Annotated in this window: 51 protein-coding genes, 1 other RNA gene and 1 pseudogene (2 of these 53 cut by a window edge); 33 read left to right on the forward strand and 20 right to left on the reverse strand. The window is 60.7% G+C overall.

The features are described 5' to 3' along the window. The 5 genes from ACQRBV_RS10215 to ACQRBV_RS10235 all read left to right on the forward strand — a co-directional run. On the forward strand, positions 1-268 hold the final stretch of the coding sequence (locus tag ACQRBV_RS10215) for a uroporphyrinogen-III synthase (protein ID WP_411984926.1). Its footprint begins 491 nt before the window's first position; the window shows 268 of its 759 coding nt (coding positions 492-759); the start codon falls outside the window, past its left edge; the stop codon is at positions 266-268. 18 nt (positions 269-286) lie between these two features. After that, positions 287-1,399 carry a uroporphyrinogen-III C-methyltransferase gene (locus ACQRBV_RS10220; protein ID WP_090368016.1) on the forward strand — a complete coding sequence of 371 codons (1,113 nt, stop codon included), beginning with the start codon at positions 287-289 and terminating at the stop codon, positions 1,397-1,399. Positions 1,400-1,404: 5 nt separating this feature from the next. Next, the gene (locus tag ACQRBV_RS10225; RefSeq protein WP_090368018.1) at positions 1,405-2,646 is read left to right on the forward strand and encodes a heme biosynthesis protein HemY; all 1,242 of its coding nucleotides are present in this window, start codon (positions 1,405-1,407) and stop codon (positions 2,644-2,646) included. Positions 2,647-2,881: 235 nt separating this feature from the next. Continuing rightward, entirely contained in the window at positions 2,882-3,403 is a 522-nt protein-coding gene (locus tag ACQRBV_RS10230) for a disulfide bond formation protein B (protein ID WP_090368020.1), read from the forward strand. Between the two features lie 208 nt (positions 3,404-3,611). After that, the gene (locus ACQRBV_RS10235; protein ID WP_060753603.1) at positions 3,612-4,070 is read left to right on the forward strand and encodes an Rsd/AlgQ family anti-sigma factor; all 459 of its coding nucleotides are present in this window, start codon (positions 3,612-3,614) and stop codon (positions 4,068-4,070) included. 53 nt (positions 4,071-4,123) lie between these two features. Here ACQRBV_RS10235 and ACQRBV_RS10240 read toward each other — a convergent pair whose 3' ends face one another. Further along, on the reverse strand, positions 4,124-4,801 hold the full coding sequence (locus ACQRBV_RS10240; RefSeq protein WP_060753602.1) for an FKBP-type peptidyl-prolyl cis-trans isomerase: 678 nt from the start codon (positions 4,799-4,801) through the stop codon (positions 4,124-4,126). A gap of 192 nt (positions 4,802-4,993) precedes the next feature. On the opposite strand from ACQRBV_RS10240, the pseudogene ACQRBV_RS10245 reads away from it, so the two are divergent. Then, a pseudogene (locus ACQRBV_RS10245) lies at positions 4,994-5,998 on the forward strand (AlgP family protein); the annotation flags it as partial. A gap of 176 nt (positions 5,999-6,174) precedes the next feature. On the opposite strand, the gene ACQRBV_RS10250 reads toward ACQRBV_RS10245, so the two are convergent. After that, complete coding sequence (locus ACQRBV_RS10250; protein WP_411984928.1) at positions 6,175-6,639, reverse strand: TIGR02444 family protein; 465 nt, start codon at positions 6,637-6,639, stop codon at positions 6,175-6,177. A 50-nt stretch (positions 6,640-6,689) separates the two neighbouring features. On the opposite strand from ACQRBV_RS10250, the gene ACQRBV_RS10255 reads away from it, so the two are divergent. From ACQRBV_RS10255 to ACQRBV_RS10270, 4 genes are all read left to right on the forward strand, one after another. After that, on the forward strand, positions 6,690-8,600 hold the full coding sequence (locus tag ACQRBV_RS10255; RefSeq protein ID WP_411984929.1) for an ATP-binding cassette domain-containing protein: 1,911 nt from the start codon (positions 6,690-6,692) through the stop codon (positions 8,598-8,600). Beyond that, positions 8,600-9,154 carry a mechanosensitive ion channel family protein gene (locus tag ACQRBV_RS10260; protein WP_060753598.1) on the forward strand — a complete coding sequence of 185 codons (555 nt, stop codon included), beginning with the start codon at positions 8,600-8,602 and terminating at the stop codon, positions 9,152-9,154. The genes ACQRBV_RS10255 and ACQRBV_RS10260 overlap by 1 nt, the downstream gene beginning before the upstream one ends. A 70-nt stretch (positions 9,155-9,224) precedes the next feature. Next, positions 9,225-9,857 (forward strand): LysE family transporter, encoded by a 633-nt coding sequence (locus tag ACQRBV_RS10265; RefSeq protein WP_104994996.1) that lies wholly within the window; start codon positions 9,225-9,227, stop codon positions 9,855-9,857. Between the two features lie 154 nt (positions 9,858-10,011). Then, positions 10,012-11,910, forward strand: a complete 1,899-nt coding sequence (locus ACQRBV_RS10270) for an FTR1 family protein (protein ID WP_411984930.1) — start codon at positions 10,012-10,014, stop codon at positions 11,908-11,910. A gap of 124 nt (positions 11,911-12,034) precedes the next feature. On the opposite strand, the gene elbB is transcribed toward ACQRBV_RS10270, so the two are convergent. After that, positions 12,035-12,709 carry an isoprenoid biosynthesis glyoxalase ElbB gene (gene elbB, locus ACQRBV_RS10275; protein ID WP_198762578.1) on the reverse strand — a complete coding sequence of 225 codons (675 nt, stop codon included), beginning with the start codon at positions 12,707-12,709 and terminating at the stop codon, positions 12,035-12,037. Between the two features lie 116 nt (positions 12,710-12,825). Here elbB and ACQRBV_RS10280 point away from each other — a divergent pair, with 116 nt between their 5' ends. Continuing rightward, positions 12,826-14,061, forward strand: coding sequence for a sterol desaturase family protein (locus tag ACQRBV_RS10280; protein ID WP_244384875.1), 1,236 nt, complete (start codon positions 12,826-12,828; stop codon positions 14,059-14,061). On the opposite strand, the gene ACQRBV_RS10285 is transcribed toward ACQRBV_RS10280, so the two are convergent. Then, positions 14,042-14,677 (reverse strand): DedA family protein, encoded by a 636-nt coding sequence (locus ACQRBV_RS10285; protein ID WP_104994993.1) that lies wholly within the window; start codon positions 14,675-14,677, stop codon positions 14,042-14,044. The two genes, ACQRBV_RS10280 and ACQRBV_RS10285, sit on opposite strands and share 20 nt — an antisense overlap. Before the next feature lie 209 nt (positions 14,678-14,886). Here ACQRBV_RS10285 and hemB point away from each other — a divergent pair, with 209 nt between their 5' ends. Together hemB and ppk1 are read left to right on the forward strand one after the other, a co-directional pair. Next, a complete protein-coding gene (hemB, locus tag ACQRBV_RS10290) occupies positions 14,887-15,900 on the forward strand; it encodes a porphobilinogen synthase (RefSeq protein WP_060753592.1) in 1,014 nt (337 codons plus the stop codon). 18 nt (positions 15,901-15,918) lie between these two features. Next, complete coding sequence (gene ppk1 / locus ACQRBV_RS10295) at positions 15,919-18,141, forward strand: polyphosphate kinase 1 (protein ID WP_060753591.1); 2,223 nt, start codon at positions 15,919-15,921, stop codon at positions 18,139-18,141. A gap of 51 nt (positions 18,142-18,192) precedes the next feature. Here the strand turns inward: ppk1 and ppx are convergent, their stop codons facing one another. Further along, positions 18,193-19,695, reverse strand: coding sequence for an exopolyphosphatase (ppx, locus tag ACQRBV_RS10300; RefSeq protein WP_090368040.1), 1,503 nt, complete (start codon positions 19,693-19,695; stop codon positions 18,193-18,195). Positions 19,696-20,139: 444 nt separating this feature from the next. Between ppx and ACQRBV_RS10305 the strand changes: the two genes are divergently transcribed. The 4 genes from ACQRBV_RS10305 (at position 20,140) to ACQRBV_RS10320 (ending at position 24,638) form a co-directional block, all read left to right on the forward strand. After that, positions 20,140-20,796: a DUF1120 domain-containing protein gene (locus ACQRBV_RS10305; RefSeq protein WP_104994992.1), complete on the forward strand. Its 657-nt coding sequence runs from the start codon at positions 20,140-20,142 to the stop codon at positions 20,794-20,796. 105 nt (positions 20,797-20,901) lie between these two features. After that, positions 20,902-21,621, forward strand: a complete 720-nt coding sequence (locus tag ACQRBV_RS10310; protein ID WP_104994991.1) for a fimbria/pilus chaperone family protein — start codon at positions 20,902-20,904, stop codon at positions 21,619-21,621. 3 nt (positions 21,622-21,624) lie between these two features. Next, positions 21,625-24,120 (forward strand): fimbria/pilus outer membrane usher protein, encoded by a 2,496-nt coding sequence (locus ACQRBV_RS10315; protein WP_411984931.1) that lies wholly within the window; start codon positions 21,625-21,627, stop codon positions 24,118-24,120. Positions 24,121-24,137: 17 nt separating this feature from the next. Further along, positions 24,138-24,638 (forward strand): hypothetical protein, encoded by a 501-nt coding sequence (locus ACQRBV_RS10320; protein ID WP_411984932.1) that lies wholly within the window; start codon positions 24,138-24,140, stop codon positions 24,636-24,638. Here the strand turns inward: ACQRBV_RS10320 and ACQRBV_RS10325 are convergent. Genes ACQRBV_RS10325 through ACQRBV_RS10340 form a run of 4 tightly spaced genes read right to left on the reverse strand, consistent with a single transcriptional unit; the run spans position 24,610 to position 27,449 of the window. Continuing rightward, entirely contained in the window at positions 24,610-25,347 is a 738-nt protein-coding gene (locus ACQRBV_RS10325; protein ID WP_060753585.1) for an amino acid ABC transporter ATP-binding protein, read from the reverse strand. The two genes, ACQRBV_RS10320 and ACQRBV_RS10325, sit on opposite strands and share 29 nt — an antisense overlap. Then, positions 25,334-25,984, reverse strand: a complete 651-nt coding sequence (locus ACQRBV_RS10330) for an amino acid ABC transporter permease (RefSeq protein ID WP_060753584.1) — start codon at positions 25,982-25,984, stop codon at positions 25,334-25,336. Before ACQRBV_RS10330 ends, ACQRBV_RS10325 begins: the two co-directional genes overlap by 14 nt. Continuing rightward, positions 25,981-26,649, reverse strand: coding sequence for an amino acid ABC transporter permease (locus ACQRBV_RS10335; RefSeq protein WP_058426445.1), 669 nt, complete (start codon positions 26,647-26,649; stop codon positions 25,981-25,983). The genes ACQRBV_RS10330 and ACQRBV_RS10335 overlap by 4 nt, the downstream gene beginning before the upstream one ends. A 14-nt stretch (positions 26,650-26,663) precedes the next feature. After that, positions 26,664-27,449 carry a transporter substrate-binding domain-containing protein gene (locus ACQRBV_RS10340; protein WP_411984933.1) on the reverse strand — a complete coding sequence of 262 codons (786 nt, stop codon included), beginning with the start codon at positions 27,447-27,449 and terminating at the stop codon, positions 26,664-26,666. Positions 27,450-27,703: 254 nt separating this feature from the next. Here ACQRBV_RS10340 and ACQRBV_RS10345 point away from each other — a divergent pair, with 254 nt between their 5' ends. The 6 genes from ACQRBV_RS10345 (at position 27,704) to ACQRBV_RS10370 (ending at position 34,980) form a co-directional block, all read left to right on the forward strand. Next, the gene (locus ACQRBV_RS10345) at positions 27,704-28,399 is read left to right on the forward strand and encodes a FadR/GntR family transcriptional regulator (protein WP_090368050.1); all 696 of its coding nucleotides are present in this window, start codon (positions 27,704-27,706) and stop codon (positions 28,397-28,399) included. Positions 28,400-28,520: 121 nt separating this feature from the next. Continuing rightward, a complete protein-coding gene (trxA, locus tag ACQRBV_RS10350) occupies positions 28,521-28,850 on the forward strand; it encodes a thioredoxin TrxA (protein ID WP_060753581.1) in 330 nt (109 codons plus the stop codon). A gap of 234 nt (positions 28,851-29,084) precedes the next feature. After that, a complete protein-coding gene (gene rho, locus ACQRBV_RS10355; RefSeq protein ID WP_003206716.1) occupies positions 29,085-30,344 on the forward strand; it encodes a transcription termination factor Rho in 1,260 nt (419 codons plus the stop codon). 153 nt (positions 30,345-30,497) lie between these two features. Beyond that, a complete protein-coding gene (locus ACQRBV_RS10360; protein ID WP_411984934.1) occupies positions 30,498-32,486 on the forward strand; it encodes an acyltransferase family protein in 1,989 nt (662 codons plus the stop codon). Positions 32,487-32,545: 59 nt separating this feature from the next. Then, a complete protein-coding gene (gene ubiD / locus ACQRBV_RS10365; protein WP_104994984.1) occupies positions 32,546-34,012 on the forward strand; it encodes a 4-hydroxy-3-polyprenylbenzoate decarboxylase in 1,467 nt (488 codons plus the stop codon). Further along, positions 34,012-34,980: a CDP-6-deoxy-delta-3,4-glucoseen reductase gene (locus tag ACQRBV_RS10370; RefSeq protein WP_060753578.1), complete on the forward strand. Its 969-nt coding sequence runs from the start codon at positions 34,012-34,014 to the stop codon at positions 34,978-34,980. Before ubiD ends, ACQRBV_RS10370 begins: the two co-directional genes overlap by 1 nt. Here ACQRBV_RS10370 and ACQRBV_RS10375 read toward each other — a convergent pair. After that, a complete protein-coding gene (locus ACQRBV_RS10375; protein WP_411984935.1) occupies positions 34,977-35,441 on the reverse strand; it encodes a sn-glycerol-3-phosphate transporter in 465 nt (154 codons plus the stop codon). The two genes, ACQRBV_RS10370 and ACQRBV_RS10375, sit on opposite strands and share 4 nt — an antisense overlap. 283 nt (positions 35,442-35,724) lie before the next feature. Here ACQRBV_RS10375 and ACQRBV_RS10380 point away from each other — a divergent pair, with 283 nt between their 5' ends. Further along, on the forward strand, positions 35,725-38,109 hold the full coding sequence (locus ACQRBV_RS10380) for a TonB-dependent receptor plug domain-containing protein (protein ID WP_411984936.1): 2,385 nt from the start codon (positions 35,725-35,727) through the stop codon (positions 38,107-38,109). Between the two features lie 27 nt (positions 38,110-38,136). Next, positions 38,137-38,793, forward strand: coding sequence for a gamma-glutamylcyclotransferase (locus ACQRBV_RS10385; protein ID WP_060753575.1), 657 nt, complete (start codon positions 38,137-38,139; stop codon positions 38,791-38,793). On the opposite strand, the gene glpT is transcribed toward ACQRBV_RS10385, so the two are convergent. Together glpT and ACQRBV_RS10395 are read right to left on the reverse strand one after the other, a co-directional pair. Beyond that, positions 38,779-40,128, reverse strand: coding sequence for a glycerol-3-phosphate transporter (gene glpT / locus ACQRBV_RS10390; RefSeq protein ID WP_060753574.1), 1,350 nt, complete (start codon positions 40,126-40,128; stop codon positions 38,779-38,781). The genes ACQRBV_RS10385 and glpT overlap by 15 nt on opposite strands. A 295-nt stretch (positions 40,129-40,423) precedes the next feature. Then, positions 40,424-41,401 carry an NADPH:quinone oxidoreductase family protein gene (locus ACQRBV_RS10395; RefSeq protein ID WP_161550265.1) on the reverse strand — a complete coding sequence of 326 codons (978 nt, stop codon included), beginning with the start codon at positions 41,399-41,401 and terminating at the stop codon, positions 40,424-40,426. Between the two features lie 150 nt (positions 41,402-41,551). Here ACQRBV_RS10395 and ACQRBV_RS10400 point away from each other — a divergent pair, with 150 nt between their 5' ends. Beyond that, positions 41,552-41,959, forward strand: a complete 408-nt coding sequence (locus ACQRBV_RS10400; RefSeq protein WP_060753572.1) for a flagellar basal body-associated protein FliL — start codon at positions 41,552-41,554, stop codon at positions 41,957-41,959. Between the two features lie 90 nt (positions 41,960-42,049). Here ACQRBV_RS10400 and ACQRBV_RS10405 read toward each other — a convergent pair whose 3' ends face one another. From ACQRBV_RS10405 to ACQRBV_RS10420, 4 genes are all read right to left on the reverse strand, one after another. Then, positions 42,050-43,168: an ABC transporter permease gene (locus ACQRBV_RS10405; RefSeq protein WP_090368062.1), complete on the reverse strand. Its 1,119-nt coding sequence runs from the start codon at positions 43,166-43,168 to the stop codon at positions 42,050-42,052. Further along, positions 43,168-45,885, reverse strand: coding sequence for a ribosome-associated ATPase/putative transporter RbbA (rbbA, locus tag ACQRBV_RS10410; RefSeq protein ID WP_411984937.1), 2,718 nt, complete (start codon positions 45,883-45,885; stop codon positions 43,168-43,170). Before rbbA ends, ACQRBV_RS10405 begins: the two co-directional genes overlap by 1 nt. Beyond that, entirely contained in the window at positions 45,882-46,847 is a 966-nt protein-coding gene (locus tag ACQRBV_RS10415; RefSeq protein ID WP_411984938.1) for an HlyD family secretion protein, read from the reverse strand. Before ACQRBV_RS10415 ends, rbbA begins: the two co-directional genes overlap by 4 nt. A 69-nt stretch (positions 46,848-46,916) precedes the next feature. Continuing rightward, positions 46,917-47,366: an EVE domain-containing protein gene (locus ACQRBV_RS10420; protein WP_090368068.1), complete on the reverse strand. Its 450-nt coding sequence runs from the start codon at positions 47,364-47,366 to the stop codon at positions 46,917-46,919. A 195-nt stretch (positions 47,367-47,561) separates the two neighbouring features. On the opposite strand from ACQRBV_RS10420, the gene ACQRBV_RS10425 reads away from it, so the two are divergent. Then, on the forward strand, positions 47,562-47,705 hold the full coding sequence (locus ACQRBV_RS10425) for a hypothetical protein (protein WP_090368070.1): 144 nt from the start codon (positions 47,562-47,564) through the stop codon (positions 47,703-47,705). 9 nt (positions 47,706-47,714) lie between these two features. On the opposite strand, the gene ACQRBV_RS10430 is transcribed toward ACQRBV_RS10425, so the two are convergent. The 4 genes from ACQRBV_RS10430 to ACQRBV_RS10445 form a co-directional block, all read right to left on the reverse strand. Then, positions 47,715-48,344, reverse strand: a complete 630-nt coding sequence (locus tag ACQRBV_RS10430; protein ID WP_411984944.1) for a 5-formyltetrahydrofolate cyclo-ligase — start codon at positions 48,342-48,344, stop codon at positions 47,715-47,717. Between the two features lie 58 nt (positions 48,345-48,402). Continuing rightward, positions 48,403-48,581, reverse strand: a non-coding RNA gene (gene ssrS / locus ACQRBV_RS10435) — 6S RNA. Positions 48,582-48,611: 30 nt separating this feature from the next. Beyond that, on the reverse strand, positions 48,612-48,929 hold the full coding sequence (locus ACQRBV_RS10440) for a cell division protein ZapA (RefSeq protein ID WP_003176812.1): 318 nt from the start codon (positions 48,927-48,929) through the stop codon (positions 48,612-48,614). Further along, a complete protein-coding gene (locus ACQRBV_RS10445) occupies positions 48,926-49,135 on the reverse strand; it encodes a TIGR02449 family protein (RefSeq protein ID WP_003177365.1) in 210 nt (69 codons plus the stop codon). The genes ACQRBV_RS10440 and ACQRBV_RS10445 overlap by 4 nt, the downstream gene beginning before the upstream one ends. Before the next feature lie 138 nt (positions 49,136-49,273). On the opposite strand from ACQRBV_RS10445, the gene ACQRBV_RS10450 reads away from it, so the two are divergent. The 6 genes from ACQRBV_RS10450 to ACQRBV_RS10475 all read left to right on the forward strand — a co-directional run. Beyond that, positions 49,274-49,831, forward strand: coding sequence for a YecA family protein (locus ACQRBV_RS10450; RefSeq protein WP_060753566.1), 558 nt, complete (start codon positions 49,274-49,276; stop codon positions 49,829-49,831). Between the two features lie 20 nt (positions 49,832-49,851). After that, positions 49,852-51,174, forward strand: a complete 1,323-nt coding sequence (gene pepP / locus ACQRBV_RS10455) for a Xaa-Pro aminopeptidase (protein WP_104994976.1) — start codon at positions 49,852-49,854, stop codon at positions 51,172-51,174. Further along, positions 51,171-52,358: a 2-octaprenyl-6-methoxyphenyl hydroxylase gene (ubiH, locus tag ACQRBV_RS10460; protein ID WP_060753564.1), complete on the forward strand. Its 1,188-nt coding sequence runs from the start codon at positions 51,171-51,173 to the stop codon at positions 52,356-52,358. Before pepP ends, ubiH begins: the two co-directional genes overlap by 4 nt. 61 nt (positions 52,359-52,419) lie before the next feature. Continuing rightward, positions 52,420-53,637: a 2-octaprenyl-3-methyl-6-methoxy-1,4-benzoquinol hydroxylase gene (locus ACQRBV_RS10465; RefSeq protein ID WP_411984945.1), complete on the forward strand. Its 1,218-nt coding sequence runs from the start codon at positions 52,420-52,422 to the stop codon at positions 53,635-53,637. A 95-nt stretch (positions 53,638-53,732) separates the two neighbouring features. Then, entirely contained in the window at positions 53,733-54,737 is a 1,005-nt protein-coding gene (locus ACQRBV_RS10470) for an extracellular solute-binding protein (RefSeq protein ID WP_411984939.1), read from the forward strand. Positions 54,738-54,827: 90 nt separating this feature from the next. After that, a protein-coding gene (locus ACQRBV_RS10475) for an ABC transporter permease (RefSeq protein WP_060753561.1) crosses the window boundary here: on the forward strand, positions 54,828-56,384 show its 5' portion. Its footprint extends 60 nt past the window's final position; the window shows 1,557 of its 1,617 coding nt (coding positions 1-1,557); the start codon lies at positions 54,828-54,830; its stop codon lies off the right edge, out of view.

The raw sequence follows: 56,384 nt of genomic DNA on the forward strand, positions 1-56,384 counted from the left end.
GGCTTATGACACTGGGGTGCTGATGCAACGCATCCAGTTGGAACGCTTGAACGGCGTGGTGGTCAGCAGTGGGCAGGGTTTGCTGCACCTGCAAGCCCTGGCCGGGCCGGACTGGCCACAGGTGGCACGGCTGCCATTGTTCGTGCCCAGCCCGCGAGTCTTTGAGATGGCGCGGGCTGCGGGCGCAGAAAAAGTTGTGGATTGTCGCGGTGCGAGTGCCGCGGCTTTGTTAGTGGCGTTACGGAGCTATCCCGTTCCCACTCTCTGATACGCAAAGGACGGATACGTGAGCGAAACAGCCTTGCCTAAAGATGAAGCTCAGCCCGCGCTCGATGCGCCGGTTGCACCGGTCACCGAACCACGCCGTGGCAATGGCCTGGCGATCCTCGCCCTGCTGCTGGGCGCCGCAGGTGTTGCCGCCGGCGGCTGGGGAATCTGGCAGGTGCGCAGCCTGCAGGCCAGTAACCAGCAGCAGTTGAGCCAAGTGCAAAGCCTCGACGACCAATCCCAATCCTTCAAGCAGAGCCAGCAACAGCTGACGGCGCGGCTGGCGCAGTTGCCCAGTGCTGACGAGCTGGAGGAGCGCCGCCGCCTGGTGGCCCAGTTGCAGGGCGACCAGCAACGTTTGAGCCAGCGCCTGGAAACGGTGCTGGGCGCCAGCCGCAAGGATTGGCGTCTGGCCGAGGCCGAGCACCTGATTCGTCTGGCCAGTTTGCGTTTGTCCGCCCTGCAGGACATCAACAGCGCTCAGTCGCTGGTCCAGGGCGCCGACGAAATTATTCGCGAACAGAGCGATCCCGGCTCCTTCGCCGCCCGCGAGCAGTTGGCCAAGAGCCTTGCCGCGCTGCGTAGCACCGAGCAGCCGGATCGCACCGGGCTGTACTTGCAATTGGCCGCGCTGCGTGACCAGATTGTGCAACTGGCGGCTGTCGCACCTGAATACCAGCTCACCGAGCCTGCCTCCCAAGGGCGTCCGACCACCGATACAGACAACCGCTTGAGCGAATGGTGGGAGCAGATTTCCCGCTACTTCCGCATCGACTTCAACCCCGACGATAACATTCGCCCACTGCTGGCCGGCCAGGGCTTGAACCAGGTACGCCTGGCCCTGAGCCTGGCTCTGGAGCAAGCCCAATGGGCGGCGCTCAACGGTGAGGCGGCGGTGTACAGCCGCTCCCTGGCTGAGGCGCGCAGCGTGCTGCAGGACAACTTCAACCAGGACAACCCGCAGAGCAAAGCGATGCTGGCGCGTATCGCCGAACTGGAGCCCAAGGCCGTTTCGGTGGTGACGCCGGACCTGGCGGCAAGTCTTGCGGCGGTGCAGGCGTATCTTGAGCGTCGTCACCTGTCTGCCGATGAAGCCAAAGCATCGGCGGGCACGCCGGCGACCCAGGAGTAGAGCCGATGAAACGTTTCTATGTGGTCCTGGTGCTGGCGATTGCAATCGCTCTGGCATTGGCAGTGGGCATTTCGAAACACACCGGCTACGTGCTGATTACCTATCCCCATGTGCTGCATTACGAGTCGAGCTTGTGGGCTACGTTGGTGGCGGTGTGTGCCATTGGCCTGGCGATCTACCTGGCCCGCGTTTTATTGAGCCTGATCACCACCTCCGGGGGGGTGGTCAACCCATGGTCGCGGCGCAATCGCAGTCGTCGGGTACAGATTGCGATCGAGCAGGGCCAGATGGACCTTGCCGAGGGCCGCTGGGCCAGCGCCGAGCGCCATCTGCATCGCGCCGCCGAGGCGGAGCGTCAACCCTTGCTGTATTACCTTGGCGCAGCACGTGCGGCCAATGAGCAGGGGCGTTACGAAGAGTCCGACGGTTTGTTGGAACGCGCTTTGGAGCGCCAGCCCCAGGCGGAACTGGCCATTGCCTTGAGCCATGCGCAATTGCAGATGGACCGTGGCGATACCGACGGCGCCCTGGTCACTCTGCAGGCCATGCACGAGCGCCACCCGCATAACGCTCAGGTATTGCGCCAGTTGCAGCGCCTGCATCAGCAGCGAGGTGATTGGGCGTCGGTCATTCGCTTGTTACCGGAGCTGCGCAAGGACAAGGTGCTTCCTGCCAGCGAGCTGGCTGAATTGGAGCGTCGCGCCTGGGGTGAAAACCTGGGCGTGGCGGCCCAGCGTGAAGAGCATGGCGAAGCCGGCTTGCAGTCGCTTGAACGGGCCTGGGAGCAACTGACTTCCGCCCAGCGCCAGGAGCCGCAACTGGTGTTGGCTTACGCCGACCAACTGCGTCGACTGGGCGCTGATGCCAAGGCCGAAGAAGTGCTGCGCGGTGCGATCAAGCGCGGCTACGACAGTCATCTCATGCGGCTTTATGGGTTGTTGCGCGGCAGCGACCCGGCCCGTCAGCTCAAGTTTGCCGAAAGCTGGCTCAAGGATCATTCGGGTGATGCCAGCCTGCTTCTGACGTTGGGTCGTCTATGCCTGCAAAATAGTTTGTGGGGCAAAGCGCGGGATTACCTGGAAAGCAGCCTGCAGGTGCAGCGCAACCCAGAGGCTTGCGCCGAGCTGGCCCGCCTGCTGGCCCAATTGGGTGATACCGAGCGCAGCAACCAGCTGTTCCAGGAGGGCCTGGGGTTGCTCGACAACCGTCTGTTGGCCGCTCCATTACCCGTGCCCGCGCGGGTTTGAGGTCGAAAAGGGGGAAGGGTTGGTGCGGAGCTATCTGACAGCCAGCCCTGAACTTTGCACAAACCCTTGTTGTAAATGTCCTGCTCTTCAATTCCTACGTGCAATTGCGGAGTTTCCTCCCGATTCTGGCGGGATGTCTCTACGGTTTCGCGGAATTGTCTGCTCTAGCGCGTATTGAAAGGGGTCGGGCCTTTCCTCTACCGTAGCGACCTATCTTTCGTGGTACGGATAAACAATGTCTTTGGCCCCCTTACGCTCTATGTTTTTCCTGGCGTTCATGGTTGGTGGGCTGACGTTGGGCGCGTCTTTCTACCTGGAATACGGCGCGCTGTTACAGCCTTGCTTCCTGTGCCAGGTACAGCGGCTGTTTCTCGCTGCCTATTCGCTGATCAACCTGATCGCGGCCCTTCATAACCCAGCGCGGCCGGGCCTCTACCTGTACGGGCTGGCGAGCATGGCGTGCGCATGCTTCGGCGCCATCACCGCAGTGCGTCAGGTATTACTGCAGAACGCGGCATCGGACCAGATTCAAGATTGTTGGCCGAGCCTCCAGTACATGATTGAAAACCTTTCCTTTTGGCAGGCGGTACGGTCGGTCTTCAACGGCACCGTCGACTGCGTCGAGATCAACTGGACGCTGTTCGACCTGAGCCTGCCCGAATGGAGTCTGTTGTTCTTTTTAGCGATGCTTATTTTGGGAATCATGCAGTTTTCGCGGCTGTTGTTCAGCCAACGTTTGCGCATTGCACTGCCATGAATATGAGGTTCAAGTTGTAGGATGGGATTAAACACTTGTATGAACTTTCTCTCCTGCGTACCTTGAAGCCATAGTCATGCGGGCATAATCTGGCCCGCACGCGTTATCAAATCTGTTTATCGGACGCGGCCTTGTCCGGCTGCTGCTTTATCCTTGAGTGTTGCGCGGGCACAAGGCAGCAGCGCCCCTATAGGGAAGAGAGATCATCATGCTGGAAAGTTGTCAGAATGCTCAGGAACGCTGGGGTGGGGTGCACAAGCTGATCGATAGCTGGCTGAAGGCACGTCACGAACTGGTTCGGGCCTTTGATGCTCTCGGTGCCAAGCCCGAAGCTCTGGCTGAGAACCGCGAACCGTTGCAGGACTTCTGTGGTGTGTTGGTGGACTATGTGTCTGCTGGCCATTTTGGTGTCTACGAGCAACTGACCGAGGAGGCGCAAGCCTTTGACGATCAGCGTGGGCTGGAACTGGCCGAGACGATCTACCCGCGGATCGATGCCATCACTGAGAAACTGCTGGCGTTCACTGACCTGTGCGATGCAGGGCAATGTGTTGCGGAAAAATTCAAAGAACTGGGCGCGCTGTTGCATGAGCGTTTCGAGCTGGAAGACTGCTTGATCGAAGTGCTGCACAACGCTCACAAGGAAGAACCTGTTACTCAGGCTTGACCCTTGATCGCCGTACAAAAAACGGTGCGCATGACGCACCGTTTTTTATTGGGTCAGTGGCGCGTACCGAGCAGTTCGATCTCGAATACCAACGGTGTATACGGCGGTATCAACTCGCCCGCGCCGTCTGCGCCATAGGCCTGTGCAGATGGAATGACCAGACGCCATTTCGCGCCTACCGGCATCTGTTGTAACGCTGAACGCCAGCCGCTGATCACGCTGTCCAGGCGGAACCACTGCGGTTGCGTGCTCTGATCGAAAACCGTCCCGTCGGGCAACCGCCCTACATATTTCACCTGCACCTCATCAGACGCTGACGGCTTGTTGCCCGTGCCTGGCATCAACTCGGTGAGCAGGATGCCATCCGCCAATTCGCGCACGCCCTTGGCTGATTTTTCCTGGGCCAGGAATTGCTGTTCGGCGGCGAGGGCTTTTTCGCTCTGCGGAGCTTGGGCGTCGGCTTCGCTCTGTGCCTCATGCTGGGCGAGGATCTGTTCGATACGCGTGTTATCCAGCGCCAGCGGCTTGCCTTGATAAGCTTGCTTGAGGCCGTCGACGAGCGCCTGGATCTGCAGGTCCGGGACTTCCTGGCGCAGTCGTTCGCCGAGGCTCGCACCCAGGCTGTATGCGAGGTCGTGCGGGTCGGGCGCGGTGGTTTTGGAGGCGGATTGCTCGTTCGCGTTGGCCACGCAAATCCCCAAGCCAAGCACTAGAAAAAGGTAACGCGACATGGGCATTCTCCCGGCGAAAGTGCGACGGATTATGCCAGTGTGAGTCGGTAAAAAGTGCCGTGGTTTTTCGTTATATCGATAAGAATTTTCTCACGTTGCAACGCGAGGCAAATGATACTGTCAACATGCCCTAGCGGCGGTAAGAGCAGAGGGCTAGTATGAGCCGCACCCACGTCAGCCAGGAGGTAAACCATGTCGGCCAAACAGAAGCCTGTAAATACCCCGTTGCACTTGCTCCAACAACTTTCGGGCAGCTTGCTCGAACATCTTGAAAGCGCGTGTTCCCAAGCCTTGGCCGATGCAGAAAAGCTGCTCGCCAAACTGGAAAAACAACGCGGTAAAGCGCAAGAGAAACTGCACAAATCCCGCACCAAACTGCAAGACGCCGCTACTGCCGGCAAGGCCAAGGCTCAAGCCAAAGCTAAAGACGCTGTCAAAGAACTTGAGGACTTGCTCGACGCCCTCAAGGATCGCCAAGCTGAAACCCGCACCTACATTTCCCAACTCAAAAAAGATGCTCAGGAAAGCCTGAAGTTGGCACAGGGCGTGGGGCGTGTGAAGGAAGCCGTCGCTAAAGTACTGGGCTCTCGTACCCCTGCAAAAGCGGTAGCCAAGCCAGTTGCTAAAACCGCTGCTGCGAAACCAGCCGCCAAGCCAGCTGCCAAAACTGCTGCTGCAAAACCAGCCGCCAAGCCAACTGCCAAAACTGCTGCTGCAAAACCAGCCGCCAAGCCAGCTGCCAAAACCGCTGCTGCGAAACCAGCCGCCAAGCCTGCTGCTAAAACCGCTGCTGCGAAACCAGCCGCCAAGCCAGCTGCTAAAACCACTGCTGCGAAACCAGCCGCCAAGCCAGCTGCTAAAACCGCTGCTGCAAAACCAGCCGCCAAGCCAGCTGCTAAAACCGCTGCTGCGAAACCAGCCGCCAAGCCAGCTGCCAAAACCGCTGCTGCAAAACCAGCCGCCAAGCCAGTTGCTAAAACCGCTGCTGCAAAACCAGCCGCCAAGCCAGCTGCTAAAACCGCTGCTGCAAAACCAGCCGCCAAGCCAGCTGCCAAAACCGCTGCTGCAAAACCAGCCGCCAAGCCAGCTGCTAAGACCGTTGCAGCGAAACCAGCCGCCAAGCCAGCTGCTAAAACCGCCGCTGCGAAACCGGCTGCCAAACCTGCTACTGCGAAACCAGTCGCCAAGCCAGCTGCCAAACCTGCTGTTGCAAAACCAGCGGCCAAGCCAGTAGCCAAACCTGCTGCCGCTAAACCAGCCCCGGCCAAGCCAGCAGTACCTGCCGCTGCTCCGGTAGCGTCTACCGCACCATCTGCTCCGACCAGCAGCACCCCTGCACCGGCAGCACCCAGCACCACTCCAACCAGCGCTTCCTAAGTGTTGGTGATCACGGCGCGCAGCCGCTGCGCGTCGTGGTCAAGGTTGGCGGCAGCTTCAGCCGCCAGTCTTTCCAGCCACGGCTGGTGATTTGCCTGCGCCTCTGTCGGCCACTCTTGTGACACAGCTTCCAGTCGCACCAGCAACTCGCGTTCCGCCTCCAGCTCCAGGGCTTTGACCCGCTCGCGTAACGACGCCAACGACTCATCCTGCTGCGATAACGCACGCCATTGCACACGCACCTGCCGCAACGGCTCAACCACCTGCGTCTGCCAAGGTTCGGCGATGTGTTTCAGGGCCTGAATTCGTTCGGTGCGCACCGCCACGCCGCGCTGTTCCAGCCATGCTCCGCAGAGCAACAGGCACACATTCGCTCCCCGCTCCTGCAGGCGCAGGCAAGCGGCCTCGACGCCCGGGCGGGCGTAAGTCGAGAGGGCAAAGCTCCACAGGTCAGCACACATATTCACACCCAAGCCAGCGGCCAACGAAGCTGGTAGACTCCGCCGCCATTATGATCCGACTTCAAAGCCTAACATTACAGCGTGGCCCGCAACGTCTTCTCGAAGACGCCGAGCTGACCCTGCACGCCGGTCACAAAGCCGGCCTGATCGGCGCCAACGGCGCCGGAAAATCCACGTTGTTCGCCTTGTTGCTGGGTGAGCTGACCCCGGATTCCGGGGACTGCCTGCTGCCGGCAGACTGGCGTATCGCCCATATGCGCCAGGAGATCGACACGCTGGACCGCATCGCGATCGAGTACGTGCTCGATGGCGACCTGCGTCTGCGCCAGGTGCAAAACGACCTGGCCGAGGCCGAGAAAGCCCAGGACGGCGCTGCCCAGGCCCGCCTGCACTCGGAACTCGACAGCGCCGACGGCTACACCGCCGACGCCCGCGCTCGCAAGATGCTCGCCGGCCTCGGTTTTACCAACGAACAGATGGACCGTCCGGTCGCCGACTTCTCCGGTGGCTGGCGCATGCGCCTGAACCTGGCCCAGGCGCTGATGTGCCCCTCGGATCTGTTGCTGCTCGATGAGCCGACCAACCACTTGGACCTCGATGCGATTCTGTGGCTGGAAGACTTCCTCAAGAGCTATCAGGGCACCTTGTTGCTGATTTCCCACGACCGGGATTTCCTCGACGCCGTGGTCGATAACATCGCCCATGTCGAGCAGAAGAAAATCACCCTCTATCGTGGCGGCTACACCGCGTTCGAGCGTGCGCGTGCCGAGCGTCTGGCCCAGCAGCAACAGGCCTACGAGAAGCAGCAGGCGCAGCGTGCGCACATGGAAAGCTATATCGCAAGGTTCAAGGCCCAGGCCACCAAGGCTCGCCAGGCCCAGAGCCGAATCAAAGCCCTGGAGCGCATGGAAGAGCTGTCGGCGGCCCACGTCGATTCGCCGTTCGATTTCGTGTTCCGCGAGTCGGCCAAGATCTCGAGCCCGCTGCTGGACCTCTCGGATGCTCGCCTGGGTTATGGCGACAAAACCATCCTGGAGAAGGTCAAGCTGCAGCTCACGCCCGGTGCGCGCATTGGTTTGCTCGGTCCCAACGGTGCGGGCAAGTCGACGCTGATCAAGAACCTGTCCGGGGAGCTGTCGCCCTTGGCGGGTCGTTTGACCCGTGGCGAGAACACCGTGGTGGGTTACTTCGCCCAGCATCAACTGGATTCGCTCGACGCCAAGGCCAGCCCTTTGCTGCACCTGCAACGCCTGGCGCCAACCGAGCGCGAGCAGACCTTGCGCGACTTCCTGGGTGGTTTCGACTTCCGCGGTGCGCGCATCGACGAGCCGGTGCTGAACTTCTCCGGCGGCGAAAAAGCCCGCCTGGCCCTGGCGTTGATTGCCTGGGATCGGCCCAACCTGTTGCTGCTCGACGAACCCACCAACCACCTGGACCTCGAAATGCGCCTGGCGCTGACCATGGCCCTGCAGGAGTTCAGTGGCGCGGTATTGGTGGTGTCTCACGACCGCCACTTGCTCAAGAGCACGACCGACAACTTCCTGCTGGTGGCTGACGGCGAAGTTGAAGAGTTCGACGGCGACCTGGATGACTACGCACGCTGGCTGACGGACTACCGCCTGCGCAACGCACCGGTCAGCAACACGCCGATCAACCCGGACAAGACTGACAAGAAGGCCCAGCGCCAGGCTGCCGCCGCGCTGCGCCAACAGTTGGCGCCGCACAAGCGTGAAGCCGACAAGCTGGAAGCTGAACTGGGCAAGGTGCACGAGCGTCTGGCCAAGATCGAGGCCAGCCTGGGCGACAGCGCCGTGTACGAAGCCGCACGCAAGGACGAACTGCGTGACCTGCTGGCCGAACAGGCCAAGCTCAAGGTGCGTGAAGGGCAGTTGGAGGAAGCCTGGATGGAGGCTCTCGAACTGCTGGAAACCTTGCAAGCGGAGTTGGAGGCGCTGTCCTGATGGAGGCGCTGCAATTGCCGTTACCGGCGCAGTGGGTCGAGCCGGTGTGGATTGGCGTGCAAATCCTGCTGATCCTGTTGGCCGGCTACCTCGCGCAACGCTTTGTAGCCAAAGGGCTCACCCGCCTGGGTGAGCGCTACCCATTCCCTCCGCAACTGCTGATGCCCCTGCGCGGTGGTTTGCGCTGGCTGATCATGGGCAGTGCGCTGATCTTCGTGTTGGAGCGCCTGGGTGTCTCCGCCACGGTGCTGTGGACGGCGCTGTCGGGTTTTGTCGCGGTCGCTGCCGTGGCGTTTTTTGCCATGTGGTCGGTGCTGTCCAATCTGTTGTGCGCGATTTTGATTTTTACCGTCGGGCCCTTCCGTCTGGGTGACATCGTCGAACTGATAGACACCCTCGACAAGCCAGGCGTGAAGGGGCGTGTCGTGGCGATCAACCTGCTCTACACCACGCTGGTCGAGTTGGAAGAAGCCGGTACTCACTGCGCAACGGTGCAGGTGCCCAACAGCTTGTTCTTCCAGCGCTCGGTGCGACGCTGGAACACGCCTGTATAAAAATTGATAGCCAGGCTTCGGTGGTCGGAGTTAGCTTAGCGCTTACGACGAATTTGCAACGAGGTGGGTAATGGCTCTCGATACATGGCTGGCCTTTTTCCTGGCCAGTTGGATCATCTCCCTTTCGCCTGGCGCAGGTGCCATCGCCTCGATGTCCAGTGGCCTGCAATATGGCTTTTTGCGCGGCTACTGGAACGCCCTGGGCCTGCAGATTGGCCTGGCGATGCAGATCGCCGTGGTCGCGGGTGGCCTTGGCGCGATTCTGGCGGCGTCTTCCACAGCGTTCTACGCCATCAAATGGTTTGGTGTGGCGTACCTGGTGTACCTGGCGATCAAGCAATGGCGCGCCTTGCCCATGGACATGACCGATGATGCGGCGGGGCGCCCGATCGGCAGGCCGGTGGCGATGATGTTCCGTGGGTTCCTGGTTAACGCCAGCAACCCCAAGGCGCTGGTGTTCATGCTGGCGGTGCTGCCACAGTTCGTGAACCCGCAGGCGCCGTTGCTGATCCAGTACCTGATCCTGGGCGCGACGATGATCAGTGTCGACATGATCGTGATGGCGGGCTACACGGGGCTGGCCTCGAAAGTCCTGCGCCTGTTGCGTACGCCGAAGCAGCAAAAACGCATGAATCGTACGTTTGCCGGGTTGTTCGTGGGGGCCGCGGGTTTCCTGGCCAGCCTGCATCGCGCAACCGCGTAACTGACGAAATTCATTAGAAAGGTGAGAGGGAGCAATTCCCTCCCATCTGGCTTCAAAAAGCCCTAGCCTGCACACATCAATTCACTTACGCCTTGAGTCAAACCCTCTAAAGCACAACAATGTGTTACTTCGTGTTTAGCTTTGAGATTCATTCATGATTGCCCCCTTTCGTTTTCTCGCCTGCCTGCTGTTGCCGGCGCTGATGTCGTGCAGCTTCAATCTGCTGGCTGCGACAGCCGAGGGCGCCCCACAAGCCCTGCATTTGCTGGACTATATTGGCGCTGACTACCCCCCGACGGTGGAAGCCGGCAAGGTGGTTGACGAGTCGGAATACCAGGAACAGGTTGAGTTCCTGGGGGTACTGCAAGGTTTGGTCGCGCAGTTGCCGGAACGGCCTGAGCGTGCAGAGCTGATCAAAGGCGTCGATGAATTGCTGGCGGCGGTTACCGCGCATGAAGACGGTGTGGCTGTTGCCCATCAAGCCCGTCAATTGGGGGCAAAACTAGCAGTGGCTTATGAAGTCAGCCAGGCACCGGCCATCACTCCCGACCCGACCCGCGGCGCACCGCTTTATGCCCAGCATTGCTCGGTGTGCCACGGCACTGCCGGCGCCGGTGACGGCCCGGCCAGCACCGGCATGACCCCGCCACCCGCCAACCTGCGCGATGCCACGCGCCTGGACCGCCTGAGCCTCTACGCGATCTACAACACCCTCGGCCTGGGCGTTGAGGGCACTGACATGCCGTCCTTTGCCGACCAATTGGACGACCGTCAACGCTGGGACCTGGCCACCTACATCGCGGGTTTCACCGCCGACCCGGCTGCCGCCAAAAACGAGCAAGCGTTCAACCTTGCCGACCTCGCTCGTCAGACCCCCAATGAAGTGCTGGCTGCAGACGGCCCGACGGTCGCCGCCACCTTCCGTGCCCAGCGCGCGCAACCGCCGCAGGTCAAGCGTGGCCCGGCGCAGTTGCTCGACTACACCGCTGCCACCCTGGACAAGAGCCTCATCGCGTTCCGCAACGGTGACCACGAGCAGGCGTATGACCTGTCGGTAGCGGCTTACCTGGAGGGCTTCGAGCTGGTGGAAAGCTCCCTGGATAACGTCGACGCCAACGTACGCAAGGACACCGAGAAGGCGTTGATGGCCTATCGACAGTCTCTGCAGGATGGTTTGCCGATCGAGCAGGTGCAGCAGCGCCTGGATGTGGCCAAGGGCAAACTCACCGAGTCTGCCGGCCTGTTGGGCGGTGATGGCCTGAGCTGGTCTCTGAGTTACATCTCGGGCCTGCTGATCCTGTTGCGTGAAGGCCTGGAGGCGATCCTGGTACTGGCGGCGATCCTCGCCTTCCTGCGTAACACCGGCCAGCAATCGGCAGTGCGCAGTGTCAACGTAGGTTGGGGCCTGGCGCTGTTGGCCGGGCTGGGCACTTGGGCATTGGCGGCGTATGTGATTGACGTGAGCGGCGCCCAGCGCGAATTGCTTGAGGGCTGCACCGCGTTGTTCGCCAGTGTGATGGTGTTGTGGCTGGGCGTGTGGATGCATGACCGCCGCCACGCGGCAGCCTGGCAGGATTACATCAAGAGTAGCCTGGTGGGTGGCGGTGGGCGGTTTGGGTTTGCCGTGCTGGCGTTCTTCTCGGTCTATCGCGAGCTGTTCGAAGTGATCCTGTTCTACGAAACCCTGTGGCTGCAAGCCGGCCCGGCCGGGCACAACGCTGTATTGGCCGGTGGCGCCACGGCGCTGGTGCTGCTGGTGGGCCTGGCCTGGGTGATCTTGCGCGGCTCGGCGAAACTGCCATTGGCGCTGTTTTTCGGCATCAACGCCGCGCTGTTGTGCGCACTGTCGGTGGTATTCGCCGGGCACGGTGTGAAGGCTTTGCAGGAAGCCGGTATCTTCGGCACCCGGCCGGTGGCGTTTTTTGACTTCGACTGGCTGGGCATTCATGCCGATGCGTATTCGCTGAGTGCACAGGCGGTGGCGATTCTGGCGATTATGGTGCTGTATGGCCGTAGTCGCCTGGCCGAAAAACGCCGAGCCGTCACCTTGTAGTGAGCGGGCTTGCCCCGCGCTGGGGGGCGAAGCCGCCCTAAATGCAGGCACCTCGGTCTTTCTGGAAATCTGCGGCGTCCTTATTGGGGCGGCTACGCCCCCCAGCGCGGGGCAAGCCCGCTCACTACAAGGGGTGTTCGTTCTCGTGGGTCAGTTCCAAGACGCGATCCACGAGCTTGTTGATGCCTGAAGCGACCTCGCCGATGCGTTTGCCAAGCATATAGGCCGGCGTGCTCACCAGCTTGCGGGCCTTGTCCTCAACGATATCTTCCACCGCGCATTCCTGGTGGGTGGCGCCCATCTTGTCCAGGGCCGCTGCGGTGTCGGGACAGTTGCCGATGGTGCAGGTTACGCCAGGGCCGTAGATTTTTGCGGCCAGGGCAGGGGCGATGCAGATCAGCCCCACGGGTTTGCCGGCCTCTGCAAAAGCTTCCGCCAATGCCAGCAGTTGCGGGTTGACGCTGCAACCGGCTCCTTCCACCGCAAAGTTCGACAGGTTTTTTGCCGCGCCAAATCCGCCGGGCACGATCAGCGCGTCAAAGTCGTCGACGCTCGCTTCGCGAATGTCCTTCACTTCACCACGGGCGATGCGCGCCGACTCCACCAGCACATTGCGCGACTCGGGCATTTCCGCGCCGGTGAGGTGGTTGATCACATGCAATTGCGCGACATCCGGGGCAAAGCATTGAACCTGGGCGCCACGCTGATCGAGGCGCAGCAGGGTGATCACGCTTTCGTGGATCTCTGCGCCGTCGTATACGCCACAGCCCGAAAGGATCACTGCAATCTTTTTGCTCATGAGTACTTCTCCCTATTTCGTGGCGTTAAATGTCTACTAATTTGTCACCTGTTGCCAATGGGATCTCCTGCCGCTACACCTAACCTTGATGTAACAAAAATACATCGGACTAGCCCATGGACTTCGTGCCTTACGCGGTACCGTTTTTCATCGCCTTGATCGTGATCGAGCTGCTCGCCGACCGCTGGCGTGGCGCACGCAACTATCGGGTGGCGGACGCCATCAACAGTCTCAGCACCGGCGTGTTATCGACCACTACGGGGCTCCTGACCAAAGGCGTGGGGCTGTTGACGTACGCCTTCGCTCTCAAGCACCTGGCGTTGATCGAACTGTCGGCCCACAGCGTGTGGACCTGGGTGTTCGCCTTCGTGTTCTACGACTTCTGTTACTACTGGCTCCATCGCATGGGGCATGAGCGCAATATCCTGTGGGCCGCGCACTCGGTGCATCATCAAAGCGAGGACTACAACCTCACCACCGCACTGCGTCAGACCAGCACCGGCTTTCTGTTGAGCTGGATCTTCTATCTGCCCCTGGCCGTGCTCGGGGTGCCGCTGGTGGTGTTTATCAGTGTGGCGTCGCTCAACCTGCTGTACCAATTCTGGGTGCACACCCGTCATGTGCCCAAGCTTGGCTGGTTCGAGTGGTTCTTCGTGACGCCCTCCAATCACCGCGCCCACCATGCACAGAACGCGCTTTACATGGATCGCAATTACGGCGGCGTGTTCATTATTTGGGACCGGCTGTTCGGCTCGTTCCAGGAAGAGGACGATAACGAGCCGGTGATCTTTGGCGTCACCACGCCCCTGGCCAGTTGGAACCCGCTCTGGGCCAACCTGCAGTTTTATGCACAGCTGTGGAACGATGCGCGGCGCACCGAGCGCTGGTGGGACAAGCTGCGCATCTGGTTCATGCGCACCGGCTGGCGCCCGGCGGATGTAAAGGCCAAGTATCCAATGGCCAGGCATGACCTGAGCCAGTTCCGCAAATTCGAGGTGCCGTTGGATACGCGACAGCAGGTTTATATCGCCCTGCAATTTGCCGCGTATGTCGGGTTTGGCAGTTATCTGATGAATTTCGGCGAGGGGTTGCCCACGGCCGCGTTGATACTGGGCTGGAGTGCCATGGCGCTGGGGCTGTTTACCTTGGGCGTGGCCCTTGAGAATCGCCCGTGGGCACTGAAGGCCGAACTCTTGCGGCTGGTGTTGAATGTGCCGCTGGTATGGCTGGCGCCGCTGGTCGGGCTATGGCCGGCCAGCCATCTGGGCTGGCTGGGCCTGTTGAGCTACAGCCTGCTCAGCGTGATTGGCCTCTACTGCTGCAGAAGCCAGGTTACTCGACTGGTGTCTTAGGGGGGGCGACAGGGACCGGCTCGGCTGCCAGTCGGGCCTTGGCCTCGGCGCAGGCCTCGCGGGCGATGCGGGCGTTTTTGATCCGACGACGCAGCCACAGGCCGAAGCCCAGTGCCAGCAACGCGCCCAATACCCACAGCTCGTACTTCTTGATGCTGCCCAGCATGCCTTCCAACACTGCGCCGAAGTGGTACGCCGCAGCGCCCAGGGCCACCGCCCACACAGCGGCGCCAATACCGTTGAGGATCAGATAACGCAATGGCGGGTAGCCGGAAAGGCCAATCGCTACGGGCATTACCGTGCGTAACCCGTAGACGAAGCGGAAACTCAGCACCCAGATATCCGGATGTTTGCGGATATGTTCCAGGGCCTTGTCGCCCATCAATTGCCAGCGCGGTTTGCGCGCCAGCAGCTTGCGACCGTGTTTGCGGCCCATGTAGTACCAAAGCTGGTCACCGGCGTAGCTGCCGAAAAAGGCAACGACGACCACCAGGTTGATATCCATGTAGCCACGGAACGCCAGGAAGCCTGCGAGGACCAGAATGGTCTCGCCTTCGAAAAAGGTGCCCAGGAAGAGCGCAAAGTAGCCGAAGTCATGCAGAAATTGTTGAAGCATGGTCTGGGGATGCTGGCGAAATGAACGCGCAGCCTACGCCTTCGCGAACATTCATGAAAGTATCGAGATGTGTCACGAAGTGAACAAATCCTACATAAACGACGAATGCGACTACAGGTCGCATCGATAAGCACAACTGTCATTCCTTCGTCATAATGGCCGCTTATAACTGCAACGCTCGCCCGTAAACGCGGGCTCAGGAGTCTGTCGTGAGCTTTACCCCTGCCCATCGCCTGTTTCCCGCCACCCGTCTGCGTCGCAATCGTCGTGATGATTTTTCCCGCCGTCTGGTGCGTGAAAATGTACTGACTACGAATGATCTGATCTTGCCGGTCTTTGTGCTGGACGGGGAAAATCGCCGGGAAACGGTGGCCTCGATGCCGGGTGTGGAGCGCTTGACCATTGATTTGCTGCTTGAAGAAGCGGCCGGTTGGGTTGAATTGGGGATCCCGGCGTTGGCGCTGTTCCCCGTGACCCCACCTGAACTCAAGTCGCTGGATGCTGCGCAAGCCTGGAACCCCGACGGGATCGCCCAGCGCGCTACCCGCGCCCTGCGTGAACGGTTCCCGGAGTTGGGGGTGATCACCGACGTGGCCCTGGACCCGTTCACCACCCACGGGCAGGATGGCATTCTTGACGAAGACGGCTATGTTCAGAACGACATCACTGTCGATGCGCTGGTCAAACAGGCACTGTCCCACGCTGCGGCAGGTGCCCAGGTCGTTGCGCCCTCGGACATGATGGATGGCCGCATCCAGGCGATTCGCGAAGCCCTGGAACTGGCCGGCCACGTCAATGTGCGGATCATGGCCTATTCGGCCAAGTACGCCAGTGCCTATTACGGCCCATTCCGCGATGCGGTGGGTTCGGCGCTGAACCTGGGCAAGGCCAACAAGGCTTCGTACCAGATGGACCCGGCCAACAGCCATGAAGCCCTGCACGAAGTGGCGGCCGACCTGGCCGAAGGCGCCGACATGGTCATGGTCAAGCCAGGGATGCCTTACCTGGACATCCTTTACCGGGTCAAAGAGGAATTCAAGGTGCCGACCTTTGTCTATCAGGTCAGCGGTGAATACGCCATGCACATGGCCGCGATCCAGAATGGTTGGTTGAGTGAAGGGGTGATCCTCGAATCCCTGACAGCCTTTAAACGTGCCGGCGCCGATGGCATTCTGACCTACTTCGCCGCCCGCGCTGCCCAATTGCTTAGAGAGCAACAATAGCCCTCACAGGAACACTCGATGAATACCGAAGGACTTACAGAAGTTGCCGTAAAAGACGCTCACCCGGTGGTTGAACAAGTCACCGAGACCCCGCCGGAGCTGGAGCCGGCACCGCCTGCCGTGGCGACTGAGCCACCTGTGCCGGCCCCGGTTCCCGTCGTGACCAACCTGGATGACAGCAGCCTGTACATCCACCGCGAGCTGTCGCAACTGCAATTCAACATCCGCGTGCTGGAGCAGGCGCTGGATGAGTCCTACCCGCTGCTGGAGCGGCTCAAGTTCCTGCTGATCTTCTCCAGCAACCTGGACGAGTTCTTCGAGATCCGTGTCGCCGGCCTCAAGAAACAGATCACTTTCGCCCGCGAGCAAGCCGGTGCCGATGGCCTGCAGCCGCATCAGGCCCTGGCCCGCATCAGCGAGCTGGTTCACGGCCAAGTGGATCGCCAGTACGCGATCCTCAATGACATCCTGTTGCCTGAACTGGAGAAGCATCAGGTCCGTTTTATCCGTCGTCGTCACTGGACCACCAAGATCAAGACCTGGGTGCGCCGCTACTTCCGCGACGAGATTTCACCGATCATCACCCCGATTGGCCTCGACCCGACGCACCCGTTCCCGTTGCTGGTGAACAAAAGCCTGAACTTCATCGTGGAACTCGAAGGCATCGACGCCTTCGGTCGCGACTCGGGCCTGGCGATTATCCCGGCGCCGCGCTTGCTGCCACGGATCATCAAGGTACCGGAAGAGGTCGGTGGGGCTGGCGACAACTATGTATTCCTGTCGTCGATGATCCATGCACACGCCGATGACCTGTTCCAGGGCATGAAGGTCAAGGGCTGCTACCAGTTCCGCCTGACCCGTAACGCCGACCTGGCGCTGGATTCCGAAGACGTCGAAGACTTGGCCCGTGCCCTGCGCGGTGAGCTTTTCTCGCGGCGCTACGGCGATGCGGTGCGCCTGGAAGTGGCCGATACCTGCCCGAAACACCTGTCGGACTATTTGCTCAAGCAGTTCAACCTGGGCGAGACCGAGCTGTATCAGGTCAATGGCCCTGTGAACCTGACGCGCCTGTTCAGCATCACCGGCCTGGACAGCCACCCGGAGCTGCAATACACGCCATTCACCCCGCAGATCCCGAAGCTGCTGCAAAACAGCGAGAACATCTTCAACGTCGTGAGCAAGCAGGACATCCTGCTGCTGCACCCGTTCGAGTCCTTCACCCCGGTGGTCGACCTGCTGCGCCAGGCTGCCAAGGACCCGCATGTGCTCGCTGTGCGCCAGACGCTGTACCGTTCCGGCGCCAACTCGGAAATCGTGGATGCATTGGTCGACGCTGCGCGTAACGGCAAGGAAGTCACCGCGGTGATCGAACTGCGTGCACGCTTTGACGAAGAGTCCAACCTGCAACTGGCCAGCCGCCTGCAAGCGGCCGGTGCGGTGGTGATCTACGGTGTGGTCGGTTTCAAGACCCACGCCAAGATGATGCTGATCCTGCGCCGCGAAGCCGGTGAGATCGTCCGTTATGCCCACTTGGGTACCGGTAACTACCACGCCGGCAACGCGAAGCTCTATACCGACTACAGCCTGCTGACCTCCGACGATGCGTTGTGTGAAGACGTTGGCAAGTTGTTCAGCCAGTTGATCGGCATGGGCAAGACCCTGCGCATGAAGAAGCTGCTGCATGCGCCGTTTACGCTCAAGAAGGGCATGCTCGACATGATTGCCCGCGAGACCCAGTTCGCCCTCGACGGCAAGCCGGCGCACATCATCGCCAAGTTCAACTCGCTGACCGATCCGAAAATCATCCGCGCGCTCTACAAGGCCAGCCAGTCCGGTGTGCGCATCGACCTGGTGGTGCGTGGCATGTGCTGCCTGCGCCCAGGCATTGTGGGGGTGTCGCATAACATCCATGTGCGCTCGATCATCGGTCGTTTCCTGGAGCACACGCGGGTCTTCTACTTCCTCAACGGAGGCGAAGAGCAGATGTTCCTCTCCAGCGCCGACTGGATGGAGCGCAACCTCGATAAGCGTGTAGAGACATGCTTCCCGGTGGAAGGCAAGAAGCTGATCATGCGGGTCAAGAAGGAGCTGGAAAGCTACCTCACCGACAACACGCATAGTTGGAGCCTGCAATCGGACGGCCGCTACGTGCGCAACACGCCAACCGGCAACCAGAACCCGCGCAGTGCGCAGGCGACGTTGCTGGAGAAGTTGGGTAGCCCGATTCTCACCGTGAACTAAAAAGTGTGGGAGGGGGCAAGCCCCCTCCCACAATTTGTTTTGTTCTTTGGGTCAGCGCACGTTCAGGCTGAACCCCACCCGCGTCAGCCACTCCGCTTCCTGGGCGAAATCCGCCTGGGTCAACTGGTTTTCATCCAGCCAGCCTTTGGGGAATACCACGTCGAGGCTGTCGCCGTTGGCCCTCAGGGTCACTTGAGGCATTTCCTGGGTGCCACGGATGTGGTGGAACAGGATCGCAAAGCGCAGCAGCGCACACAGGCGTATCAGCTTGATGCCGTCGTCGCCGAATTCGGCAAACTTGTCCTTGGGAATATTGCGGCGGTGGCCGCGCACCAGGAGGGCGAGCATCTGCTGGTCTTCCCGCGAGAAGCCTGCGAGGTCGGAGTGCTCGATCAGGTAGGCGCCGTGCTTGTGGTAATGATAGTGGGCGATGTCCAGACCCACTTCATGCACCTTGGCGGCCCAGCCGAGCAACTCGCGCCATACGCCGTCTTCCAGGTCCCAATCCGCGGCCACCTGGTCGAACGCATGCAAAGCCTTGCGCTCTACGCGAATCGCTTGTTCCAGGTCGACGTGGTAGCGCTCCATCAGCGAGCTGAGGGTACGCTCACGCACGTCCTCATGGTGATGGCGCCCCAACAGGTCATAGAGCACGCCTTCGCGCAGGGCGCCATCGCAGTGGTCCATGCGTTGCAGTTCGAGGGCGTCGAAGATCGCTTCGAGAATCGCAAGGCCGGCCGGGAAGATGGTGCGACGGTCGGGCTTGATGCCATCGAAGTCGATTTTCTCGGCATCGCCCAGCTTGAACAATTTGCGCTTGAGCCACGCCAGCCCTTCGGCGTTGACCTCGCCGGTGCCATGGCCGCCGGCTTTCAAGGCCAGGCCGATGGCGCGGATGGTGCCGGACGAGCCGATGGCCTCATCCCAGGTCAGGCGGTGCAGGGCGTGCTCGATGCTCATGATCTCCAACCGTGCCGCCGTGTAGGCCTGGGCGTAGCGCGCCGGGGTGATCTTGCCGTCCTTGAAATAACGCTGGGTGTAACTGACGCAACCCATCTGCAGGCTTTCACGCAGCAGTGGTTCGAAGCGCTGGCCGATGATGAACTCGGTACTGCCGCCGCCGATGTCCGCCACCAGGCGTTTGCCCGGAGTGTCGGCCAGGGTGTGGGAAACGCCGAGGTAGATCAGGCGGGCTTCTTCACGGCCGGAGATGACTTCTACCGGGTGCCCGAGGATTTCTTCGGCGCGATGGATGAAGTCGTTGCGGTTACGCGCTTCGCGCAATGCGTTGGTGCCCACGATCCGTACGGAGCCCGGGGGCATTCCGTTGATCAGTTGGGCAAAGCGCTTGAGGCAGTCGAGCCCGCGCTGCATGGATTCTTCATTGAGTTGACGCTCGTCGTCGATCCCGGCAGCCAGCTGTACTTTTTCGCCGAGCCGCTCAAGGATGCGGATTTCGCCGTTCTGGGCCTTGGCCACGACCATGTGAAAGCTGTTGGAGCCCAGGTCGATGGCGGCGATCAGGGACAGATTCTTGGCTTGGGATTGCGGCATGGTTTGGGGTCTCGGTCGATAACCTTGCCATCGTGCCACGATCGACCGCTGGCGCCAACGCGTTGTGCTTCGGGAATTTCTCTGAGGCTGTACGTGAGACTTTTTTGTAGGAAATGTAGGTTGTCTTTCCAGGCTTTTGTAGAGGTGCTTCTGGGGCGGCGTAGGATATTTAACTAGTGTAGGTTTTAAGTCCGATTATGATTTTGCCTACAATCCAGGCGTGCAGTTTTTATTCCTTATGTTAGTTGAACCTACCGTTGGAGGTTTCCACGCTGACAGTTTCTTTTTACCGCTCCCACAATAATTGAGGTGCCGTCTTATTCTTTAGTCAACTACCAAGCGAACAGACTGTCACTCGGCAATTTTGCCGTGGTGTTATTTATTTATGGCTTGTCTTGTAAAGAAAAATAAATACACCTGATAACTTTTTGTGACAGGTTGAATATGAAAAAAATTGTTGGATTGACTCTTGGTATCGCTTGCCTGGCCGCAACCCTCAATGCACAGGCTTCCACTACTGCCGAGCTGATCGTCAGGGGTACGATCAAACCGGCGGCGTGTAACCTCAGCATGACCGGCGGCGGCATTATCAACTACGGCGAAATTCCTTCGGGTCAACTGCTCCCGACGGCATTCAATCCGCTTGCGGAAAGGACTACCCCGCTGACCGTCAGTTGCGGTACCACGCCCGCCAAGTTCGGGCTGAAATTTGTCGACCTGCAGGCCGGCAGCAAGGTGCCTGGCATCCTGAATACGCTTGGCGCGGGCTATACCGAGACGCATAACTTTGGCCTGGGCCTTGTGTCTGGCCGCAAGACCGGCGGTTTTGCCGTCACCCTGAAGGATCTCAGGGCTTCGGCCGTTGTGCTCAACCCCATCATGCGTATCGGCGCCGGTGCCTGGCAGAACAGTGACGGAAAAGTCGCGCAGTCGCCTACCCAATACTCCTGGCGATCCGGCGTCACTGCCGTTCCCGCTCCGGTCGCACAACTGACCGGGACTATCGCTGTCAGGGCGGTGATCAATAAAGGCCAGGATCTGGACCTGAGTCGCGACATTACCCTGGATGGGCGCGCGACACTTGAACTGAGCTACATCTAAGCGACTGGAATACAGCCGATCAGGAAACTGACTCGTTTCTTGTCGGCTGTTTCTAAGTGGATTTCAGTTTATCAATTGTCACTTCCCTGTCGTGGAGCGTACTGAGTGCCCAGTCTTTCAGTAGTAAGTCATTCGTGGTTGTTATATGCAGGGTTGTTCTTGTGTTTTATCGGCGTTGCAACTGCGGACGGTATGTTGCCGGAAACTACAGTGGTTGTGCTTTATGAAGCGCAGGGCGAAGCCACCATCAATATAAAAAATACCGATGCGACGCCGGCGCTGCTGCATTCGGTCATTGAAAACATACCGGAAGATCCTGAGCCGCTATTGATTGTTACACCGCCCATTACGCGTGTGGAGGCCGGTGAGACTCAGTTGGTGCGTTTCATCAGTACCCTTGAGGCGCCACTCCAGGCCCAGCGGCTGAAGCGAGTGACCTTCGAGGGGATTCCCCAGGCACGTGCGGCGGGTGGTGCGACCATTGGTATCACCCTGCGGCAGAATTTACCGCTGATCCTGCATCCGCGAGACCTGCCGGTACATCAAACTCCTTGGGAACTGCTGAAGTGGGTACAGGCGGGGGAGCGCCTCACCGTTCACAACGACAGCCTTTATGTGGTGCGCCTTGCGCCGGAGGTGCAATTGCTGCCACGAAGGTCTGCGGCTACTTTGCCACGGACCTACATTTTGCCGGGTGAAACCCTGACGGTGAGGGTTGACGGCGGGCTAGAGGGCTTGACTGAGGTCGAGATTCAACCGGCCACGGTCTATGGGTTTTCGGCGGACAGCTATCGGGCCCTTATCAATGTCAGTGGGGTTGATTGACCCATGACATCGAGTAACAGACTTGTCGCATCGTTATGGCCCAGGCGACCCAGCCTGTTTGTGGGGGTTGCGACGCTATGGAGCTTGCCCGGCCTCGTCCCCGCACTGGAGCTGGGGGAAGGTTTCGACTTGGCGGCGCTGACCACGCACGGTATTGATCCGAAGGTTTCCGACTACTTTCGCAGTGCCGCGCGTTTTCGCGAAGGTGTGCATGTGGTGGGATTGCGGATCAATGGAAACCCGCTTGGGTTGGTGGATGCGCAGTTCGACGCACAAGGGCAGCTGTGTTTTACCCCGGGCTTGCTGGATAAAGCAGGCTTGGTGAAGCCCGCCGGTCTTGTCCGTGAAGGCGACGCCTCGAGTGCGGCCTGCCATGATTTCCTTGGCGCCTTCCCGACGACGATGGTGCGGCTTCGGCCCGGCAGCAATGAAGTGGCGCTGGTGGTACCCACTCAATCACTGCGTGAGCCGCAATGGGAAGCCGCAGACTTTTCCCGAGGCGGCGCCGCGGCGTTGTTCAACTATGACGTGCAGGGGTTTGACAGCCGCTCGCGCAGCGGGCCGAGCCGATTCGTTTCGGCCTATACCGAGGCAGGTTTCAACTTGGGCGATTGGATTGTTCGCAGTCGTCAATTCTATGTATCCGACAACGGGAACGCCCGAACCGAGCATCTCTATGCTTACGCCCAGCGGGACATCGCTGCACTGCAGTCGACTTTCCAGGCCGGCCAGATTTCCACGAATAATCCGCTGTTTGGCGGTATCCAGTTATCGGGTGTGCAGTTTTCTCCTGATGGCCAGTCGCGAGCGCCGGCAGGCAGCAACAACGCCGTGGTGGAGGGGCTGGCCCAAAGCCAATCGCGAATTGAGGTGCGTCAGTCGGGCGTCTTGATCCACAGCACGCTGGTGCCTGAAGGGCCTTTCAGGTTTACGGGCTTGCCTCTGCTCAACGGTACCAGCGACCTGGAGGTCAGCGTCATCGATGTGCGTGGCGCCAAGCGCAACTTCGTGGTGCCCGCGGCCTCTTTCGCGGGAGCTGCGCCGGCTGCGCCCGGTTACTATTTTTCCCTCGGCAAGATACGGGATAACACGCTGGATGAGGCGCCATCGCCCGTCGTCGCCATGGGCAGTGGCACTTGGGGTGTGGGGCGCGATTCGTCAGCCGGGTTCGGTGTGTTGGGCACCGCTGAATACGGGGCGGCCGGCGGTACGCTGAGCAGTGTATTTTTCCAGCGGGTTTCCGTCGGGGCACGTCATAACCTGTCCCGGGACAGTCGCAACGCGGTATCCGGCTCGCGCAGCAGCGTCACCGTAAGCAGCCCGGTGGCCGCCAACGTTGATCTCAACCTCAGTTCGACCCAGCAGACCCGGGGTTACCGCGAGGTCGTTGAAGCGGGCCGCCGAACCACGGCCGATGAGCTGGGGTCGCGCTTCAAGCATCAGTACACGGCGGGTGTGAGCTGGGTTGAACCTACGTTGGGAGTGTTCTCCCTGGGCTATACCCGCAGTGCTCAATTTGACGGGCAAACCGCCGAGCATGTGTTTGCTGCCTGGAACAAGTCGTTCCGCTACGCCGATGTGGCATTGGTCGCTGATTCACAGGTGGGTGGCTCTCAGTCCCGCCATGACGCCGGGCGCGATGACCGCCGCCGTGAGCGTGACCTGGACAATGACTTGTCCGTGCGACTGCAGGTCAGCATGCCCCTGGGTGGCGAGCGCCGTGTAAACAGTTACGTCAGCCGGCGTGGGAATCAGGCCCGTGCCGGCACTGCGTTCAGTGAGCGGGTCAATGACTACGTGCGTTACGAGGTGGGCACCGAGCGTGACCTCAGTAATCGGGAGCAGTCGGTTCGTGGCCAGGTGGACCTGACGCCCCGTTATACCCGACTCGGTCTGGGGGTCAGCCGAGATGCCCAGGGCAGTAGCTATACAGGGCAGTTGCAAGGGGGCGTCGTGGCCCACGCCGGCGGGCTGACATTCTCGCCTTACACCGTGCAGGACACGTTTGGGATCGCCTCGGTGGGCGACATCGGCGCTGCAAGAATCGACACCCCGCAGGGGCCGGTGTGGACCGATTTCAAAGGGCAGGCGGTGATCCCTGGCTTGCCCGCGTACACCAGCAGCCGTCTTGAAGTTCAGACCCGGTCCTTGCCCAAGCGTGTTGACTTGAAGAACGGCACCCAGGTGCTCGCGGCCGGGCGAGGGTCGGTCAATACCGTGGCGTTCGAGGTGGTCAAAGTGCGCCGCGTCCTGCTGACTGCCAGTGACTCACAAGGTCGACCTCTGCCCCAGGGTGCTGCGGTCTTCGACAAGCACAATCGTTTTCTGACCAGTGTGGTGGGAGAGGGCATGATTTTCCTGAACGACCTTAACGACGCGCAAGATTTGCGGGTTTCCTTGTCGGACTCTTCCTCGTGTGTGTTGGACCTTGCCGTAAATGCCCAGCCCGACAATGACAAGTTCTACGAGACAGCCTCGGCGGTGTGCCATGGCCGTTAAGCTGAAATGCATGGGGCTTGCACTGTTCTGCACGGTATCGGTGGCCCAGGGCGTTCGGGCACTGTCGGCTCTCGCTGAGCCAGTCGCGCATCGACTATGGCGTTGTTCACCGCGAGGCGTTGCGCGAAAGCCCGACGGTGACGCTCGGTTCGCGCACGCTGCACTTGAGCGTGCTGTGTGCAGAGCCTTCGGCCATCGCGTTGCGATTCATTGGCGCGGCAGATGGGCGAGGTTTCCGGTTCGGGCAACAGGGGCGCCTGCGGCTGAGTCTCAAGCATGCCCTGATGGATGGGCGCGCCGTCGATTGGGGGCTGGCACACCTGCTCGGTGAGGCCACTCGCGGGCAGTTGTTACCGGGCCAGGTCCTGATGGCACGAGCATTGGGCAAAAGGCTGACGGCCCAGGTCGATGTCGACACTGACCTGCCTGCCGATGCCTTTGAGGTGCGCTATCAGACGGTACTGGAAAGCCAGGGCAATTTCGAACTGGTCAGTCCGGCTGTTCCACTGAACCGATGAAATTGGCGAACTCCGGGGTTTGCGGGTTGGCAAACAACACCTTGGGATCGCCCACTTCATGCACCTTGCCCTGGTGCATGAACACCAGCTTGTCGCCGACTTCCCGGGCAAAGCGCATTTCGTGGGTCACCATGATCAAGGTCATGCCGTCCTTGGCCAGTTGGCGCACGACGCTGAGTACTTCATTGACCAGCTCCGGGTCGAGGGCCGAGGTTATCTCGTCACACAGCAACACTTTGGGCGACATGGCCAGGGCACGGGCAATCGCTACTCGCTGTTGTTGGCCGCCAGAGAGGCGATCGGGGAATGCGTCGAATTTTTCCCCAAGGCCGACCCGCTCCAGCATCTGGCGGGCCAGTTGTGCCGCCTTGGCCTTGGGCACTTTCTGCACCACCTGGGGTGCCAGCATCACATTCTCACCGACCGTCAGGTGCGGGAACAGGTTGAATTGCTGGAACACCATGCCGACTTTCTGTCGCAGGCTGCGCAGGTCGGCGCGGGCGGCGTCCAGGTACTCGCCATCGACTTCGATCACGCCATCGTTAATGGACTCCAGACCATTGAGGGTGCGCAGCAGGGTGGATTTACCCGAGCCGCTGCGGCCGATGATGGCTACCACTTGGCCTTCATCCACCGTCAGGTCGATGCCCTTGAGTACATGATGGTCGCCGTAATACTTATGCAGGGCGGAAATTCTAAGCAGAGGCATGCAGTCTCCTTTCCAGGTAGCGCGCACTGAGGGACAAGGGGTAGCAGAGCAAAAAGTAACCAAGGGCCACCAGGCCATAGACCATGAAGGGCTCGAAGGTGGCGTTGGCGAGCATGCCGCCGGTCTTGGTCAATTCGGTGAAGCCGATGATCGAAGTCACGGCGGTGCCTTTGACCACTTGCACCGAGAAACCCACGGTGGGGGCCACTGCAATGCGCAGGGCCTGGGGCAGAATGACGTAGCGCAGTTGTTCAAGCGGGTTCAGCGCCAGGCTGGCCGACGCTTCCCACTGCCCATGGGCGATGGAGTCGACGCAGCCGCGCCAGATTTCAGCGAGGTAGGCGCTGGTGAACAGGGTCAGGGCAATCGCCGCCGCCAGCCACGGTGAGATATCCACCCCGAGCAGGGCGATGCCGAAAAACACCAGGAACAGTTGCATCAGCAGCGGCGTGCCCTGAAACAGTTCGATGTAGGTACGGGCGACATTGCGCGGGAAGGCCTTGCGGCTGATACGCATCGTCATGACCAGCAGGCCGATCACGCCGCCGCCGATGAATGCCACCAGCGACAATATCAAGGTCCACTGCAGGCCGGTGGCCAGGTTGCGCACGATATCCCAGAAGGAAAAATCACTCATCGGCTGTTCCTCATCACAAATCGGCGACCGATCCAGTTGAGCAACTGACGAATCATCAGTGCCATGCACAGGTAGACCAAGGTGGTCAGGGCATAGGTTTCAAAGGCTCGGAAGTTGCGCGACTGGATAAAGTTGGCGGCAAAGCTGAGTTCCTCGGTGGCGATCTGCGAACACACCGCCGAACCGAGCATCACGATAATGATCTGGCTGCTCAGGGCCGGCCAGACTTTGCCCAGCGCCGGCAGCAATACCACGTGGCGAAACGCTTCGAAGCGCGTCATTGCCAGCGCGGCGGCGGCTTCCAGTTGCCCGCGAGGGATGGCCTGGATACCGGCGCGGATGATCTCGGTTGAGTAAGCGCCCAGGTTGATCACCATTGCCAGCACGGCGGCTTGCCACTCGGTGATTTTCAGCCCCAGGGACGGCAGGCCGAAAAAGATGAAAAACAACTGCACCAGGAACGGCGTGTTGCGGATCAACTCGACATACACACCGAACAGCCAGGCAAATGGCTGAATCTTCCACGCCCGCACCACGGCACCGACTGTGCCCAGGGCCACCCCCAGGATTGCGCCGATGGCTGTCAGCTCAAGGGTGAACAAGGCGCCACGCAACAGCAGATCGGTATTGGCCAGCACCGGCACAAAGTCGAATTGATAGGCCATGGATCAGCTCCGCTTCAGAGATCGGCAGGCAACGGCTCTTTGAGCCATTGCATCGCGTTCTTTTCCAGGCTGCCGTCAGCCTTGGCCGCGACCAGAATCTGATTGACCTTCTCCAGCAGGGCCGGCTCGTTTTTGTTCACCCCCACATACACCGGCGAGTCCTTGAGTTTCACCTTCAGCGCCGGCACGCGTTTCGGGTTGCGCTCGCTGATCGCCACCATCACCACGTTGCCGCTGGCGATCAGATCGACCTGGCCGGCAAGGTAGGCAGCGATGGTCGAGTTGTTGTCTTCGAAGCGTTTGATGGTGGCTTCCTTGGGCGCCACGGCTGTCAGCTCGATGTCTTCAATGGCGCCGCGGGTCACGCTGATGGTCTTGCCCTTGAGGTCGTCGGTGGTGCTGATGGGCGCGTCAGGCGGGCCGAACACGGCCAGGTAGAACGGCGCGTAGGCCTTGGAGAAATCGATGACTTTTTCTCGCTCGGGGTTCTTGCCCAGGCTGGAAATCACCAGGTCGACCTTGCCGGTGGTGAGAAACGGGATGCGGTTGGTGCTGTTGACCGAGGTCAGCTCCAGCTTGACCTTGAGCTGGTCGGCCACCAGCTTGGCGGTATCAATGTCCAAGCCGCGAGGCTTCATATCGGGACCAACCGAGCCGAAGGGGGGGAAATCCTGGGGTACGGCGACCTTGAGGGTGCCGCGGGCAACGATATCGTCCAGACCGTTGGCCTGGGCGGGTGCCTGGCCCAGCATCAGGCTGGCAAACAAGGCAGTGAGCAGGGCGCTGTAGCGCTTGGTCATGGCAACTCTCCGGAAGAGACGGGGGAATGTTCTGTCTGGAGCTATTGCACGGCCCATGCCATGACACTGCCAATGCTCTGGAACGCTGGAGTTTGTTGAGTCTCGTGGTCTTACTGGTCTGAACAGTCAGCTGGCGTTTCGCACCCTTTTCGAGCGCTGCCAAAACCGCGCGAGCCCCTTTGGGGCGTGGCTTGCCGAGGGCTGCGAATAGCTTTACAACTAGCCGCTCAGCTCTCTGGAACCTTGAGTCTTCTATGAATTCCATCGCCCAAGCCGTACCGGAAGCGGCCCTGCAGGCCATCCGCAAACTGATCAAGGAGCAGGGCTTCGCCGCCGGTGATGCGCTGCCGTCCCAACGCGACCTGGCGGTGCAGTTGGGCGTGAGTCGAGCCTCGTTGCGTGAGGCGTTGTCATCCTTGAGTGCCTTGGGCGTGGTCAGTGTGCAGCCAGGTAAAGGCGTGTTCGTTCAAGAGGTACAGGAGACCCCGGGGTTTGCCTGGCCCTTCGCCGCCCAGGCCACGCCGTTGGATATCTTCCAATTGCGCTATGCCCTTGAAGGGTTTGCCGCGGGGTTGGCGGCGGTCATGTTGACGATTGATGAACTGGACACGTTGGAAGATAACCTTGAGGCGATGCGCAAGGTGCTCAAGTCGGGAGACTTTGAAGCCGCCGCCCGGCTGGACTTCGAATTCCATCAACGCATCTTGCTGGCCAGTGGTAACCAGGCGATGGTGAGCATCCTGAGCGCCAGCGCCGACGTGTTCCTGGAAAGCCAGAAGCTACCGTTCATCCGGCCGGAGCGTGCCATGGAAACCTGGCAGGAGCACCGCAGGATCCTGCGTGCCCTGGCGCGGCGCGCCAGTGCGGCGGCGCAGAAAAGCATGCAGGAGCACGTGCGCAACGCGGCGTTGCGTACCGGTATCGCCTTCGTCACCCCGGTAGCGCCGTGAGTTGGGCTATACCCAAACTCATGCGCCGTCATAGGAAGACTCAATCAGAGGCGGCTTCCTGAACGGGGGAAGGGCGGCTATGATGGGCAACGTTTTTTTTGCTTACAATCCGGAGACATCCATGAGCAACGATCTTATCAAGCACGTCACCGACGCGACCTTTGAGGCCGAAGTACTCAAGGCTCAAGGCCCGGTGCTGGTTGACTACTGGGCTGAATGGTGCGGCCCTTGCAAAATGATCGCTCCGGTCCTGGACGACATTGCAACCACTTACGAAGGCAAGTTGACCATTGCCAAGCTGAACATCGACGACAACCAGGAAACCCCGGCCAAGCATGGCGTACGTGGTATCCCGACCCTGATGCTGTTCAAGGACGGTGAGGTTGCGGCTACTAAAGTGGGCGCGCTGTCGAAGTCCCAGTTGCAAGCTTTCCTCGACGCAAACATCTAAGCGTCGTGAAAAAAGCCCCGCAAATCGCGGGGCTTTTTCGTTAAACAGGGCTAGACGCTCCGAAACTCAGGTGGTACATTCGGCCCCGCACTGGTTTCTCCACTGCCCCCTGCAAGCCGTCGCCGACGCATTCCTTTTCGATTAGTACGCGATCCTGTCGCCTTCTCTGCGGCGCGGCCTCATTAAGCCAAAAGCTTAATTTCCCCCCTCCATAAATGATTACGTCATTCCTATATGAATCTGACTGAACTCAAGCAAAAGCCGATTACCGAACTGCTCGAATTGGCCGAACAGATGGGCATAGAAAATATGGCCCGTTCGCGCAAGCAGGACGTGATTTTCTCCCTGCTGAAAAAGCACGCGAAAAGCGGCGAGGAAATCTCCGGTGATGGCGTGCTGGAGATTCTCCAGGACGGCTTCGGCTTCCTCCGCTCTGCAGACGCTTCCTATCTCGCCGGCCCTGACGATATTTATGTCTCGCCGAGCCAGATCCGTCGCTTCAACTTGCGTACCGGTGACACCATCGTTGGCAAGATCCGTCCTCCGAAGGAAGGCGAGCGTTATTTCGCCCTGCTCAAGGTCGACACGATCAACTTCGATCGTCCCGAGAACGCGAAAAACAAGATTCTCTTCGAGAACCTGACCCCGCTGTTCCCGACTGTGCGCATGAAGATGGAGGCCGGTAACGGCTCCACCGAAGATTTGACCGGTCGTGTAATCGACCTGTGCGCCCCGATCGGCAAAGGCCAGCGTGGTCTGATCGTCGCACCGCCGAAAGCCGGTAAGACCATCATGCTGCAGAACATTGCAGCGAACATCGCACGTAACAATCCTGAAGTTCACCTGATCGTGCTGTTGATCGATGAGCGTCCGGAAGAAGTGACTGAAATGCAGCGCACCGTGCGCGGCGAAGTGGTCGCCTCGACGTTCGATGAGCCGCCAACCCGCCACGTGCAGGTTGCCGAAATGGTGATCGAGAAGGCCAAGCGCCTGGTTGAACACAAGAAAGACGTGGTGATCCTGCTCGACTCCATCACCCGTCTGGCCCGTGCCTACAACACTGTGATCCCAAGCTCCGGCAAAGTATTGACCGGTGGTGTCGATGCCCACGCCCTGGAGAAACCGAAACGTTTCTTCGGCGCTGCGCGGAACATCGAAGAAGGCGGCTCGCTGACCATTATCGCCACCGCGCTGGTTGAAACCGGCTCGAAGATGGACGAAGTGATCTACGAAGAGTTCAAGGGTACCGGCAACATGGAACTGCCCCTGGACCGTCGTATTGCCGAGAAACGTGTGTTCCCGGCGATCAACATCAACCGTTCCGGCACCCGCCGTGAAGAGTTGCTGACCGCCGACGACGAACTGCAACGCATGTGGATTCTGCGCAAGTTGCTGCACCCGATGGACGAAGTCGCCGCCATCGAGTTCCTGGTCGACAAGCTGAAAACCACCAAGACCAACGACGAGTTCTTCTTGTCGATGAAGCGTAAGTAATACGACGTTTCAGGTCTGAAAGAATGGCGCCCCCAGGGGCGCCTTTTTTTATCGAGAAAGGGAGCTTTTCATCGTGAACGTGTCAGTTAAGAAACACAAAAATCTCTTTCATTGTTAATCTTTGTACTTTTTACCTGACTGGCTCACTGATTTATGACCACCCTTGCTTATCGACGAGACATTGACGGGTTACGTGCCATCGCAGTGCTGGCGGTCGTGCTGTTTCATTTCGGCGTGCCGGGCTTCACTGGCGGCTTTGTCGGTGTTGATGTTTTCTTTGTGATTTCCGGTTATCTGATCACTACGATCATTTGGCGCGAGCGTGAAGCTGGGCGTTTCAGCTTTGTGGATTTTTGGGCCCGGCGCGCCCGACGTATCCTGCCGGCGCTGTGCGTGATGATGCTGACGGCAGTGGTTGTGGGCTGGTTCCTGCTGGCGCCCAAGGACTACGAGGAACTGGGGCGTTCGATTCACAACCAGGTAATTTTCATCTCAAACCTGTTTTTCATGCGCCAGGATGGCTACTTCGATGTAGCGTCCGATATGAAGCCCATGCTGCATACGTGGTCGCTGTCGGTTGAAGAACAGTTCTACATTGTTTTTCCGCTGTTACTGACGTTGCTCTCGAGTCAGGTAAAGCGCTGGCGCATGGCTTTGTTGGTCCTGGCGCTGGCGTCCTTTGCCGCCTGTGTCTGGACACTGCCCCGTTATCCAGAAAAAGCTTTTTACCTGCTGCCCATGCGGGCCTGGGAGCTGCTGGCCGGATCCCTGCTGGCGGTGATGCCGCTGCGGGCATATCGAGCAAGCCCAATATTGGCTCAAGGTATCAGTCTTGCCAGCCTGGCCCTGATCCTGGTGGCGGTGTTCGGTTATGACGCCACCACGGATTTTCCGGGGGCTGCCGCGCTGTTGCCGGTATTGGGCGTGGTAGGGCTGATCTGGGCCAACGGCCAGCAAGTCACACTGGTCGGGCAATTGCTGGGCAGCCGGGTGATGGTGGGTATAGGGCTGATCTCCTACTCGTGGTACCTGTGGCATTGGCCTGTGCTGGTCTATGGCAAATACGCCAGCCTTGATGGTCTGGCGGCATGGGAACTTGGCGGATTGCTGGGTTTGAGTATGGTCTTGGGTTATATGTCCTGGCGTTTCGTCGAGGCGCCGTTTCGTGAGAAGCGGCTGTTGGCGGGGCGGCGCTCAATTCTGGTTGCGGCGGTTATCGGGTTGGTCGGCCTGGGGCTTGTCGGCAAAAGCATGACCTGGACGGACGGCGCGCCTTGGCGGCTATCGCCGAAGGCGTTGCAGTTCGCCCAGGCGCGGGTCTGGAGCCCTAAACTGATGAATTGCCTGTCGGATGACAAGAAAAACGATCATCGAGAGCTATGTCATTTTGGCCCGGACTCCACCAGCCGTGTTCTGGTTTGGGGCGACAGTCATGCTTCGGCCTTGATTCCCGCACTCAAGGATGGCGCAAGCAGGTACGGCTTGAGCATTACCCAGGCCGGGTATTCAGGTTGTACGCCGTTCTACCGCAAGGAAAGCACACCGGGATGCCAGGCGTTCAATCAGCGCGTCGCCGAAGTGCTGGAGCAGGGGGCGTTCAGTGACGTGGTTCTGGCCGCGCGCTGGAGCCTCTATATCTATGGCGAACACTCCGGTGATACCGGCGCCTCGATTCACGACCCGGCGACCGGCAAGTATGACCGTGCTGTCGCCGAGCAGCTTTTTGCCGCTGCTGTGCGTGCACAAGTCCAGCGGCTGCGCGCCGGCGGCCATCGGGTGTGGTTGGTCAAAGAGGTGCCGCTGCTGCCCTTCAGCGCGCCTTATCGTCTGAGTCGCCTGGCAATGCTGGGGCGACCGACGGATAGAGAAGGCATGCCTGTCGCGGATCACCTCCAGCGTCAAGCCTATATCAATGATGTGTTCGAGCAGCTTGCCAAGGCGGACTCCGGTGTCATGTTGCTGGACCCGGCCTCCAGGCTGTGCGACGCCGGGGGATGGTGCGGCGTCGAACTTGAGGGGCATTCCTTGTACACCGACGACAATCACCTCTCGGATGTGGGCGCGCGGTTTGTCGAGGCGTTCCTCGAACCCTTGTTCAACGCGTCGCATGCCTCTGCCGTGACGGATAATGGCGTGCAATAAGCTGCCAGCCGCCCTCAGAGCAGGTAGGATGTACGCCTATTTTACGGGTGGCATGGTTAATGAAATTCAAGGATCTTCGGGATTTCGTGCAGCAACTTGAGCAGCGCGGAGAGTTGAAACGTATCCAGATGCCGATTTCGCCGGTGCTGGAAATGACTGAGATTTGCGACCGCACCTTGCGTAACAAGGGCCCGGCGCTGCTGTTCGAGAACCCGACCGGGTTTGATATCCCGGTGCTCGGCAACCTGTTCGGCACGCCCGAGCGCGTGGCCTTTGGCATGGGCGCCGAGTCGGTCAGCGAGTTGCGCGAGATCGGCAAGCTGCTGGCCTTCCTCAAGGAGCCCGAGCCGCCGAAGGGCTTGAAAGATGCCTGGTCGAAGCTGCCGATCTTCCGCAAGATCATCGCCATGGCCCCCAAAGTGGTCAAGGACGCGGTCTGCCAGGAAGTGGTCATCGAAGGCGACGATGTCGACCTGGCCATGCTCCCGGTGCAGACCTGCTGGCCCGGCGATGTCGGCCCCCTGATCACCTGGGGCCTGACCGTCACCAAAGGCCCGAACAAGGAGCGTCAGAACCTCGGCATCTACCGTCAGCAAGTGATCGGCCGTAACAAGGTCATCATGCGCTGGCTGAGCCATCGTGGCGGCGCCCTGGATTACCGTGAATGGTGCGAAAAACACCCGGGTAAACCGTTCCCTGTTTCCGTGGCCCTCGGCGCTGACCCGGCCACCATCCTGGGCGCCGTGACCCCGGTGCCTGACAGCCTGTCCGAATATGCGTTCGCCGGCCTGCTGCGCGGTAACCGTACCGAACTGGTGAAGTGCCGTGGCAATGACCTGCAAGTACCAGCCACCGCGGAAATCATCCTTGAAGGCGTGATTCATCCAGGCGAGATGGCCGATGAAGGCCCCTACGGCGACCACACCGGTTATTACAATGAAGTCGATAGCTTCCCGGTGTTCACCGTGGAGCGCATCACTCACCGGATCAAGCCGATCTACCACAGCACCTACACCGGCCGTCCGCCGGATGAGCCGGCCATTCTCGGCGTGGCATTGAACGAAGTGTTTGTCCCGATCCTGCAAAAGCAATTCCCGGAGATCACCGACTTCTACCTGCCGCCGGAAGGCTGTTCGTACCGCATGGCCGTTGTGACCATGAAGAAGTCATACCCAGGGCATGCCAAGCGGGTAATGCTGGGTGTATGGTCGTTTTTACGACAGTTCATGTACACCAAGTTCGTTATCGTCACCGACGACGACATCAATGCCCGCGATTGGAACGACGTGATCTGGGCCATCACCACGCGCATGGACCCCAAGCGCGACACGGTGATGATCGACAACACGCCGATCGACTATCTCGACTTCGCCTCGCCGGTATCGGGCCTGGGTTCGAAGATGGGGCTGGATGCCACCCACAAATGGCCGGGTGAGACCACCCGCGAGTGGGGCCGAGTAATCGTCAAGGATGAGGCCGTCACTGCCCGTGTCGATGCGATCTGGAAAGAATTGGGAATAGATTGATGCGTGTAACCCTGCAACCTTCCGGCGCCGTGCTGGAGCTGGTCCCTGGCGAGCGAATCCTCGAAGGCGCGCGCCGCCTCGGCTATGAGTGCCCTCAGGCCTGTCGCAATGGCGTGTGCCATGTGTGTGCGGCGCTGTTGGTGGAGGGCCGCGTGCGGCAGGCCGGTGAGGTGCGTGACCACGGTGAGTTCTACACGTGCATCGCAGAACCGCTGGAAGATTGCATTGTGTTGTGGGATGGCGTGCTGGCGCCGGGAGAGTTGCCGTTGCGCAAATTGTCGTGCCAGCTGAGCGAGTGCGTGGAGGTGGGCGGCGATGTGTGGCGTGTACGCCTGCGTGCGCCGGCCGGTAAGGCGGTGCGTTACCACGCCGGCCAGTACCTGATGATCGAGCGGGAGAACGGCGAGAAATCGGCATTCTCCCTGGCTTCAGCGCCCCACGCCGGGCGCGATCTGGAGCTGCATGTACTGGCGCGCGAAGACAGCGCCCGCAACCTGCTGGACCAGTTGCAGCGTAACCAGATGGCTCGCGTCGAACTGCCATTTGGTGACACTCACCTGGCCGAGTTGCCCGACGGGCCGCTGGTGTTGATCGCCGCCGGTACCGGCATGGCGCAGATGCACAGCCTGATCGAGCATTGCCGCGCCTCTGGCTTCAAGCACCCGGTACATCTCTATTGGGGCGTGCGCCGACCCGAAGACTTCTACGAAATCGAACACTGGCCACAGTGGCAGCAACTGCCCAACCTGTTCCTGCACAAAGTGGTCAGCGATCTGTGCGGCTGGGAAGGGCGTTGCGGGTTGTTGCATGAAGCCGTGTGTGAAGACATTGCCGACCTCAAGGCCGTCCATGTCTACGCCAGCGGCTCTCCGGCCATGATCTATGGCACTTTGGATGCGCTGGTCGAGGCCGGCATGGATGCACACCAGATGCGTGCCGACGTATTTGCCTACGCACCCCGCCCTTAAAAACGCGCGCCGGCCGTGAGCATTGCGGCATTGAAACCCAGCAGCACGAACTCACTGGCCACCGGGCCGACATGCACGCCCACTGAGGGGATGATCGCCGGGGCCACGCCGAATCGGTTGAGCGGTATTTTATCGCGGTATTGGCCGCGATAACCCTGGAGTGCGCCCGCTGTCAACTTCACGTAGAGCGGTGATTGAGCAATATCGTAGCGCTTGCCGGCGTAGACATAGTAAGAGCGCTGACTGAACGAGTTACGAAACGTCGCTGCGCCATACACCCGCCCTGACGCTTCGTTACGCTCCAGGTTGATCAGATCCTGATGGTTATTGTGCTGTGGATTCGGTGAAAAATGCCGGGTGTACAGGCTGGTCTGTGCGTACCAGAAACCTTTTTCGTCTTCGCTGGCCAGCGTTGTGGCAGCCGGCGCCAATAGCAGCAGACCGGTAATAAGATATTTCATGGTTCGACCTCGGTAGTCGTTTGAAGGGGCGGCTAGGGTGGGTCGCTGAACGCCACAGTTTGACGGTTGGCGTCCTGCGTGGCCTGAACCTGAGCTGACAATCAGGTCGCCTATGCTTATGCAATTTCGGTATTTTTTAAGTAAGAAATATCTTATTAAGCTATAAGCAACGGACTACCGACTTTCTGCCAATAACCAATAAATGACCGCCACCGCCCGCCAGCCGGATCGATCGTCAGAACTCAGAGCATTGAAGTTCCGAGTAGATTCCAAGGGGAGCGGTATGGGGAGCTACAAGACGTACAGGTTGTACACAGCACTTTTGTCGGCCAATTTGCTGACCGCTGTGGGATTTAATCCAGTCCACGCGGCCGAAGCCGCCGCCGAGGCACCGAAACTCGATACCGTGATCGTCACCGGTACCCGCGCCCAAGAGCGCACCGCCAGCGCATCGCTGTCGCCTGTCGATGTGATTTCCGGCGAAGCCCTGCGCAGCACCGGCTCCGATGAGTTGGGCGCGGTACTCGCACGGTTGATTCCATCGATCAACTTCCCCCGTCCGAGCCTGGTGGACGGTGCCGAACTGGTGCGCCCGGCACAGTTACGTGGGCTGTCGCCGGATCAAGTCCTGGTGCTGGTCAACGGAAAACGGCGGCATACCAGCGCTTTCGTCAATCTCGGCGGTGCCGTGGGGCGTGGTTCTGCGCCGGCGGATTTGAATGCGATCCCGCTGTCGGCGGTAGACCATATCGAAGTGCTGCGCGATGGCGCGTCCGCCCGTTACGGCTCGGATGCGATTGCCGGGGTGATCAACGTAATCCTCAAGCACGCCGACCACGGCGGCTCGATCTCCAGCAAGTTCGGCCAATACAAAAAAGGTGATGGCATCCAGCGCAACCTCAGCGGCAACACCGGGCTGGCGCTGGGCGATAACGGCTTTATCAATCTCTCGGGCGAAGGGGCCGACAACGATTACACCAACCGCGCCGGCAACGATTTTCGCCCCGCCAGCGTAGGCTCCACGACCTATGGCCAACGAGTGTTCCGCCAGGGCGAACCGGCCACGGATGAAGGCAAGTTCCAGTTCAACGGCGAATATGCGTTCAGCGATGCGGCCGAACTCTATAGCTTTGGCGGCTACAGCAAGCGGCGCGGCGAGACGGCTGCGTTTTACCGGGCGAGCAATGCGTCCAACAACATTGCGGCGCTCAACCCTAATGGCTACCTGCCGTTGATCAAAGGCAACCTGGAAGACACCTCACTGGTCGTGGGCTTGCGCGGCTTGCTGGCCTATGACTGGCATTACGACCTGTCGGCCAACTACGGCAAGAACCAGTACGAGTTGGGGACCGAAACCATCAACACCTCCCTTGGCCTGGCCACGCCGCGCAAATTCAACAACGGCACCCTGAGCAACGACCAGCGCCAAGTCAGCCTGGACCTGTCGCGTGAGTTCGACGTGGGGTTCTTGCCCTATCCTGTCTCGGTGGCCTTGGGTGGCGAATACCTGCGCCAGGGTTATCAAATCGAAGCGGGCGAGCCGGCGTCCTACTATCAGACCGGCAGTTCGGGCTTAGGTGGGTTCCGCGATGCCGACGCCGGCAGCACCTCTCGTCATAACTGGGCCCAATACCTGGACCTGGAAACCAATTTCACCGAAAAACTCAGCGCCTCGGCCGCCGTGCGGCATGAGGATTACAGCGACTTCGGCTCCAACGTCAGCGGTTCGCTGTCGGCCCGCTATGACTTCACCCCGCAAGTGGCCTTGCGCGGCAGCCTTTCCAACGGCTTCCGCGCGCCGTCCCTGGCCCAACAGAACTTTGCCTACACCTCGTCGCAACTGATCGGCAGCACTATCCAGGAGGCCGGCACCTTTCCGGCCAGCAGCCAAGTCGCCCGCTTGCTCGGTGCTGAAGACCTGAAGCCCGAGAAATCGCGCAACTACAGTCTCGGCCTGGTGCTGGAGCCGACCGATGACCTGACCGTGACGCTCGACGTCTACCGCATCGATATCCGCGACCGCATCAGTCTGTCCTCCAACCTCAACCTGAACCCGGCGACCATCGCGTACCTGCAAGCCAACGGTGTCGGCAATATCAACTACACCAGCGCCCGTTACTTCACCAATGCCACCGACACCAGCACCGACGGCGTCGACCTGGTGGCCAACTATCGCTACCTGTTCGATAACGGCATTCGTTGGAACAGCACCGTCGGCTACAACTACAACCACACCCAGGTTACTGACGTGAAAGCCAACCCGGCGATCCTGGACAGCCTGGGAGCCAACCTGGTGCGGGTCGATCGTCGTGAGCGCATCGGTTTGCTCGGCGATACCACACCGCAGCACAAGTTGAGCCTGGGCAACGATTTCACCTATGGCAACTGGGCACTGCACAGCAACCTGGTGCGCTATGGCGAGTTCACCAGTTACCAGGCGGACAAGGTCAACGACCAGACCTTCAAGGCCGCCTGGGTGCTCGACCTTTCGGCGGACTACAAGTTGAAGAACTGGACCTTCACCCTGGGCGGCGACAACATCACCGACAAATACCCGGAGAAGGTCAACGCGTACGCCAGCAGCGGCGGCAATCTCGCCTACAGCACTTTTTCGCCGTACGGTTACAGCGGCGCGTTTTATTACGGTAAAGTTGCTTACAACTGGTAATACACAGGGGGCGCACTGTTTTTCGCCATGACCGCCATTGAAACCGATCTTTTGCAATTGGCTTACCCTCCGCGGCTCGATCTGGGGCCGCAACTGACTCACGAACAATTGATGAGCTCCATGCAGGCCACTATGGCTCGGCATAAGGGAGGGCCGGTCTGGCTATTTGCTTATGGTTCGCTGATCTGGCGTCCTGAATGTTCGTCGACCGAGCGGGTGCGGGCGCGGGTCCACGGTTATCACCGCGGCCTGTACCTGTGGTCTCACGAGCACCGTGGCACGCCGGAATTGCCGGGGTTGGTGTTTGGCCTGGATCGCGGGGGTTCCTGCAGCGGGTTTGCCTACCGTTTGCCGGAAGACCAATTGGAAGCGTCGTTGTACGCCTTATGGCAGCGCGAAATGCCCTACCCCTCGTACCGGCCGCACTGGCTCAGTTGCCGCCTGGAAGATGGCAATCAGGTGCAGGCGCTGGGGTTTGTGTTGGAGCGGCATTTGCCCAGCTATGCCGGAAACTTGCCGGATATCGTACTCAATCATGTGCTGCAAAGCGCTTGCGGGCGTTACGGCACCACTCGCGATTATGTCGAGCAGACCGTGAACGCCCTGCGTAGCCACGCCATGCCAGATAAGAATCTGGAGGCGCGGCTCAAGCGTTGTACCAAGGATTGCTCAAGCGGTAGCTGATCGCGCTTCGCTGACGCTGTTGGTATGCCACAGCGTAGGAACCAGGAACGCGATGGCCAGCAGGCACGCGCCTACCAACAACACAAACCCACCGTTCCAGCCGAAATGGTCGACGGTGTAGCCCATGGCCGCGCTCGCCGCCACCGAGCCCCCCAGGTAACCGAACAGCCCGGTGAAACCCGCAGCGGTTCCCGCAGCTTTCTTCGGCGCCAGTTCGAGCGCCTGCAGGCCGATCAGCATGACCGGGCCGTAGATCAGGAAACCGATGGAAAACAGCGCGATCATGTCGATGGTCGGGTTGCCCGCTGGGTTGAGCCAGTAAACCAGGGTCGCCACGGTCACCAGCGCCATGAACACCACGCCGGTCAGGCCACGATTGCCACGGAAGATCTTGTCCGACATCCAGCCGCACAGCAGCGTACCGGGAATACCGGCCCACTCGTAGAAGAAGTACGCCCACGAGGTTTTGTCCACGTCGAAGTGTTTGGCTTCCTTGAGGTACGTCGGTGCCCAGTCCAATACGCCGTAGCGCAGCAGGTAGACAAACACGTTGGCGAAGGCGATGTACCACAGCATTTTGTTGCGCAGCACGTATTTGACGAAGATTTCCTTGGCGCTGAACTCTTCTTCGTGGCTGGCGCTGTAGCCTTCCGGGTAATCGTTCTTGTATTGCTCGATCGGTGGCAGGCCCACCGATTGCGGCGTGTCGCGCATGGTAATGAAGGCAAAGGCCGCCACCAGCAATGCCACGGTGGCCGGGACGTAGAACGCCGCGTGCCAGTCATTGAACCAGGCCATTCCCAGCAGGAACAGCGGGCCGATCAGGCCGCCGCCGACGTTGTGCGCCACGTTCCATACCGACACCACGCCGCCGCGTTCTTTCTGCGACCACCAGTGCACCATGGTCCGGCCACTGGGTGGCCAGCCCATGCCCTGGGCCCAGCCGTTGATGAACAGCAAGATGAACATCATGGTTACGCTGGACGTTGCCCAAGGTGCGAAACCGAAAATGAACATCACCCCCGCTGAGACCAGCAGGCCGAAGGTCAGGAAGTAGCGAGGGTTGGAGCGGTCGGACACCAGGCCCATCAGGAACTTGGACAGACCGTAGGCAATCGCGATCGCCGACATCGCCAGGCCCAGTTCGCCACGGGTGTAACCCTCGTCGATCAGGTAGGGCATGGCCAGCGAGAAGTTTTTGCGCAGCAGGTAGTACCCGGCGTAACCGAAGAAGATACCGGCGAAGATCTGCCAGCGCAGCCGTCGGTAGGTACTGTCTATTTTTTCTTCAGGCAGGGGTGCCTGGTGTGCGGCAGGACGAAAGAAAGCAAACATTCAAGAGCTCCAAATTTCTTGTTTTGACTGCGGATGCGAATGTTACAGTTTCGTTACCGAAAATAGCATCGCCTCTGATCTGCAAACACAGGAAAACGGAGCGATTGCATGTTCTCTTACGAACATGTCGCAAATAGACAAGCGTGGGTCGTAATCTGCTTCTTAGAAATAATGCAGATCAAAATGTGGGAGGGGGCTTGCCCCCGATAACGGTGGGTCAGTCAATAAATACAGTGACTGACACCCTGCTATCGGGAGCAAGCCCCCTCCCACATTTGCCCGCATTTCAAGTTGATTAGCGGGTTTGGACGACCACTTTGCCCACTGCCTTGCGCTGCCCCAAGTCATTGATCGCCTGAGCCGCTTGCTCCAGCGGGTACACCTGCGACACCAACGGCTTCAACTTGCCCTCGCCATGCCAGGTGAACAATTGCTGGAAGTTCGCCGCATTGTCCTGTGGCTGGCGCTGGGCGAACGAGCCCCAGAACACCCCGACCACGGCCGCGCCCTTGAGCAGGGCCAGGTTCACCGGTAGTTCGGGAATGCGCCCACTGGCAAAACCCACCACCAGCAGGCGGCCGTTCCAGGCAATCGAGCGAATGGCCTGATCAAACAGATCGCCGCCCACCGGGTCGTAAATCACATCGACGCCGTTACCGTTGGTCAGGCGTTTGATTTCTTCCTTGAGGCTCGCCTCGCTGTAGTTGATCAACTCATCGGCGCCGGCGGCCTTGGCCACGGCCAGTTTTTCGGCGCTGCTGGCGGCGGCGATCACGCGGGCGCCCATGGCCTTGCCGATCTCCACGGCCGCCAGGCCCACGCCACCGGAGGCACCGAGCACCAGCAGGGTTTCACCGGGTTGCAGGTGGGCGCGTTGTTTCAGCGCGTGCATCGAGGTGCCGTAGGTCATGCTGAATGCGGCGGCGGTGTTGAAATCCATACTCGGTGGAATCGGCAGCACGTTATAGCCCGGCACAGCGACCTGCTCGGCAAAGCTGCCCCAGCCCGTCAGCGCCATGACCCGGTCACCGACTTTCAAGTGGCTGACGTTTTCACCGACCGCACTGATGACGCCTGCCGCTTCGCCACCCGGCGAGAATGGGAAGGGCGGCTTGAACTGATATTTACCCTCGATGATCAAGGTGTCCGGAAAGTTCACCCCGGCAGCGTGCACGTCCAGCAGGACTTCGTTCTTCTTGAGCGCCGGGCTCTCGATCTCTTCCAGCACCAGGGTTTCGGCGGGGCCGAAGGCTTTGCACAGCACAGCTTTCATCGGACTATTCCTTTTGGCGTCGTGGCCGATAAGTGTAGGAGGGTACGCCGGTGGGTCAACGAGCATGCCCGGGCCTGATAAGCCGCCATAAGCTTGTGCTCAGCCTTGCTAGCGTTATGCTACCGGGCAACCGAATGTGAGGATTGAACTGTGAAAGCGTGGATTCTGTTGATGCTGGCCCTGACCTTGCCGATGGCGGCCCAGGCCGAAGAAGCCAAAGAAGGCGAGGCGCCGAAGGTCAGCTATATCAGCCTGACGCCGCCGTTCGTGGGCAACTACGGCCTGGACGGTACGGCGAAACTCAAGGTGTACAAGGCCGACATCGCGCTGCGTGTGACCGGGCCTGAAGCCGCTGCTGCGGTCAAAGCCAACGATGCATTGATTCGTAACCAATTGGTGGCGCTGTTCACCCAGCAGACCAACGAGGCCATGAGCACGGTCGAAGGCAAAGAGAAACTGCGCCAGGAAGCCTTGAAGCAGACCCAGCAAGTCATGAATGACGAAACCGGTAAGCCGATGGTGGAAGACCTGTTGTTCAACAACCTGATCATCCAGTAAGTCGCTGCGCGACTATCGGGAGCAAGCCCCCTCCCACATTTGCTCGGGTGTGGGAGGGGGCTTGCCCGCGATGACGGCGGTACAGGCGCCTCAGGAAGCCAGGCTTTTACGAAACCTGGCCAACGCCACCGCAAAGAACACCAGCCCGATTCCCGCCAGTGCCAACAGGTCCGGCCACACCACGCTCACGCCGGCATCCCTGAACAGGATCGCCGCACTGAGGCTCACAAAGTGCGTTGACGGCGAGCCCTGCATCACCCACTGCAACCATTCGGGCATGCTGTCCAGCGGCGTGCTGCCACCGGAGAGCAGCAGCATCGGGATGATCACCGGGATCGCCAGCAAGCCGAACTGAGGCGTCGAGCGGGCGAGGGTGGCGAGGAAAATCCCCAGGGCGGTGCTGGCAAACAGGTACAGCGCCGTGACCAGCAGGAACAGGCTCAGGGAACCGGCCAGCGGCACGCCGAGCAGGCCCTTGACCACCCATTCCACGGACAGCCAGGTACACAGCACCACCACCAGCATGTTGCTCCAGATTTTCGCCAGCATGATTTCCAGAGCGGTCAGTGGCAGCACCAGCAAATGGTCGAGGGTGCCGTGTTCACGCTCACGCAGCAGCGCGGTGCCGGTCAATACGATGGCGAGGATGGTGATGTTGTTGACGATCTGGATCACCGCCAGGAACCAGCCACCCTCCAGGTTGGTGTTGAATAATGCGCGCGTGGTCAGCTGCGCCGGTGCCTTGCCGGCGGCATTGGCCTGGTCGCTGTAGCGCTGCAGTTCACGCTGGAAAATCCTGCCGATATAGCCTGCGCCCATGAATGCCTGGCTCATCGCCGTGGCGTCGACGTTCACTTGGATGTCCGGTTGGCGACCCGCCAACAGGTCCGACTGGAAGTTGGCCGGCACATTGATCACGAAGGTATACGCGCCGCTATCCATGACCTTGTCCAACTGATCGTAGGCCAACGGCACAGGCGGCTGAAACTCGGGCGGCTGCAACGCTTCGGCCATCTGCCGCGAGAGCGCGCTGTGGTCCTCATCGACAATGGCCACGCTGGCGTTATGCACACCGATCACCGAACCGGCGGCGGGCATGTAGATGGCCACCGTGAAGGCGTAGAACAGAAACAACAGCAACACGCTGTCGTGGCGCAGGCTGGTCAGTTCCTTGATCCCCAGGCGCAGGATATGCGCGAACCTGTGCATCAGGCCTCCTGCTTCTTGAGCATGATCAGGCTCAACCCGGTGAACCCGACGAAAAACCCGAACAGCGCCAGGCATTGCGGCCACAACTGGCGCAGGTCCAGGGCCTTGGTGAAGGTGCCTACGGCGATGTCCAGGAAGTGTCCCGCCGGGAACAGCGCGCCCATCAACGCGGCCGCGCCTTCCAGGGACGAACGCGGCACGATCAGCCCGGAAAACTGGATGGTCGGCAGGCTGGTGATAATCATGGTGCCGAGGATCGCTGCGATCTGGGTGCGGGTGAATGCAGAAATCAGCAGACCCATGCTGGTGGTGGCCAGCACATACAATAGACCGCCGAATGCCAGGGCCACACCGCTGCCCTTGAAGGGCACGCCGAACAACCAACGGTTCATCGCCACCAGCAGCGCCAGGTTGACCAGGCTGACGGCCAGGTACGGTGCCTGCTTGCCCAGCAGGAACTCCAGGCGCGTCAGGGGCGTGGCATAGAAGTTGGTGATCGAGCCCAGTTCTTTCTCGCGCACAATGCCCAGGGCCGTGAGCATGGCTGGGATAAACGCCAGAATCAGTGCCATTACTCCCGGGCCGATGGCATTGACGCTGACCACGTCCTGGTTGTAGCGAAAGCGCGTTTCCAGCTTGGCCGCGACCTGGTTGCCACGAGGCAGGCTGCTCAGTTCGGCCAACTGTTGGAGATTGCCCAGGTGCACCGCCTCTACATAGTTGCGGCTGGTTTCCGCACGAAACGGCATGCCGCCGTCGAGCCAGGCGGCCACCGTGGGCTGACGCCCGGCATAGAGGTCGCGGCCAAAACCGGGTGGGATCTCCAGGGCCAGTTTGATTTGCGAGCGTTGCAGGCGCCGGTGCAGTTCGTTGGCGTCGTGAATCGGCGCTTGTTCGGCGAAGTAGCGCGAGCTGCGAAAGGCTTCCAGGTAGGCGCGACTTTGTGGGCTCTGATCCTGGTCATAGACGGCGAAGGCGAGGTTTTCCACGTCCAGGGAAATGCCGTAGCCGAAGATCACCATCATGAACATCGCCCCGAGCAGGGCGAAGGCCATGCGCACTTTGTCGCGCAGCAACTCCTTGCCTTCGCGGCTGGCCACGGCCAACAGCCGGGCCAGGCTGAAACCGCGCTTGCTGACGGGCGGCGCGCCGGCTTCGCTGACGGTGGCGCTGGGCGCAGTGGGTTCCGGCCCACCTTGGGCCTGCTCCAGGCAGGTGACGAAGGCCGCTTCGAGGGTGTCGCCGTGGAACTGCTGTTGCAGTGCCTGCGGTGTGTCACAGGCCAGCACTTTACCCGCGTGCATCAGGGAAATACGGTCGCAGCGCTGGGCTTCGTTCATGAAGTGGGTGGACAGGAAGATCGTCACGCCCTGCTCCCGGGACAGCTCGATCAGCAGCCGCCAGAAGTCATCCCGGGCGGCCGGGTCGACGCCCGAGGTCGGTTCATCGAGGATCAGCACTTCAGGGCGATGCAGCACCGCCACGGCCAGCGACAAGCGCTGGCGCAGGCCGAGGGGTAATTCGCCGGAAGGTTGCTCGGCCACCTCCCCCAGGTCGAAGCGCTGGATCAGTTCATCAATGCGTGGGCCGCTGTCGGCCTTGGGCAAGTCGAACAATTGCGCATGAAGCACCAGGTTTTGCCGCACGCTGAGTTCGCCGTACAGCGAAAAGCTTTGCGACATGAACCCCACGCGCTTGCGGGTCGCCAGGTCCTTGGCGTTCACCGGGTTGCCCAGCAGCGTCGCGCTGCCTTCGGTGGCCGGCATCAGCCCGGTGAGCACTTTCATGGTGGTGGTCTTGCCGCAGCCGTTGGAGCCGAGGAAGCCGAAAATCTCGCCACGACCGATGGCGAAACTGACTTTATCGACGGCAGTGAAGTCGCCGAAGCGCAGGGTCAGGTCGTGGGCTTCGATGGCGATGGCGGCGTTGTCGCCTGCACGCGATGGAATCACCAGGGGCTGGTTGTCGCGGGCGCTGTCACCCTGGAAGTGAGTGAACGCATCGTCCAGTTTGCCGCTGGGCGTGGCGGCGGCCAGCTCGCGGCTCAGGCCGTCCGCAATCAGCTTGCCGCGATCAAGCATCAGGCAGTGTTCGAACTGCTCGGCTTCCTCCATGTAGGCCGTGGCCACCAGCAGTGTCAGCTGTGGGCGTTGGCTACGTACGGTTTCAACCAGTTCCCAGAAGCGTCGGCGTGACAGTGGGTCGACGCCCGTCGTGGGTTCATCGAGGATCAACACGTCCGGGTCATGGATCAGCGCGCAGCACAGGCCGAGCTTTTGCTTCATGCCGCCGGAGAGTTTACCGGCGGGGCGCTCGGCGAAGCGTGCGAGGTCGGTGGCCAGCAGCAGGTTGTGCATGCGCTGTTCGCAATCGGCTTGCGACAGGCCGAACAGCGTGGCGAAGAAGCGGATGTTTTCGTTGATGGACAGCTCGGGGTACAGGTTGCCGCCCAAGCCCTGGGGCATGAAGGCGATGCTCGGGTACAGGCTGTTACGGTGGCGGCGGTCTTCGATGGAGCCGCCGAGTACTTCCAGTTGGCCTTCCTGGAGTTTTTTGACTCCGGCGATCAACCCCAGCAGGCTCGATTTGCCGGCACCATCCGGGCCGATCAACCCGCAGCGGGTGCCGGAGGGCAGGCTGAAGGCGATGTTGACCAGTGCCGGTTGCTTGCCGTAGCGGTGGTTGATCCCCGTGGCATGCAGCGCCAGGCCGGTCATTGCAGATTGGCCGGCCAGGCGATGTCAGCGGTGCGCACATAGCCGGCACCGGGCATGCCTGGTTTGGCTTGGGGCACGGCACTGGGTTGGGTCAGGCGCAATTTGACGCGAAACACCAGCTTCTGGCGTTCGTCACGGGTTTCCACCTCTTTGGGGGTGAACTGGGATTTGGCGGCAACAAAGCTGATGGTTGCCGGCAGCGGTTGCAGAGGGAGGGCGTCGAGCACGATGCGTGCGTCGCTGCCGACGGTCAGGCGCCCGGTGACGGAGGCGGGCAGGTACAGGTTCATGTACTGATCATTCGGATCGATCAGCAACAACACGCGTCCACCCGCGCCAAGCACTTCGCCGGGTTCGGCCAGGCGGAGTTGAATAATCCCGTCGATGGGCGCGCGCAGGCTGCTGTCGTCAATCTCGCTGGTGAGCTGGGCGACTTGGGCCTCGGCGGCGCCGATGGCGGCCTTCACCGAGTTGACCTGGGCTTGTGCGGCAATCACGGCAGCATTGCCGGTGTTTTGGCGCGCCTGCTGCTGGTCGATCAACTGGCTGCTGGCGAAGCCCCGCTTGTACAGCTCCTGGGTACGCTTGAGTTCCTGGTTGGCCAGCAGTTGCTCGCTTTGGCGCAATTGCACGTTGGCCTCGGCGGCCGCGAAGTTTTCCTTGGCGCGCAGTACTTCGGCTTCGGCCTGGGCGCGCTGGGCTTCAAGGGTGCGGGTGTCCATGCGCGCCAGGAGTTGGCCTTTGAGCACTTTGTCGCCTTCATCCACCCGCACTTCGGCCAGGCGTCCGGGGATCTTGGCGGCGATCTGCACTTCGGTGGATTCCAGGCGACCGTTGCCCATGCTCATGCCGGCGGGCAAGCGGTCCTGGGTGGAGCGCCAGTAACCGAAGCCACCGGCACCGATCAGCAGGGCTATCAGTGCGATGGCAAACAGGCGCGACAGAGTGTGGTTCGTTGACATGGCTGCATCCTGCGGCATTAACGTCCTAGTGTGACCGGTGTGCCCTGGCGAGGACTTGATGCCGGTCAGTTAAAGCAGATTGATCACGGCGGCCCATTGCTCAGGCGTGACGGCCATCACTGAAAGCCGGCTGCCTTTTTGCACCAATGGCAGTTCGGCAAGAGCCGCTTGCTGTTTCAGGTAGCCGAGGCTCAGTACTTTGGGAAAGGTTTTCACGTGAGCGACGTTGATGGCGCTCCACGGATTTTTTTCCGCGCTGGCCTTGGCGTCGAAATAGTGGCTTTCAGGTTCCAGTGCCGTCGGGTCTGGATACGCCGCTTCGATGATTTTGCCGATGCCGGCAATGCCCGGCTCGGGGCAACTGGAGTGGTAGAAGAAAAACTCATCGCCCACGGCCATGGCTCGTAGGAAGTTTCGCGCCTGATAGTTGCGCACCCCGTCCCAGCGGGCTTCGCCGAGCTTTTCCAGGCCGTTGATGGAGAGTTCATCGGGCTCGGATTTCATCAGCCAATAGGCCATTTTTAGGCTCCTGAAAAAGGCATTGGGCAAGTTGTCAGGCAATTCCATGACAAACCGACAGTCGGTTGGCGTCAAGGTTTGCGTGTTGGTTCACGTTATCGCAGAATGCCGCCTTTTAAAGCTTGACGCAGCTGCAACGGACTACTTTGGAACGTTGTTGTCATCGTGTACGAGGTGCCTGAAGGGGGGCAATCGATGCAACGTAAACCGGATTTACTATGGATTTTGGTTATTTTGTTTGGTCTGGGCGTCGTGACCACGGGATATGCCCAGAGCCTGTGGTCGAACAAGACCGATGCGCCGATTGAATTGGCTCAGCAGCAACCGTTCAAGCGTTAATCCTTCCTTTCAAGGCGTCGCTGTTTGCAGCGGCGCTTGCGCGACATACCACTGCCTATCGGTGACGGTGCCCGCCAGCGGCACATCCCAGCTTGCCTGCGCCAGGCGATCGACTTTCTGACATTCGTGGGCCAGCCCCAACAGCGTCGGCTTGCGCCAGCTCTGACGGCGCGACAGGTAAGCCAGGCTGCGATCATAAAACCCACCGCCCATGCCCAGGCGCCCGCCCACATCATCGAACCCCACCAGCGGTAACAGCACCAGATCCAGCGCCCAGACCTGAAGTTGGCGGTTGGCATTCACTTGCGGTTCAAGAATGCGAAAGCGATTAGGCGACAACTTATCCCCAGGTCGCACACGCTGGAACACCATTTTGGTCCGTGGCCAGGCGCTGAGTACCGGTAGATAGGTGGCCTTGCCCCTACGCTGAGCGGCGCGCAAGAGCAAGCGCGGATCGATTTCGCCGTCTGTCGGTAGATACAAGGAGATATGCCTGGCCCGGCGAAACAGCGGATGCTGTGCCAGTTGCCGATACAAGCCATGGGCGGCCTTGCGCTGCTCGCTCGGCGATAGTTCGCGGCGGGCCTTGCGCAACATGCGTCGAAGTTGCGGACGGGAAAGCGGCGCAGGTTCGGTCATGGTTTTTCGGCTCATAAAACAATGCCAGTCCTGAGACTGGCATTGAGTTTGGGAATTCAGGCTCCCCGACAGAGCCGCTGTCGACTTAGCCCTTGAACCCGAAAGTTCAAGGTGGAAGAAGCAGTAGGCTTTAAGGCTTTCCGTCTAGCGGACATGCACACCAGCCCAACGTGCAACTTCCAGGGTAGTGCGAATCGGCTCAGGGACATCGCCGACTGGCAAACACGCCAGGGAGTGGGGCGAGTATACCTTAAACCGAGGCGTCAATCAGCCCTTGGGTGCGTCCGAATCGCTGGAAAGCACCAGATCAACGCGTTCCAGCAGGTCACGCACCTGCTCACGCGTCGACCCGCTGGCCTGTACGTCAGGCCGTTCCTGCTTATGCAGCAAGTCGTGGGTAATATTCAGTGCGGCCATCACCGCGATACGGTCGGCACCGATCACTTTGCCGCTGCTGCGGATCTCACGCATCTTGCCATCCAGGTAACGGGCGGCGCTCACCAGGTTATTGCGCTCTTCCTGGGGGCAAATGATCGAATATTCTTTATCGAGGATCTGCACGGTTACGCTATTGCTTGAACTCATGAGTCTTGCTCCAGGGCCTTCAGGCGCGAAATCATCGATTCGACCTTACGCCGGGCGATTTCGTTTTTTTCAATGAGGTGAGCGCGTTCCTCGCGCCAGGTCTTTTCCTGAGCTAATAGGAGTCCGTTTTGACTCTTAAGTTGCTCGACCCGATCAATTAGCAGTTCGAGTCTGGCCATCAGCGCTTGCAGGTCGGTGTCTTCCATTGGGTTCCACTGGATTTGTCTGATGAATGGCAACTTCAGGATAAACGATCTGACGCCCTCGATAGTCTTGGTACGTCTGCCGGTGCTAGGATACAGCGCTTCATTCTAGACATTGCGCCGTCTGGCGCCTAGCTCACCATGCCTATTCAGAACTCCCCGTATGATGCTTTTTCCAAACTGCTGAGCACCAGCGGTCATCCTTGCTCGCCTGCCGAACTGCACGGTGTGCTCGTGGGCCGCAGCTGCACAGGTGTCGGCTTTGACGCGGACAATTGGCTGGCCGATGTGGCCGAGCTGCTGGAGAAAGAGCCAGAAGATAACGTGCGCAACGCGCTGATCGGCCTGCAGGAAATGGTCAAGGGCGAGCTGACGGGAGACGATGTCACCGTGGTGCTGCTGCTGCCGACCGACGACGCGCCACTCACCGAGCGCGCTGCAGCGCTGGGCCAATGGTGCCAAGGCTTCCTCCACGGTTTTGGCGTCAACGCCGCCGGCCTGGAGTTGAGCACCGACGCCAAGGAAGTGCTGCAGGACCTGGCAGCCATCTCCCAGGTGCAAGACGCCCTGGAAGAGTCCGAAGACGGTGAAAGCGACTATATGGAAGTGATGGAATACCTGCGCGTCGCTCCGCTGCTGCTGTTCACCGAGACCCGCAAGTCCGCTGAGCCGGCTGCCCCCAAGCCTTCGCTGCATTAAGAAAGGACGCCCATCTGCCCATGATTCATATCCCCAGAGCGGAATACACCCGGCGCCGCAAGGCGCTGATGGCGCAGATGGAACCCAACAGCATCGCGATCCTGCCGGCCGCCGCCGTGGCGATCCGCAACCGTGATGTCGAGCACGTATACCGCCAGGACAGCGACTTCCAGTACCTGAGCGGCTTCCCCGAGCCTGAAGCGGTGATCGTGCTGATGCCCGGTCGCCTGCACGGCGAGTACGTGCTGTTCTGCCGCGAGCGCAATGCCGAACGCGAATTGTGGGACGGCCTGCGCGCCGGCACCGAAGGCGCAGTGCGTGATTTTGGCGCCGACGACGCCTTTCCCATCACCGATATCGACGACATCCTGCCCGGCCTGATCGAAGGCCGCGACCGGGTGTATTCGGCCATGGGCAGCAACGCCGAGTTCGACCGGCACCTGATGGAGTGGATCAACGTGATCCGCTCCAAAGCGCACCTGGGCGCGCAGCCGCCGAACGAATTTGTTGCCCTGGATCATCTGCTCCACGACATGCGCCTGTATAAATCGGCGGCAGAAGTGAAGGTGATGCGTGAGGCTGCACGTATCTCCTGTGCGGCCCACGTGAAGGCGATGCAGGCCAGTCGCGCCGGCTTGTATGAGTTCAGCCTGGAAGCCGAGCTGGATTACGAGTTCCGCAAGGGCGGTGCCAAGATGCCGGCCTATGGCTCCATCGTCGCCGCCGGGCGCAACAGCTGCATCCTGCATTACCAGCGCAATGACGCACTGCTCAAGGACGGTGACCTGGTGCTGATCGACGCCGGTTGCGAAATCGACTGCTATGCCAGTGACATCACCCGCACCTGGCCGGTCAACGGCAAGTTTTCGCCCGAGCAAAAGGCGATCTACGAAATTGTGCTGGCCTCCCAGGAAGCCGCCTTTGCCGAGATCGCGCCGAACAAGCATTGGAATCAGGCCCATGAGGCGACGGTGCGCGTCATCACTACGGGGCTGGTGGACCTGGGGTTGTTACAGGGCGATGTCGATGAACTGATCGCCAGCGAGGCCTACCGCGCGTTCTACATGCATCGCGCCGGCCATTGGCTGGGCATGGATGTGCACGATGTGGGCGAATACAGGGTGGGCGGTGAATGGCGTGTGCTGGAAGTCGGCATGGCATTGACCGTGGAGCCGGGGATTTATATCGCGCCGGACAACCAGAACGTGGCAAAGAAGTGGCGTGGCATTGGCGTACGCATCGAGGACGACGTGGTAGTGACCAAGCAAGGCTGTGAAATCCTGACCGGCGGCGTGCCCAAGACCGTCGCTGACATCGAAGCGTTGATGGCGGCTGCCCGATGAGCCGCGTCAACCTGGCGATTATCGGTGGCGGCCTGGTAGGTGCCAGCCTGGCGCTGGCCCTGCAGGCCGGGGCCAAGGCACGGGGCTGGAAGATCGTGCTGATCGAGCCGTTCGCCCCCGGTGACACTTACCAACCCAGCTATGACGCGCGTTCATCGGCGCTGTCGTTTGGTGCCCGGCAGATTTATCAGCGCCTGGGCCTGTGGCAGCAAATCTCCCGTCGCGCCGAGCCGATCAAGCAGATTCATGTGTCGGACCGTGGCCGTTTCTCCACCGCGCGGTTGTCCGCGTTGGAGGAGGGCGTGCCTGCCCTGGGTTACGTGGTGGAAAACGCCTGGCTCGGCCAATGCCTGTGGCAAGGTCTGGACAAAGACGTGATCAGCTGGCGCTGCCCGGCGGAAGTGACCCGCCTGGAGCCGCTGCCCGACGGCTATCGCCTGACGCTCAACGATGAGACCGTGCTGGAATGCGACCTGGCGGTGCTGGCCGACGGTGGTCGCTCCGGTTTGCGCGAGCAACTGGGCATCGGGGTCAAAACCCGCCCCTACAACCAGAGCGCCTTGATCGCCAACATCACGCCGAGCGAAGCTCACAACGGCGAGGCTTTCGAACGCTTCACCGATGAAGGCCCGATGGCCCTGCTGCCGTTGCCGGACAACCGTTGCGCACTGGTCTGGACGCGGCTTGGCATGGACGCCCAGCGCTTGGCCAACCTCGACGAGCGCAGTTTCCTGAGCGAGCTGCAGGGCGTGTTCGGCTATCGCCTGGGCACCCTCAAGCAAGTCGGCGCCCGTCACCTGTACCCGTTGACGTTGGTGGAGGCCGAAGAACAGGTACGTTCGCACCTGGTCATCCTCGGTAATGCCGCCCACAGCCTGCACCCGATCGCCGGGCAAGGGTTCAACCTGTCCCTGCGCGATGCCAGTGCCCTGGCCGAGGCGTTGTTGGCCGGGCCGGCGATACCGGGTGACCTGGCGACCCTGCAGCGCTATCGCGAGCGCCAGCGCCTGGACCAGAACCTGACCGTGGGCTTCTCCGACCAGGTCACGCGTTTGTTTGGCAGCGCACAACCGGTAGTGGCCTTGGGCCGCAACCTCGGGCTGCTGGGGCTGGATCTACTGCCACCGGCCAAACGCTGGTTCGCCCGCCAGGCCATGGGGCTGGGCACGCGTCCCGATGTTTGAACCGGCTCACTTCTTTATTCGCGGCCTGTGCCGCACACGAGACAAGGCTTAAAGCATGGACATGCGCGCAGATGTGCTGATTGTCGGGGCCGGAATGGTCGGAAGCGCGCTCGCGCTGGCGTTGCAGGGCAGTGGCCTGCAGGTGCTGTTGCTCGACGGCAGCCCGCTGAGTGTCAAGCCGTTCGACCTTGAGGCGGCCTTCGAGCCTCGCGTGAGCGCCTTGTCGGCCGCCAGCCAGCGCATTCTCGAGCGACTTGGCGTGTGGGAAGGCATCGTCGAACGGCGTGCCAGTCCCTACGGCGAGATGCAGGTGTGGGATGGCAGCGGTACGGGGCAGATCCACTTTTCGGCGGCCAGCGTGCACGCTGACGTACTGGGGCATATCGTCGAGAACCGCGTGGTTCAGGATGCCTTGCTCGACCGGCTGCATGACTGCGACCTGGGCCTGTTGGCCAATGCGCGCCTGGAACAGATGCGCCGCTCCGGCGATGACTGGCTGCTGACCCTGGCCGACGGCCGCACGTTGCGTGCGCCACTGGTGATCGCCGCCGATGGCGCCAACTCTGCCGTGCGCCGCCTGACCGGCACGCCGACCCGTGAATGGGATTACCTGCATAACGCCATCGTCACCAGCGTGCGCAGCAGCCAATCGCATCAGCGCACGGCGTGGCAGCGATTTACCGATACCGGGCCGCTGGCGTTCCTGCCCTTGGTGCGTGATGGGCAGGAGGATTGGTGTTCGATCGTCTGGTCGACTACACCGGCTGAGTCTGAACGCCTGATGGCGCTGGATGATGAAGGCTTCTGCCGTGAGCTGGAGCGTGCCTTTGAAGGGCGTCTCGGCACGGTGGTCAGCGCCGACCCACGGGTCTGCGTGCCGTTGCGCCAGCGTCATGCCAAGCGCTACGTGGCCGAAGGCCTGGCATTGATCGGCGACGCGGCCCATGTGATCCACCCGCTGGCGGGGCAGGGCGTGAACCTGGGCTTTCTCGATGCAGCGGTGCTGGCCGAAGTGTTGTTGTCGGCCGCCGAGCGTGGTGAGCGTCTGGCGGACGTGAAGGTACTCAGTCGTTACGAGCGTCGGCGTATGCCGCATAACCTGGCGCTGATGGCGGCGATGGAAGGGTTTGAGCGGTTGTTCCAGACCGACCAGTTGCCGTTGCGCTGGCTGCGTAATGCAGGCTTGAAAATGGTCGATCAGATGCCTGAGGCCAAGGCGGTGTTTGTGCGCCAGGCTTTGGGATTGAGCGGAGATCTGCCGGAGCTGGCCAGGCCCTGAGGCCGATGTGCAACATCTGGTAACGCCTCCGCTGAGCGCTACCAAATGTGAGTCCTTATCATTTGCCCTCTTTTTGCAAATGAGAGACCGCACCCATGTCGGCACCCAAGCGCCTCCTGACTGCCCTGGCACTCACCCTCATCGGCAGTACCACCGTGCAGGCCGCCGACGAAGTCGTGGTCTACTCCTCGCGCATCGACGAGCTGATCAAGCCGGTGTTCGACGCCTACACCCAGAAGACCGGTGTGCAGGTGAAGTTCATCACCGACAAGGAAGCTCCGTTGATGCAGCGCATCAAGGCCGAAGGTGAAAATGCCACCGCCGACCTGCTGCTCACCGTCGATGCCGGCAACCTCTGGCAGGCTGAGCAAATGGGCATCCTGCAACCGTTCACTTCCCCGGTGATCGATAAGAACATTCCCCTGCAATACCGCTCGTCCAAGCACACCTGGACCGGCTTGAGCCTGCGCGCGCGGACCATCGCCTATTCCACCGACCGGGTAAAACCGGGTGACCTCACCACCTACGAAGCCCTGGCCGACAAGCAGTGGGAAGGCCGCCTGTGCCTGCGCACGGCGAAGAAGGTCTATAACCAGTCGCTGACCGCCACGTTGATCGAAACCCATGGCGCGGCCAAGACCGAAGAAATCGTCAAGGGCTGGGTCAACAACCTGTCCACCGACGTGTTCTCCGATGACATTGCCGTGCTCGAAGCCATCAACGCCGGGCAGTGCGACGTGGGTATCGTCAACACCTACTACTACGGCCGCCTGCATAAACAGAACCCGAACCTGGCGGTGAAACTGTTCTGGCCGAACCAGGGCGACCGTGGCGTGCATGTGAACTTGTCGGGCATCGGCCTGACCCAGCATGCACCCCACCCGGAAGCGGCCAAGGCGCTGGTGGAATGGATGACCACGCCCGAGGCTCAGCAGATCTTTGCGGATGTGAACCAGGAATTCCCAGCCAACCCGGCGGTGCCACCTTCGACCGAAGTGGCGACCTGGGGCAAATTCGTGGCGGACACCCTGCCGGTTGAAGTGGCGGGCAAGCGTCAGGCCGAGGCCATTCGGTTGATGGATCGCGCCGGCTGGAACTGAACGGCACCGCAGTTGCAAATGTGAGAGGGGGTGCCCCCTCCCACATCGAACTGCGGTGATGGCATGCAATTTATTGACTGAGCACTGATTTTGGCCCACCCCGCCCAACGCCGCTGGTACCTGCCGGTCTTCACCGTAGCGGCGCTGGTGCTGCTACCGCTGAGCGTGCTGCTGTTGTCCTGGCAAAGCATCGACCCGCAGATCTGGTCCCACCTCTGGGAAACCCAGATGCCACGCCTGCTGGGCAATACCTTGACCTTGGTGCTGGGCGTGGGTGTTGGCGTGACGCTGCTGGGTGTCAGCCTGGCGTGGTTGACCAGCCTGTGTGAATTCCCCGGACGCCGCTGGCTCGACTGGGCGCTGATGCTGCCCTTTGCGATTCCCGCCTACGTGCTGGCCTTTGTGTTTGTCGGCCTGCTGGACTTCGCAGGCCCGCTGCAAACGCTGTTGCGTGGGTGGTTCGGCGCGGGCTTGCGCCTGCCACGGGTGCGTTCCACCAGCGGTGTGGTTATCGTGCTGGTGCTGGTGTTCTACCCGTATGTCTACCTGCTGGCGCGCACCGCGTTTCTCGCCCAAGGCAAAGGCTTGATGGAGGCCGCGCGCGTGTTGGGGCAGTCGCCGTGGCAAGCGTTCTGGCGCGTGGCGTTGCCCATGGCCAGGCCGGCGATTGGCGCCGGCGTCGCCTTGGCCCTGATGGAGACCCTGGCGGATTTTGGCGCGGTATCGGTGTTCAATTTCGACACCTTCACCACCGCGATCTACAAGACCTGGTATGGATTTTTCAGCCTGTCCAGCGCGGCACAGCTTGCCAGCTTGTTGTTGCTGGTCGTCATGTTGGTGCTCTACGGCGAACGGCGCGCCCGTGGCGCGAGTCGACCGAGCAACGAGCGGCCGCGGGGCAAGGCGCTGTATCAACTGCACGGGTTCAAGGCCCTGGCGGCCAGCGGCTGGTGCATGCTGGTGTTCGCCTGCGCGTTTGTGATTCCGATGCTGCAACTGATTGCCTGGTTCTGGCAGCGAGGCCGGTTCGACCTGGATGAGCGCTACGCCGGGCTGATTGTTCACACGCTCTACCTGGGGGGTATTGCGGCGCTGATAACGGTCAGCGTGGCGTTGATCCTGGCCTTCGCCAACCGTCTGGCACCGACACGAACGATTCGCTCCGGCATCAGCCTGGCCAATGTCGGTTATGCCTTGCCGGGCTCGGTACTGGCGGTGTCGATCATGCTCGCGTTCAGTTATCTAGACCGTGAGCTGGTGGTGCCGCTGTCAGGCTGGTTGGGTGGCGCGGGCAAGCCGCTGTTGCTGGGTAGTTTGTCGGCGTTGGTGTTGGCGTATCTGGTGCGGTTCCTGGCGGTGGCCTACGGGCCGTTGGAAAGCAGCCTGGCGCGAATACGCCCATCGTTGCCGGAAGCGTCACGCAGTCTCGGCGTCGGTGGCCCGCGACTGTTTTTCAAAGTGTATCTGCCGTTATTGCTGCCCGGGGCGTTGAGCGCAGCACTGCTGGTGTTCGTGGATGTCCTCAAGGAAATGCCCGCTACCTTGCTGATGCGCCCGTTCGGCTGGGATACCTTGGCGGTGCGCATCTTTGAAATGACCAGCGAGGGCGAATGGGCACGGGCCTCCTTGCCGGCGCTGACGCTGGTA

The organism is Pseudomonas sp. R11F (genome assembly GCF_050312575.1).
Taxonomy (GTDB): domain Bacteria; phylum Pseudomonadota; class Gammaproteobacteria; order Pseudomonadales; family Pseudomonadaceae; genus Aquipseudomonas; species Aquipseudomonas palleroniana.

Coding starts and splice junctions, on each gene's coding strand:
- ACQRBV_RS10225 (WP_090368018.1), top strand. CDS start 1,405: ATGAAACGTTTCTATGTGGTCCTGGTGCTGGCGATTGCAATCGCTCTG.
- ACQRBV_RS10230 (WP_090368020.1), top strand. CDS start 2,882: ATGTCTTTGGCCCCCTTACGCTCTATGTTTTTCCTGGCGTTCATGGTT.
- ACQRBV_RS10235 (WP_060753603.1), top strand. CDS start 3,612: ATGCTGGAAAGTTGTCAGAATGCTCAGGAACGCTGGGGTGGGGTGCAC.
- ACQRBV_RS10240 (WP_060753602.1), bottom strand. CDS start 4,801: ATGTCGCGTTACCTTTTTCTAGTGCTTGGCTTGGGGATTTGCGTGGCC.
- ACQRBV_RS10250 (WP_411984928.1), bottom strand. CDS start 6,639: ATGTGTGCTGACCTGTGGAGCTTTGCCCTCTCGACTTACGCCCGCCCG.
- ACQRBV_RS10255 (WP_411984929.1), top strand. CDS start 6,690: ATGATCCGACTTCAAAGCCTAACATTACAGCGTGGCCCGCAACGTCTT.
- ACQRBV_RS10260 (WP_060753598.1), top strand. CDS start 8,600: ATGGAGGCGCTGCAATTGCCGTTACCGGCGCAGTGGGTCGAGCCGGTG.
- ACQRBV_RS10265 (WP_104994996.1), top strand. CDS start 9,225: ATGGCTCTCGATACATGGCTGGCCTTTTTCCTGGCCAGTTGGATCATC.
- ACQRBV_RS10270 (WP_411984930.1), top strand. CDS start 10,012: ATGATTGCCCCCTTTCGTTTTCTCGCCTGCCTGCTGTTGCCGGCGCTG.
- elbB (WP_198762578.1), bottom strand. CDS start 12,709: ATGAGCAAAAAGATTGCAGTGATCCTTTCGGGCTGTGGCGTATACGAC.
- ACQRBV_RS10280 (WP_244384875.1), top strand. CDS start 12,826: ATGGACTTCGTGCCTTACGCGGTACCGTTTTTCATCGCCTTGATCGTG.
- ACQRBV_RS10285 (WP_104994993.1), bottom strand. CDS start 14,677: ATGCTTCAACAATTTCTGCATGACTTCGGCTACTTTGCGCTCTTCCTG.
- ppk1 (WP_060753591.1), top strand. CDS start 15,919: ATGAATACCGAAGGACTTACAGAAGTTGCCGTAAAAGACGCTCACCCG.
- ppx (WP_090368040.1), bottom strand. CDS start 19,695: ATGCCGCAATCCCAAGCCAAGAATCTGTCCCTGATCGCCGCCATCGAC.
- ACQRBV_RS10305 (WP_104994992.1), top strand. CDS start 20,140: ATGAAAAAAATTGTTGGATTGACTCTTGGTATCGCTTGCCTGGCCGCA.
- ACQRBV_RS10315 (WP_411984931.1), top strand. CDS start 21,625: ATGACATCGAGTAACAGACTTGTCGCATCGTTATGGCCCAGGCGACCC.
- ACQRBV_RS10325 (WP_060753585.1), bottom strand. CDS start 25,347: ATGCCTCTGCTTAGAATTTCCGCCCTGCATAAGTATTACGGCGACCAT.
- ACQRBV_RS10330 (WP_060753584.1), bottom strand. CDS start 25,984: ATGAGTGATTTTTCCTTCTGGGATATCGTGCGCAACCTGGCCACCGGC.
- ACQRBV_RS10335 (WP_058426445.1), bottom strand. CDS start 26,649: ATGGCCTATCAATTCGACTTTGTGCCGGTGCTGGCCAATACCGATCTG.
- ACQRBV_RS10340 (WP_411984933.1), bottom strand. CDS start 27,449: ATGACCAAGCGCTACAGCGCCCTGCTCACTGCCTTGTTTGCCAGCCTG.
- ACQRBV_RS10345 (WP_090368050.1), top strand. CDS start 27,704: ATGAATTCCATCGCCCAAGCCGTACCGGAAGCGGCCCTGCAGGCCATC.
- trxA (WP_060753581.1), top strand. CDS start 28,521: ATGAGCAACGATCTTATCAAGCACGTCACCGACGCGACCTTTGAGGCC.
- rho (WP_003206716.1), top strand. CDS start 29,085: ATGAATCTGACTGAACTCAAGCAAAAGCCGATTACCGAACTGCTCGAA.
- ACQRBV_RS10360 (WP_411984934.1), top strand. CDS start 30,498: ATGACCACCCTTGCTTATCGACGAGACATTGACGGGTTACGTGCCATC.
- ubiD (WP_104994984.1), top strand. CDS start 32,546: ATGAAATTCAAGGATCTTCGGGATTTCGTGCAGCAACTTGAGCAGCGC.
- ACQRBV_RS10370 (WP_060753578.1), top strand. CDS start 34,012: ATGCGTGTAACCCTGCAACCTTCCGGCGCCGTGCTGGAGCTGGTCCCT.
- ACQRBV_RS10375 (WP_411984935.1), bottom strand. CDS start 35,441: ATGAAATATCTTATTACCGGTCTGCTGCTATTGGCGCCGGCTGCCACA.
- ACQRBV_RS10380 (WP_411984936.1), top strand. CDS start 35,725: ATGGGGAGCTACAAGACGTACAGGTTGTACACAGCACTTTTGTCGGCC.
- ACQRBV_RS10385 (WP_060753575.1), top strand. CDS start 38,137: ATGACCGCCATTGAAACCGATCTTTTGCAATTGGCTTACCCTCCGCGG.
- glpT (WP_060753574.1), bottom strand. CDS start 40,128: ATGTTTGCTTTCTTTCGTCCTGCCGCACACCAGGCACCCCTGCCTGAA.
- ACQRBV_RS10395 (WP_161550265.1), bottom strand. CDS start 41,401: ATGAAAGCTGTGCTGTGCAAAGCCTTCGGCCCCGCCGAAACCCTGGTG.
- ACQRBV_RS10405 (WP_090368062.1), bottom strand. CDS start 43,168: ATGCACAGGTTCGCGCATATCCTGCGCCTGGGGATCAAGGAACTGACC.
- rbbA (WP_411984937.1), bottom strand. CDS start 45,885: ATGACCGGCCTGGCGCTGCATGCCACGGGGATCAACCACCGCTACGGC.
- ACQRBV_RS10415 (WP_411984938.1), bottom strand. CDS start 46,847: ATGTCAACGAACCACACTCTGTCGCGCCTGTTTGCCATCGCACTGATA.
- ACQRBV_RS10420 (WP_090368068.1), bottom strand. CDS start 47,366: ATGGCCTATTGGCTGATGAAATCCGAGCCCGATGAACTCTCCATCAAC.
- ACQRBV_RS10425 (WP_090368070.1), top strand. CDS start 47,562: ATGCAACGTAAACCGGATTTACTATGGATTTTGGTTATTTTGTTTGGT.
- ACQRBV_RS10430 (WP_411984944.1), bottom strand. CDS start 48,344: ATGACCGAACCTGCGCCGCTTTCCCGTCCGCAACTTCGACGCATGTTG.
- ACQRBV_RS10440 (WP_003176812.1), bottom strand. CDS start 48,929: ATGAGTTCAAGCAATAGCGTAACCGTGCAGATCCTCGATAAAGAATAT.
- ACQRBV_RS10445 (WP_003177365.1), bottom strand. CDS start 49,135: ATGGAAGACACCGACCTGCAAGCGCTGATGGCCAGACTCGAACTGCTA.
- ACQRBV_RS10450 (WP_060753566.1), top strand. CDS start 49,274: ATGCCTATTCAGAACTCCCCGTATGATGCTTTTTCCAAACTGCTGAGC.
- pepP (WP_104994976.1), top strand. CDS start 49,852: ATGATTCATATCCCCAGAGCGGAATACACCCGGCGCCGCAAGGCGCTG.
- ubiH (WP_060753564.1), top strand. CDS start 51,171: ATGAGCCGCGTCAACCTGGCGATTATCGGTGGCGGCCTGGTAGGTGCC.
- ACQRBV_RS10465 (WP_411984945.1), top strand. CDS start 52,420: ATGCGCGCAGATGTGCTGATTGTCGGGGCCGGAATGGTCGGAAGCGCG.
- ACQRBV_RS10470 (WP_411984939.1), top strand. CDS start 53,733: ATGTCGGCACCCAAGCGCCTCCTGACTGCCCTGGCACTCACCCTCATC.